Source organism: Bacillus sp. N12A5, assembly GCF_026790125.1.
Taxonomy (GTDB): Bacteria; Bacillota; Bacilli; order Bacillales; family Bacillaceae; genus Bacillus.
In genome coordinates, this window is sequence record NZ_JALAMR010000005.1 from 224165 (window position 1) to 272097 (window position 47933).

Sequence of the window (47933 nt, forward strand, 5' to 3'; positions counted from 1 at the left end):
TGAAGTTGACACAGGGGAATAGTCGATCCCGTTCGCTGTCATCCACAGCACGTGGCCGTTAATGCCCCATTTCTTTTTTAAAAGATCGAGCGGAAAAGCTGCAAGTCCGCCGATCGTGCTGATGCCCATTCGATTTAAATGATGCTTCATGCGGCTCCCAACACCAAACATGCTGCCCACTGGGAGCGGCCACATTTCGTTTTTCATATTTTCTTTCGTTAAGGTAAAAATACCGTTCTTATTCTTTTTGGCAAAATTGTCACACGCGATTTTGGCTAGCGCTTTATTAGGGCCGATTCCGACCCGCGCATACACGCCAATCTCCCGCATGATTCTGCCCTGAATGCTTTTCGCGATCTCCTCCGGCGTCCCAAACAGTTTCTGGCTGCCTGTAATGTCCATGAACTGTTCATCAATTCTGTTGTCAATGCTATTTAACTATTTGTACACTATTTAAGAATTTTTATCATGATAATAGTAGAGCAAGTAGTGTTGTTTTGCGAGATAATGCGATGTATAGGGCATATCGTTTTGTAGCCAACAAACTATAGTGCCGATTAATGCTGAAGATCCGTGCCAAATAGCTATATCTTTTTGAATTCCTGCTTTATGAAAAAAAGAATCGCTCCCTAATTCTTCTAACCTTACAGTGATGATCTCAGTTAGCAAATTTAACAAACGTTCAGTAAAAATAGGGACCCTCCTCGAATCTAATATCACTTTATAAAAGTTAGCGTGTTCCGCAATATGATCAAGCAGTCGTATCAGCATCAATAAATCCATATCTTCAGTCGAATCCTCATTCATCGGCTGACTTTTCAAGATACTCTGAATATCTTCAATCATATCATCTGCCATCTTTTCTAACATATCTGGTATATCACGATAATGTAGATAAAATGTAACACGGCTAATTGTAGCACGCTCCGTTATACGGCTAACGGACATTTTCTCAATATCCATTTCCTGAAGGAGATCAACAAAAGCCTCTCTTATTAAAAGCCGTGTTCGGAGGATTCGCGGATCTGTATGGTCTTTACCCTTAATATTATTCATCATTCTATTTTTCCTTTCTACTTGTTATTCAAATATACATTTTTTATAAAAATGTACTAAATTTTCTAAGTAAACAACGAAATGAAGATCATTGTAAACTAATTTACACTTTATTAATAATTGTAAATTGAAAAAATAATATCTGCTAACTATAATTTAATTTACACATTGTTAATTATATTACATTGTGTAAATTAGATCTAGTAAAAAAGAAAGGAAGTTTTCATCTTGAGGGAATCTATAGGAACAACTAGCTCTTTCAAAAAAGGGCCTATTTTATTCATTATGATTTTGGGGGCTTTTCTAGCCACTCTAAATCAGACAATCATGAGCGTTGCTACTCCAGAACTAATGGTTGATTTTGATATTTCGGCTACAACTGCACAATGGCTTACAACGGGATATATGCTAGTAAATGGGATTCTAATTCCAATCACAGCCTATTTCATGCAAAGGTTTACCACCCGTCAGCTTTTTCAATCTTCAATGTTCATATTTTTAGCAGGCACGATAGTATCTGCTATAGGAACAAACTTTCCAGTTCTTTTGACTGGACGCATGATTCAGGCAGCGGGAGCAGGCATTATTATGCCACTTCTTATGAATGTTATTTTAACGCTCTTTCCACCAAATAAGAGAGGGGCAGCCATGGGAATGGTGGGCTTTGCGATTATTTTTGCGCCAGCCATCGGTCCTACTATAGCAGGGTATATTTTAGAAAATTATGATTGGGAATTAATGTTTTATGGTATGGTCCCTCTAGCAGTCCTAGTCATTATCCTCGGTTATATATATCTAAAGAATGTTTCGGAACAGATTAAAATTAAAGCTGATTTCCTTAGTGTAATTTTATCTACAATCGCTTTTGGGTCCCTTTTATATGGCTTCAGTGAAGCAGGCAGTGAAGGGTGGTCAAGTAGTGAGGTGCTTGTGCCCATTGCATTGGGAGCTATAACTCTTGGTCTTTTCACGTGGAGACAATTGAGTTCCCAGAATCCCCTGCTGGATCTCCGGGTCTTTAAGTATAATATGTTTTCTTTAACAACTATTATAAATATCGCGGTTACGATGGTTATGTATGCAGATATGATGTTGCTTCCACTGTACTTACAGAGTGCACGTGGCTACACCGCATTAGAGTCTGGTTTGTTACTTCTCCCCGGTGCACTTGTAATGGGTTTCTTAATGCCTATTACTGGAAAGTTATTTGATCGATTTGGAGCAAAATGGCTCTCCATTATTGGTTTGATTATTACGATTGCCACAACTATCGGCTTTATTAATTTGACAGATTCAACTAGCTATACCTATTTGCTGCTCATGTCTACAGGGCGTCGAATTGGAATGGCATTAATGCTAATGCCTATTCAAACAGCAGGCCTAAATCAATTACCTTCCAGTTTGAATGCACATGGCACGGCTATCTCTAATACTATTAGGCAAGTAGCAGGCGCCGTTGGTACTTCTCTTCTTGTAACAGTCATGACGAACCGTACCGAAACGCATTTTAAGGAAATGATGTCTACTGGTGAAAGTAGAGTAACGCCAGAAAATATGATTTTAGAAGCCACCATTCAGGGTATTAACGACGCTTATGTTGTAATTATAGGAATTGCAGTGATGGGATTACTTCTATCATTTTTTATCAAGCGTGTTAAGCAAAGCCACGAGGAAATTTCAGATGCTAATCTAAATAAGACTACTATCCAAGATGCACAATAAAAAGCAAGCAGAGGATGTTAAAGCATTAAAAATAAAAAACAGATTAGCCAAATCATTTGAATTTCCGAATGAAAAATAAGTATATGTAATTTATTAGTCCCTATGTTTCCAATGAATCTTCTTTTACAATTCATTGGATGGGACTCAATTTACTTCAACCATGAACATTTAGCTTATGTATTTCATTTTTCAGGAGGGATATTATGAGTCAAGAAGTCATTCCATATACAGAAATTCCAAATTTCCAATCACGTGCAGAAGAATTTTTTCCTATTGATTGGTATAAAGACATGCTTCACAATCATCCTGTTTATTTTCATAAAAAAACGAATACATGGAATGTGTTTACTTACGAGCATGTTAAACAAGTATTAAGTAACTACGAATTTTTCTCCAGTGAAGGTCCTAGAACAGCTAGTTTTGTTGGAGTTGATAACAAACAAGGAAAAACTTCACCTATAACAAACATTTCAAGTGTGGATCCTCCTCAACACAGGAAGAATCGCTCCTTGTTAGCAGCAGCTTTCACTCCTCGTAGTTTGAAAGACTGGGAACCACGTATTCAACAGCTTGCAACTGAACTTGTAGAAGACATAAAAGCAAATTCTACTGTTAATATTGTGGAAGCTCTGGCATCTCCTTTACCCAGTCTAGTTATAGCCGATTTATTTGGGGTGCCGATACAAGATAGGCATCAGTTCAAAAAATGGGTTGATATCCTTTTCCAACCCTTTAACAAAGAACGGATAGAAGAGATTGAGTTAGAAAAAAAACATGCTGCAAAGGAATATTTTGAATATCTTTATCCTATTGTCGTTCAAAAACGTTTGGATCTTCGCGATGATATTATCTCGGACTTAATCCAAGCAGAAGTAGATGGTGAAAAGTTTACAGATGAAGAGATTATACAGGCTACAATGCTACTTTTAGGTGCAGGAGTCGAAACAACCAGCCATGCCATTGCCAATACGTTTTACTCATTTCTCTATGATGACACATCATTATATGGAGAATTACGAAATAATGTGGAATTAGTCCCAAATGCAGTGGAAGAGATGCTCCGATATCGTTTTCATATTTCAAAAAAAGCTCGTACGGTTAAACAAGATAATCATTTATTAGGAGTTGAACTAAAAAAAGGAGATGTAGTCGTTGCCTGGATGAGTGCATCCAATGTGGATGAAAATATGTTTGCTCATCCTTTCTCCATAGACATTCATCGTTCAAATAATAAAAAACATTTGACATTTGGAAATGGACCACATTTCTGTTTGGGTGCGCCTCTTGCGAGGTTAGAAATGAGAATAGTCCTAGAGGCATTCTTACAAAAATTTTCTCGCATTGAACCATTGGAAAGGTTTGAATTAGAAAAAAACTTGACTGCTTCAGCTACAGGACAGTCCTTAACTTACCTTCCAATAAAAGTATATAGTTGAAGATTTCTACTAAAGTAAATCACTCTGAGAAAGGAAGATTAGTATGAATACTTCAGACCAAAACGTACCGGAGAACAGCCTATTTCGTGATGCAAACAGTGAAAATCCATTTCCGTTATTTGCAAAATTGCGGGCAATGAGTCCTATTATTCCTATCCCAAATCCTATGGGGGGAACAGGTCAAACCTGGATGGTTACACGTATAGAAGAGGGGATGCAGGTGCTCAAAGATCATATACGCTTCACTGTAGACAGGAGCTCCATTGATGGCAACAGTAACAGTAAGAAAACCCTAGTAGACAAAGTTGATCCATCGGCTCCCCCTGTATTATTACAAAGTCATACATACACTCTAGTTAACATAATAGAGCTTATGAGAAGGAAAAAAGGCGTAAAACCATTGAGTGACAAAGATTTTACGCTTTTTACTTTCCCCTTAGGTATACTTTTAAGGATAGTTTGGTTAACTTGGTTGTGAATTTAAAACAAAGATTGCTAATTTGTAATAAAGTTTAATCAAAATCCTGTACCAATATAAACAGGATTTTTCTTATTTTACTTTTGATCTTCTAAAACTCCATTTGTGTTACTCCACTAAAGGGCCAGATTGTGGAGTAACTCGGTTGTTTTTTTATTACGAATTCTTGGTGGATGCAACAGTGCGTTGCCTTAGAAGAGGTTAAATGATTTTGTCGCAATACGATTAACTGTGTATAAAATTTAAACCAGTTGGGTTCAACAATCAGCCGCACAAGCGCCTAATTGTTGAGAAATAAAGGGTGTTGCAGATAACTTGCACTTATTTAACGTTAGCCTTTTTTTATATTCAGCCCTTTTCACGCACAATAACTTCACTTACATCCACATAATCCGGTTGCTCAATTGCATACGCCATGGCATTAGCAATGACTTCTGGAGGAAGGGCTGATTTACGACCTTCCTTTACAAAAGTAGCGCTGGCTTCGTCGGTAATATCGTGCCCAAGCTCGGTTTCTGTAACACCTGAGCTTATTACCGTAACCTTTAATTTCCCAGCAACTTCTTGTCTCAATCCTTCGAAAATAGCCATCACAGCAAACTTTGTTGAACGTACACAGCAGGTGTTAATACTACGGTATGACCAGCTGTAGAAGAAGTATTAATAATATGTCCGTAGCCCTGTTCCTACATAATAGGTAATGCAGCAGCAATGCCATACAACACACCATTAATATTTACATCAATCATTTTCTCCCTCTGAATGAAAAGTCTCAATGACTTCAAAAGTAATTAATTTTAGCTACGATATTATTCTTCAATCTTGAACCAACCGGTTGCTTCTTTAATGACAGCCCAAAGTTTTTCTGGAATTTCAAGCTCACTCACTTTTAAAGCCTTCAACACTGTCTCGATTCCAGCTTCATCTCCAGCTTTAACCTTTTCAACCCAATCTGGATTGATAATTAGCGCATGACCAATAGATGCTAGGGAAAGACCCTTTTGCAATGCTTTTGCTACATCATCCGGAGTTTCCATTGAACCAGCAGCTAATAAAGGAACTCTGCCGTTTACATGTTCAACAATTAATTCAAGGTAGGTTTTGTCATCTTGACTATCCACTGGTGTTGAAAAAAGTGTATTTGCCAATGAAACATGCACATAATCAACATCCTCTTCAATCAAGCGTTCAATTAATTCATAGGTATCTTTAATTCTTAAACCACCTTCTTGTGGCTCTTCAGGAGAGATTCTGTAACCTAAAATAAACGGTTTTGTTGCATGCTTTTTAATTACATTTTTCAATTCCTGAACGATTGCTAGTGGGAAACGCATGCGATTTTCTAATGATCCCCCCCATTGATCTTCTCGTCTGTTGAAGAGTGGGGAGAAGAAGTTTTGCATTAAAAATGCATGAGCACCATGAAGTTCCACACCGTCAAAACCTGCTTCAATGGCTCTTCTTGTTGTTTCTCCAAAGGCATGGATGATATCTAAAATTTCTTCGTGTGAAAGTTCTCTTGGTACTACCTTATCCTGATGAAATGGAGTTGGTTCTGTTACCATTGAACTTGCACTTACGACATCACCATTTGGAATAAGATCTGCTACACCTTTATTACCTGCATGAAAAATTTGAAGGATAGCAGGAGCTCCGCCACTTTTCGCTGCCTCCGCCAATTTACGTAAACTTGGGATGAATTTATCGTCATAAGCTGCAAATTCATTTGTAAATCCTATACCGTTTGGAGTAACACGCGTACAACCTGTAATAACAAGTCCTACTCCCTTCACTCTTTTTCTGTAATAGTTTAATTCATCATCTGAAACAGTGTAATCATCGTTACTTGACCAAGTTGTCATTGGTGACATTACGACTTTATTTTTAAGAGTAATCCCATTTTTAAATGTAAAAGATTCAAATAAGTTACTATATTTTTTGTTCATGTTTTACCTCTTTCTTAAATGTTGTAGTTTGTTCTATTTATACGGAAAGGCGCAAGCGCTTCTCCAACCAGCTCTTCGTTAGTATATGGGCCGTAAACTTCAGCTGTATCAAACGCCTTTTTCATAGGCTGTACGAATAGTTTCAATGCCTTGCTCTTTGTCTTCAGGAGGTTCATAGTTGTCACTAATACTCATGCACCCAAGTCCTAATTCCGTAACGTCTAATGTTCCGAGTTTTCGTGTTTTCAATTTATTTACCTCCTTTTTGTAAAGGATTATTAACCCTTCATATATTTAAAGGGTGCGAGAATAGGTTATTCCTTAGAGTCGTATCTAAAGCAAGTGTTTTTTATTTTTTTCGATAAAAACACGATTTAGAAAGCTATCTGTACGAGGTTTATCAACAAGATACCAATGAAACAAGCTATTTAATTTTGAAGAAAAGGTTTTCTACTTCTTTTCAAAAAGATACATAAACCCACTATCTGAGCAGTCCGATCCTATTCATCAAAGTTATATCCCCCCTCGAACGGAATTGAACTTCCCTGCACTCAATAGTGCAATAAGAAAGGAGAAATCGGGCACGATTGCTGGACAATGAGCTCGCTTTTTTCTAGGGAGATCCGAATAGTCCTAATTGGATGTAAATAATGAAGAAACCCAGCAACTTTCACATGAGAAGGTTGCTGGATTTCTTCATTTTATAGTTGAACAATCGTTATTTAACATGTAAATAATACACCACAAAGTAGATGCTTCTTTATATTCAGCCCTTTTCACGCACAATAACTTCACTTACATCCACATAATCCGGTTGCTCAATTGCATACGCCATGGCATTAGCAATGACTTCCGGAGGAAGGGCTAATTTACGACCTTCCTTTACAAAAGCAGCGCTGGCTTCGTCGGTAATATCGTGCCCAAGCTCGGTTTCTGTAACCCCTGGACTTATTGCTGTAACCTTTAATTTCCCGGCAACTTCTTGTCTCAACCCTTCGGAAATAGCCATTACGGCAAACTTTGTTCCAGCGTACACAGCAGCTGTTGGTACTACGGTATGACCAGCTGTAGAAGAAGTATTAATAATATGTCCGTAGCCCTGTTCCTGCATAATAGGTAATGCAGCAGCAATGCCATACAACACACCTTTAATATTTACATCAATCATTTTCTCCCACTCGTCTACTTTTAATTTATCTAATGTAGACAATGGCATAATCCCTGCATTGTTAATCATGACGTCTACTTTTCCATAGATAGTTACCGCGTGTTTCACAAGATTTTCTACATCGCTGCGCTTGGTTACATCCGTTACTTTATAGGTGGCTGTTCCGCCTTTAGAAGCAATAGAGGATACCAATTCTTCAAGATTTTCTTTTCTGCGTGCTCCTAAAACCACTTTTGCACCTTTTTCAGCGAGAAGTGCAGCCGTTGCACGTCCAATTCCACTGCTTGCCCCTGTAATAACAATTACTTTATCTTTCATCTCTAAAACTCCTTTTTATCTTGAATATTTGACATTTCTCGAGTTTTCGTGTTTCCATTTTATTTTTCTTCTGTTTTGTAAAGGTTTATTAACCCTTTATGTATTTAAATGGCGCAAGAACAGGTTACTTCTTAGAGTGCACTCTAAAGCAAGTGTTTTTTTATTTTTTTCAATAAAAACACGATTTAGAAAGCTGTCTGTACGAGGTTTATCAAAAAGACACAACTCTTGCAGCTACTGTTCATCAATATTTTGATAACGTTAGGCTGGATAAAAAAATAAAATTATATCCATATAAGATCCAATGAGGGAGCATGATGTCCTCAAACACATTTTATAATTATTTGAGGATGCGTTAGGCTCTTAATTGAACAAAAATCGTATGAGCCACAAACGATTCGATTCAACCTCTACCATACTGCTTCTATTACTATCAATTAATTGAGGAATATCATCAGGAACTCGAGGAAGATTACGTTTTTATTCCCCCGATCGTATAACTTAACGCTCAGTCAAACTACTTACAAAATTTGATCTAAGTTGTCTCTCAACCTAACAGCACCTTTATTTACACGAACCATTTTTCGCATAAAAAAACTGTCCCAAAATCAATAAAAAATTGGGACAGTTGCATCAAAAGTAGATGGTAACTTTTAAAAGCTTAGGTGAACTCTGTCCCAACCAAACCAGCTATTGATGAAATCGAGTTAATGTGGTCCGAGCGATCCTAGCGCATCACAGGTAGCTAGAGGAGCTAGAGGACGCGTTACATAAGTTAGTTTAAAGAACCACCCTTATACATAAAAATATTCGTTTATACTATAATGTTACCAATCGATTTGTTTTCCATCTCTAAAGAACCCTCCATTAGGCCCCTCAGGTCCAATAGTTGCTAACCAAAGGATAGACTCAGCTGCTTGCTTTGGGGTTCTTGGAGCAGATGGTCCACCCATATCTGTACTTACCCATCCCGGACAGACCGCGTTTATTTTGATATCTCCTTTGACTTCTGCACTTACCAATTGTGTCAATCCATTCAAGGAAAGTTTAGACAATTTATAGGCACCTGCTCCTTGGACGGACATGTCTCTCATTGCCCCATATCCTGAAGAAACATTAATAATTCTCCCATAGCCTTGCTTTTCCATGAGGGGAATAAAGGAATGGATGACATGGTAAGCACCGAAGAAATTAGTTCTCATCGTTTTCTCTAGAATGGAAGGGTCCATAGTCGATAACTTTTCATTCACATTCAAATACACACCAGCATTATTAATCAATACGTCTAATCTTCCATACCTCTCACTTACTGTCATCGCAGCTTGACGGATGCTTTCTTGATTGTCTACATCCAACATCACAAACGAAACATCCAGATCTGATTCCTTAAGTTTTTCCGCAACTTCATGACCCATCTTTGGATCCCGACTTGCCAAAATAACCTTAAAACCTTTTAGAGCCAATTGTTTAACCAGCTCATATCCAATCCCTCGATTCCCGCCGGTGACTAAAGCAACTTGTTTATCCTGTGACATAAATCCTCCCTTTTTCTCCTGCTATAACATTTGTTTCAATTCATTAGAGTTCTTGAATGGTTGGACGAACAATCATCTCATTAATCGCTACATCTGATGGTTGTTCAATGGCAAATGCAATGGTACGAGCAATGCTAGCAGGCTCGATTTGAACTTTTTTATTAGCTTCAACGGATGCAGATTTTAATTCTAAATCTGAAATGGCATCTAGTAATTCTGTATCAATAGTCCCTGGCGAGATAATGGTTGTACGAATATTGTTGCTATACTCTTCTATACGAAGACCTTCTGTTATGGCTCGTACAGCAAACTTGGTACCACTATAAACTGAACTAGCAGGGAATACTAAGTGACCAGCTATTGAGGAAACATTTATGATATGCCCTTCTTTTCTTTCTCTCATGGACGGAAGAACAGCAGCAATACCATAAAGTACACCCTTGATGTTAACATCAATCATCTTATCCCATTCATTGATTTTTTTCTGATGAACTGGTGATAATGGCATTACTCCCGCATTATTAACCATTACATCAATTTTTCCGTACTCTTTAAGAGCATAATCAGCTAACTCTTCCACTTGTTCGTGTGAGGCAACATCGGTCACTTTATAAATAGCTTGCCCGCCTTTATTTTGAATCTCTTCTTGTAATTTCTTTAATCGATCTTCGCGACGAGCCGCTAGTATCAACTTCGCACCTTTAGATGCAAGTTCTTTTGCGGTAGCTTCACCAATTCCACTAGAGGCACCTGTAATAATGACAACTTTATCTTGAATATTTGACATTCAAATAACATCCTCTCTTATAAAAAACTTGATAGAACAATCAACTTTCTATTTTTCTTAGGTGAAGGGAGGAAGGGAATTTCCTTCACCAATTCAGGAGTAACTGGGTGTACTTTAGTAATTGTTAAGGACCATTACTGTTACTGCTCAACACTCTGCATGTGGATTTCATTCATACGACCACCGTGCACCTTAACTTTAGAGAAATTCGTTTCTAGTTCACGAAGTTCTGCTGGTGTCAGCTGAATATTTATAGCTCCTAAATTTTCGTTCAGGTGGTCTATATTACGTGTACCTGGGATTGAAACAATCCATGGCTTCTGCGCCATAAGCCATGCAAGAGAAATTTGAGCCGGAGTAGCGTTCTTTTTCTCTGCAAATTTTCTGAGCAAATCAACAACCGGCATATTTGCTGTTAAGTTTTCAGGAGTAAATCGAGAAAAGTCAGCTCGAAGATCCGTATTTGGATCAAAATTTGTGCGAGCATCTATTTCCCCCGTGAGATAACCTAAACCAACTGGTCCCCATGGAACGAAGCCGATTCCTAACTCCTCACAAGCTTTAAGTACTCCATTTTGTTCTGGGTCTCTTGTCATAAATGAGTATTCGCTCTGAATAGCTGTAACAGGTTGAACAGCATGCGCTCGGCGTATTGTTTTCTCACTCGCCTCAGACAGACCGTAATGTAAAACCTTTCCTTCCTTAATGAGATCTTTCATGACACCAGCGACTTCTTCGATGGGCACTTTCGGATCTACTCGGTGCTGGTAATAGAGATCAATTCGGTCCGTTTTAAGGCGCTTAAGTGAGTCCTCAACTACTTTCTTGATGTGTTCTGGTCGGCTGTTAAGAACTTCGGAACCTTCAATGTCAAAACCAAATTTGCTTGCTATAACCACTTCGTTACGGAAAGGCGCAAGTGCTTCTCCAACAAGCTCTTCGTTAGTATATGGACCGTAAACTTCGGCTGTATCAAAGAATGTGACACCCTTTTCATAGGCTGTACGAATAATTTCTATGCCCTGGTCTTTGTCTGCAGGAGGCCCATAGTTGGCGCTAATACTCATGCACCCAAATCCTAATTCCGATACGTCTAATGTTCCGAGTTTTCGTGTTTTTATTTTATTTTCCTCCTTTTTCAAAAAGGTTTATAAACCCTTTTTTATTTAAATAGTACAAGAATAGGTTACTCCTTAGAGTCGACTCTAAAGCAAGTTTTTATATTCGTAATTTATGCATCCTCATATGCAAGTGATGTTGATAGGTCACGATAAGCGTTAATCTGCTTTTGGAGATCTGCTACTTTCTGCTCAGCAGCAGCTATTGCATCAGCCCCAGCGATCCAGCGTAATGGTGGTTCCTCCTGGTTAGCGATCGTAATCAACGCCTTAGCTAGTTTTGCGGGATCTCCACCCTGCTTGCCACTCATTGAATCCCATCCAGCGCGAGTTTTTTCAGTACGCTCGGTATAATCATCGATTGTCAACTCAGGCCAGGTCCTCGACTCCGGCTCTAGCAAGTCTGTACGGAAGAAGCCTGGTTCAACGATGGTAGTCTTAATACCAAAGGGTTCTACCTCGAAGCGTAGTGATTCCATCCAACCCTCAACTGCAAATTTTGAAGCTGCGTAGGCGGAAGTGAACTCTCCTCCAACCAAACCAGCTATTGATGAAATCGAGATAATGTGTCCTGAACGAGCCTTACGCATCACAGGTAGCGCTGCACGAGTAACATTCATCGGACCAATAAGGTTGGTGGCTAGTTGTTTCTCAATCTGAGCCGGGCTTAGTTCCTCGAAGTAACCCGCATAGAAGTTACCGGCATTATTAACCAGCACATCGATTGTTCCGAAGCGCTCTACTGCCGTCTTGACAGCTGCCTCAGCATCAGTTGAACTAGTAACGTCCAATTTAACAACTAGTAAATTTTCGTTTTCACCAATGACCTTAGCCACCTTTTCTGGATTTCTACCTGTTGCAACAACCTTATAACCTGCTGCAAGAGCAGCCTTTGTAATATCAACACCCATGCCGCGTCCGGCACCAGTGATAAACCAAACTTTATTGTTAGTCATAAATTTTTCCTCCTAATTGTATGAAATCTTTTTTCTCCTTAACTCGGAGTAAGAACAGGTTACTCCCTAGAGTCGACTCTAAAGCAAGTCTTTTTAATTATTTATAATTCAGGAAAATAAACCACTTATTTCCTAAACTGATTCTCATATATATTTATTTTATTATCCAGAAACTCTAAACTTTGACGTATCTTATCAAATTCTTCCACTACTTTTTTGCGATGATTTTTAAGTAAAGCTAACCTTTTCTCTACTGTTTCATCTCCCATATGCCCCCAGTGGAAAAATTGTTTCATGTCTTTTAGAGACATACCAGTATTTTTTAGATGGAGTATAGATTCAACCCATAATTTGTTTTCCTCCGAGTAAATTCTGACATTATTATTGTCTCTGTTTACCTTTATTAGCCCTTCTTTTTCATAATATCTCAATGTATGTTCGCTTAATCCAACGATTTTGGAAAATTCTCCAATAGAATACAATATAATCGCCTCCATTAAATTTAATATGTGTATTATTCTTTCTATTTTAATTTGTGACACAAAGAAAGAATAATGCTTAGAGTTTACTCTAGGTCAAGAATTAGAAACTAAGATGCTTTATTTTGATAAAATACACAAGACAAAAAGGTATTCAATTTAAAATCAATGAATTGAATACCTTTTTTCTACAGTCTGAAAGAAGTCGATGCGACGACTTCTTTTTTTCATTTACATTTTTTCACTAAAGAAAGTCGTCATCTTATCAACAGCTTGGTTTACATATTGAGGCACATCATACATATCTACATGAGTTGCTCCCTCCACAATCACCAATTCTTTATCACTCGTAGCTGCTTTTTCATACGCACGTTCCGAATAATAACGTGATTCTGAAATATCGCCAGTAATCAGCATTAACGGTTGTGTCAGCAACTTATCTATATTTGCGTACGGATCAAAGTTCATAAGGTATAAAGCACTTGTTGCCAACATTTTATTCGGTGAATTTGGGTGGAAAGCGCGGTCTGTACGGTAGTATTCATACGCCTCTCTTGCGGTTGTTGGCGAATCTTCCGTAAGTTCATCTTCAGAATTTGGCACATAGGTATTATATACTGGCTCGCCACCGTTCGCCATTGTTGTACGAGCATCACTTGCAGATTTCAAAGCAGCAAGTTGGTCTTCCGGATTTCCTGTTCCCTCATTCGGAAAACCATCCCGAACAGCTGCTCCAAAATCGTAAGTACTTATCCCAGCGACCGCTTTAATTCGGTGGTCAAGTGTACTTGCGGCAATTGTGTAACCTCCACCGGCACAAATTCCAGCCGCACCAATTCTTTCCTTATCCACATATTTTAGTGTCGTTAAATAATCAACCGCCGCAGAAATATCGCCCACACGTTCTGCTGGGTTTTCTAAATAACGCGGCTCGCCTTCACTCGCACCTTGGTGACTCGCATCAAAAGCTAAAGTAACGAAGCCTTTTTCCGCCATACGTTTTGCGTAAAGTCCTGCTGTTTGCTCCTTAACTCCACCCCCGGGGTGCGTGAACACGATTGCTGGGTACTCTTGTGTTTCATCAAAATTTTCTGGATAAAACACATTCCCCGCCATATCCCATTCACCATTTTTAAACGTAATAGTTTCCATATTACCTTTCACTTTATCATCTCCACTTTCTTCTTTTTCACCTGAAGACTCTTCACTTCCACCAGTCGGTCCCGCATTACAACCAGCTAGTAAAAATGCAAACAACATGGAAACAATCGCAAAAGTCTTAATTTTTCTCATATTAAATCCCCCTCTTTTTAAATGCATTTTAAACCTTTCCTTCCTTGAATGAGATCTTTCATTGCACCAGCCACTTCTTCGACAGACATTTTCAAGATCTACCCCGTGCTGGTAATAGAGATAATAGAGATCAATGTGGTCCATTTTAAGGCGCTTAAGTAAGTCTTCAACTACTTTCTTGATGTGGTCTGGTCGGCCGTTAAAATCTTCTAAACCTTCAACATCAAAACCGAATTTGCTTGCTATAACCCAATTCGTCACGGAAAGGTACAAGCGCTTTTCCAACCAGCTCTTCGTTAGTATATGGATCGTAAACTTCAGCTGTATCAAAGAATGTGACGTCTTTTCCTAGGCTGTACGAATAGTTTCAATGCGTTGATTTTTGTCTGCAGGAGTTCTATAGTTATCACTAATACTCATGCACCCAAATCCTAATTACAATACGTCTAATGTTCCGAGTTTTCACATTTTCAATTTATTTACCTCCTTTTTGTAAAGGCTATTAACCCTTTACGTATTTAAATGATGCAAGAATAGGTTATTCCTTAGAGTCGTCTCTAAAGCAAGTGTTTTTTATTTTTTCGGTAAAACACGATTTAGAAAGCTGTCTGTACAAGTTTTATCAAAAAGATGCAAATGAAAAAAACAGCAGGATGCTTAATTTCCTGAGTCATAGGGCGTTGTAAGGCATTATTCACTGGGCGTAGTGTCGATAAATGAGCAAGCCACTAATGTGAGATTATTGATACTATTGCGATAATTCTAAATAATCTATTGACTTAGAGTTAACTTTAAGCTGTAAAATAATCATCAAGTTGCAAGTTGCAACTTGAGTAAAAAAGGATATTTCCTGTAGTACGCTAACCGAAAACTCTAGGAGGGAGAGACCCCCTAAAGAGAGGTTGAAGGAGCAGTTAAACTAAGGTACAGGTATGGTACTAAGAGCCTTTTGATAATTTTTTCTCCAGTTTGGCCAAGTATATCAAGGGTTTCTCTTAGCTATTCCAGTGTGAGGAAGTTGAGTAATAATAGATAATTTAAGTGCTGCATTTGCAATAGTTCCCCCAAATGATGAAATTACCTTTTATTTAACGAATTGGCGAAATCGCAAAGGAAAAAGAGGGACTTGCTGAACCGGAAATAGATAGAAAGATACAAAGTTATTCTGATAGAACAAAGCGTTGCTGGAATGTATCCTCCACATGAAACACACTGGCATGTGGCTTGAGAACTAAACGTTATATTTTGTTGTGCAAGGAAGATGAAACTGTTCTAAAAACGCGCCTGAATTAGAGAAAAATCCTCAAAACTATGATATCTTACTTCGCGCTAATGAAGTGGAAGTCAACAAAGAAATGCCTCAAGGTGGGGATTTTGCTTCAAAGAAATCTAAGGATATTGTATGGAAACTTTGGTAACTCCCTTATTAAAAAGAGAATAAGCCGAATAGATCAGCTACAAAAGACAAGAGATTAGCCCCTTGTCTTTTGTCTTCAATAGAGTGTTAAATCATTGCTTGTAACACTGATATTCTACTCCTATTATTGCTGACTCATATAAGTAATAACATACACTAACAAGCCAAAGAAATTACACTAATTATAATAAGATAATCAATTCCTTGCTAAACAAAATTGATATAAAAATTAGTTATAATGGTTTCAAGAAGAACTTTATTATTTATATTGAGAATAATCCATCATGGTTGCTTTAGAAGTTGAATGAACTCAAAAACTTAAATATTCATTTGAGCTTCCAAATCTTTCGCAAGAGTTTTAGAACCTGAGAGTCCTTTTAAATATTTCATTTCTCCTTGGTTTGACCAATTCACTTTGTTTATCCTTGTAAGATATTTATTCAATTTTGAACCATCAACTTGGTTACTCTCTTCAATCATGCACTTTACTAATAATTTTGAGCCTAAAATTGATAAAGCATTAATACATACGATATGAGTAAGTTTTGATTCTTTATAGTTTCCCCAATCATCCGGAAAAACTTTTTTGATCATTTCGAAATAAAGCATTGAAATCATAAGTATCTTCTCTTTATTTAGTTTTTTCAACTTAGGATGCTTTGTTAAGTAAGTAAGCGCTTTGTATATGTTTTGAAGAGTTATATGCTTTGCAGTACTTCTTTTTCCCACGATTGTTCCCAATTCGTGAAATGGACTGTCAGCTTGGGTAATTAATTGGGTAGCCACCCAACTTAAATCATCTGATTCCCTTTTTAAATACCTGCTTAGAGATGAACCTATTCCCTTAGCTTCTGTATTTATTGTATCAAACAGTCTGATTTCTTCATCATCATCTAGATAATGAAATGCTAGTATTGGTACATTTATTTGTGCATTCGTTTCTTTTAAATATAGCTCTATGCCGCCTAATCTGTGTTGACCATCCATTAAGGAACCTTTTTTCTTGCATACTAGACGTCCAAATGAAGTCCTTGATTTATCATAAGGTGTAAAATCCCATTCTCCCCCTGCATTTATCAATATAGGTGTGAACAAAGCCTCGTTTCCTTTTGATAAATACATTGAAAAATCAACACATCTTTTTTTACTAACTGGTCTTTGATACCCTTTCTCAGATGGATCATTATAAGGCTTAATAAAAGTCATTTTAATTGCATCAGTAGCTGCTACACTGCTTTGATAAACCACTTTGCCTCTCATTTTAGATTGAATGACATTTTCAATTACTATTGTATTTGACAACTGCTTTTTCTCTTCAAACATTTAAAAAATTGACCTCCTTAATCGAACAATAAATATAAAAAACAATATAGTACTTATAAGTTCAATTTTCAATGGTAATATTACACTTTGATTATCTGTTAACTTAACTTTGATCTCTCTAATCTTGAGAGAGAGGTGAGTTAAGAATGAATGAATTAATTTTATTTGTTGGTCATAAAATAAGAGATTTAAGAAAAGCAAAGGGCTGGACACAAGAAAATTTTGCAGAAAAATCCGGTTTTCAGAGCTCGTATATAGCAGGTGTGGAGCGCGGCGAGAGAAACATAACATTGGATACACTTGATCGATTACTTGAAGTCCTCGAGATTACTCCCTCAATGTTTTTTTTCACTGAGAATATCCAATTAGCAAAACTAAAAGAGCATACCGAATTTTTGTCTACTAGGTCTATTTCTGAAATAGAGCTTATAAATCAAATATCAAAAGTTGTCATTGAGTTTAACGAGAAAAAATAAAGGTTGAAAAAACTGATTTTCATTTATCAGTTTTTTCAACCCTTATTTCTCTATATAAACTTTACGTTATCTTGCAAATACGCGAGTGTTTCAGCTTCTAATGAAGGCGCCCATATACATAGAAGTTTTCTTGCTCTAGAAAATGCTACGTACCCTATTCGTGCCTCTTCTGACTTTTGATTATTAGCCAACCACTCGTTAAGTTCATTTTGTGTTTCAGCTAGTACTAATACACACTCTGCCTCCATTCCTTTTGCTGAATGTATACTCAAAATATTACTTAATTTCTGAGTATGTTCATGTTCATGCAATAGGCTCTCAATCAGTTCAGACAGTTTAATTGTTTTTACTATTCTTTTTACCCCCTTCCAATCATAATTGAGCATCAGCAACTTTCTATTTACTTTTCTCTCAAATATTTTTTCAGATGTTTCACTTATAAATTCTTTCAGCTCCACAAACAGTTTATCAGGAGTCATTTGAGTAATGTCTAAGCTATCTATATAGAGTAGCGTGAATACATTTAACCTCTTCCACATAAAAGCATCATATTGAATGTCGGTTAACTTAATGTACGCTGGATGAGTATTGAAGAAGAGATAACTTAAGCTTTCTGAAATATAATTTATTGCCTCATCCAATTGGTTGCTCTTTTTGAAAGCAATAGCGATTAATAGATTTTTTAGTATAAGATATCTCCTATAGTGATTGTTCTTTAATTTATCTAAAAATGGGTTCACCTCGAAGTTACTTTCTTTAATAATTTGGTTTATCTGCTTATGAAGTTTATTTCTTCTTGTTAATATTAAAAATGGGATTTGGCCTTCATCAATTTTTATCTTTGCTTGTTCTCTCTGAAAAATTTCAATAACTTCTTTCATTTCTTTTTTATTGGTTATAAATAAAACTTTTTCCTCTAAGAATGTATGTTTACTAGCATCATTTTGGATAATATCCGTTTTTCGATTGGTAAACTGTACAATATTACTCGTACTTCGAAAATTATTGATTAAATTATACCTTTTGAATTTTTCATCTTTATCCTTAGACGTAAAAATAAATGGTTCTGCTCCCGTAAAACTAAATATAGATTGGTTAGCATCTCCTACGCAAAAAAATGAAGAATGAGTTAACAAGGAGAACACCTTATCTTGATAATATGTTACATCTTGATATTCATCCATTAATATAAAAGGAAAACGTAAACTTAAAGCTTTTTTTATATGCTCATAATTTTTTAAAATTTCATAAGAAACATAGATTGCTGTTTGTTGATCTATGTACCCCTTCTGTTTCAACATTTTTTTCCATTCCTTAGCTACTTGTGGAGGTATTTGTCCTCTAAAGCAATAAGGACGACCATCTTTATCATGCCCCAAACTTTCAAAAGCCGCTAATTCACTTTCTGTTATAGTGTATTGAGACTTATTTAACATCTCACCCACTTCTCTCTTTAATCCTCTTACAAAACCAATTGGTGTAACCTTAAATTGTTCATTCTGATTTAACAAATGAGAATATGGTTTTATAACATTCTCATATAGAAACGAATGAATTGTTCCAATAAAGAACTCTTTTGGCGGTACAATTTGTTCCTTTTGCAATCTTGATATAATCTCGTCTTTTGCTGCATTTGTATAAGTAATACATGCAATTCCAGAGTAAGACTTTTTGCGATTTTCAATTATATATTTTAATCTTTGGATTAGTAAAGTTGTTTTGCCACTCCCGGGTCCTGCATGTACAACAATTGAATTTTCTATAGGTTGTTCTATAATTTCTCGCCTGTACTTCTCATTATCTATTAGTAGCATCAGATTCATCCCGTTCCATAAGAAATTCAAAGGCTTCTCTAATATATGATGGTATATTAATCGTTTTTCCATCGTTTATTTCATCTAATATATATTGAGAAAACTGACCTTTTTCTTTTGAGATTAATTCATAGGCTTCTTTGGCAAACTCGTGACCTTTTAAACCTTTAATAATTGTACGATCTTTTGCTGTTCCTATTTTGTGCTTTTCAATTAATTCAAGAAAGAATTGTTGATTATTTTCTAAAATTAAATCATACTCAAAGGTTTTTAAATTGGTTGATATATATACATTTTCTTGTTCACAATAGTCTGATTTAAGTTTCGCTGTTCTCGAACATATTTCATATTGACCTTCTTTAAAGGGATAAACTTTTTCCTTAAGAATCTTACCATCAGTCCCCCGAACTTCTTCTCCGTTTTCATTTCTCACTGGAATAGCTTCTGGATCACTATCTGTTAAAACTGCACACTTTATACCCAATCCTTTGTCGCTAAACAACTGTAAGAATGGCCTAAATGCTACCCCGTCTACTGAAATTAAGGATATTCCCTCACTTTCCAAGGTATTCTCCCAACCTGAAACACTATCTTTAGAGTTGTACAATATAGAAAAGAACTTTGGCATTAATAGCCGTTCTGCAATACCTTCTAATAATAAAACTTTTTTTCCAAAGAAAATGTCGGATTTAGTTGCGTCCAGCCACCTTTTCAGGTGTTGTTTATATTCCCTTTGCTCTTTATTGTTCGAATCAAAAATTGTGCCAATTCGTCTTGAATAGTTTCTTCCAGATTTCTTATAAAAAACAATTAAACTATCTAAATCTGCATGAGAACTCACATGAGTGGAATGTGTTGTCATAATTACTTGTCCAACTACTTCTTGCCCAAAAAAATATTTAGCTAAGTATTTTTGTAAATGCGTATGGAGATGCGCTTCTGGTTCTTCAACAATTAAAATAGGAAATAGATAGTTTGAATTCTTTTTTAACTCTTTTAGGGTTGTAAATTTTGTTAATAGCATGCTTATGTAAAGTAAATTATTATAGCCTAATCCGTTTATATTAACTGGATGCGCATTTTCGCCGACCGATCCAATTAAAACCTTCAAATCCTTTAGAAGAGAAGCATAATCATTTTCGCTCATTTGTATCTTTACTTCTTGTCTTGAAAAACCAGTAATTTTCCCCAAGAACCTATTAATATGAGCTTGTGTCTCTTGCACACCGTTACCTTTTATAATTTCTTTATTTAGTGCTTCTAATTTTTTAGATATCCTGTCTAATTCATTCTCTTTTATATCAAGGCTTTTCAATATCTGTTGTAATTGCCCTGATGATTTTTTTAGTTCAGACGTCGCATCTCTTAGTGCTCCTACGTACTCAATCCCGAACTTAGCTAACATGTTAAAATCAAATGCATCCGTTGTTTCAATTTCCCCTCCATAAATCACCCACTCGTACTCGTGTAATGGAAGTTGAATTTCACTAATGGACTTAGACTTCTTTGGAAGTTTGGCAGAAATATTTGACTTAGGCCTAAATTTATAAGTGAGCTTTGCTTCTTCTGGATTTCTAGTTAACCACTTACTAGTCACAGCTAGTTCATCTTCTGTCTTAATGCCTCTCAGTGTTATTTCTATCTTAACCTCTGGCCATTTATCCTTAATGATTAAGCCACTCCAAAAATCTTCTTGCTGTAAAGTCTTTTTAGCTAATGAATAGTTTCTATTAAAAACTAAATTGAGGCTCTCTAAGAAATTTGATTTTCCAACATTATTTTCACCTATTATTATGGACAATCCTTCATTTAAGCTTATTTTAAAATCATTAAAGCTCCTATAATTTTCAATATGAACTTGAGATATATACATACTTTCCTCCTTGTTTATTGTAATCACATATTTGTTTTGCTCCTTTATCATTATAATCGACATATTTTTCTAAACTTCCATTTTTGCAAAAAACTTTGTAAACTCCTTATCATTTATACCCATTGAACGCTTTATTTACCAGTATAAATTCAGCAGCATTTCGGTTACAATACAAAAGAACAAATGTTCGGGAGTGGTTTTATGACTGAAAGAAACATTCTTCTTGTCGATATGGAGTCATTCTACGCTTCTGTAGAAAAATCAACAGCACCTCACCTTAGAAATCAGCCTGTTATCGTATCAGGTGATCCCGAAAGACGCAGCGGTATTGTGCTAGCTGCTTGTCCCATAGCTAAGCAATTTGGTGTGAAAAATGCTGAACAGCTCTGGGAGGCACAAATAAAATGTCCAAATGCGATTATCTTGCGTCCTCACATGCAACAATACATTGATGTCTCTGTTATGATTACTGAATTACTTGAGCAGTATACAGACTTAGTTGAACCGTTTTCAATTGACGAACAATTCCTTGATATAACTGGAAGCACTAAACTATTTGGTGCTCCTGAAGTTATCGCAAAAAAAATACAAGCCTCTATTAGGAGTAAAACAGGCATTTATGCCCGTGTTGGAATAGGTCCAAATAAAGTATTGGCCAAAATGGCGTGTGATCATTTTGCTAAAAAAAATACATCAGGTATCTATGAACTGAATTTCTCAAATTTAAAGCAAGATTTATGGCCATTACCTGTTGGTAAGCTGTTTGGTGTAGGAAAACGGATGGAAAAACATTTAAACAGAATGGGAATCAGCACAATTGGAGGATTAGCAGTTCATCCCATAGCACTCCTGAAAAAACGTTGGGGAATTAATGGAGAACTTTTACAAAGAACCGCCAATGGAATAGACCCTTCCCCTGTAACAGTAAACACACATGACCAACAAAAGGCGATTGGACATAATATGACCCTTCCTTACGACTACAGTACCTTTGAAGATATTAAGGTTATTTTACTTGAACTAAGTGAAGAGGTGGCTCGCAGAGCTCGTTTTAAGCACTACATTGGACATACAGTATCTGTAAGCATTCGTGGAGCTGATTTTAATTTTATCTCAGGATTTCATCGGCAAAAAAAGCTAGATTCTCCTACCCATTTCGGAATGGACATTTTTAATGCAGCCGTAGAATTATTTCAGCAACATTGGGATGGCCAACCTGTCCGAAGTATCGGAATTGCCCTTTCTCAATTACAGTCAGATCGCTATTATCAACTTAACTTGTTTGAACTTCATCAAAAAAAAGAAAACTTGAGTAAAGTATTTGATGAAATTCACACAAAGTACGGTCCTGCTTCTTTACTTCATGCCTCTTCTTTAACAAAGGCCGGCCAAGCGAACCATCGTGCTGAAAAAATAGGAGGACATTACAAATAATCGAGGTGATATTATGAATCCCAATAAGTTAACACCAGGCTATAACCTCATGTGGGAATCAAGCCGTATGATGCTACCTGAACATCGAGAGTTATTACTAGATAAAAGGCGGAAAGAGAGAGAATTTCGCCAAAGCAAGCTTAGTGACGACCAATTAGATGAAATCAATCGTATCATTTTACAATCTATAAACGAGGATCGCGCTATCACGATCACGTATGCTTCAGCTTATGAGAAAAAACATTTTTGGGGATGGGTGACACAAGTTAAGCAACACCAATTAAAAATCATTAACGATGAAGATGCAATAACAATACCCTATCAACAAATTATTTCAGTTGAACTGTCTTATTAGAAGCCGACTATCTCAAAATAGTCGGCTTCTTTGATCCATGTTATAAATCAGGCTGATCATCATATTCAAGACCATGCAAATGCAATTTTCTAGTTAACATCAAATTATGATGCAATAATCTTTGATGCCGAACTTTCAACTCTTCATAGTCTTTAGCATATGCCTTCGAACAATTCTTTTCATGTTTGTATGCTTCTTCAAGTCGATGAATTTTAGTCTCTTTTTTTTGTAATTCTGCTTTTAAACAAGCAATTTTTTTTTCGAGTTTATCCTCAATAAAGTCATTTTTTTTAGAAGTCTTTAGGTTCTCGCCGTGCCAATTTTTATCCCAAAGGGAACGTAAATGTGGTTTATAAAGCACTGTGCGGCTTAATTGTGTTAACTCTGAGAGTTTTTTTGCAGTAATTCGAGAATTTGGTCCTTCTAAATCACGAAAATACTGAATTGCCCAATTGACTTTTTCAATACTTTCGTTTCTCTTTCTTTGCTGCAAAATTAAGATTCCCTCATTAGGCATACGGAAAATCACTCCCAATTATATGATTCCAAATCCTTTTTAGCTTTATTTAAGACCAACTTTTCCTTAAAATGAGCAACCCCATTTTCGCATATGGAAATAATCCTTTCGAGATAACTTAGGTTGCGAACAGCATTTTCAAAATGGGCTGCACGCCTAGAATCTCCTGAAGTCCTTTCAATAACTTTCTCCCAATAAACATATTCGGCTCTATAATCAGATAGATATTCTATTTTAGGTACAAACCAATCACACGCATAACATTCAAAATGCACTGAGGTACCTTGAGGATTACAGCCTGAAATATCACTGCAAATACCGACACCTTTTTTCCCATTAGCCTCCCACGTTAAATAACGTCTAGGATCTGTAGATAATTGGTGAGTTGTCCTTTCATCTAAATTTAGAATTTTCCCTTTGAATTCCACAGCACTTTCATGAGGTTTACTCAATTGGGAAATTCCTAAATGAATTTTCTTGTGCTTTTCAACCAGCTGATGAGTGTAGAATTTTGTCATGGATTCATTTTTATGTCCGGTTAGGCGGCGAACTTGTTCAATTGTATATCCAACGGTATATAACCTTTCAGTTACAGCGCTATGCCGAAAATGATGAGTGGTGGGGATTATTAATTGATTATGTTTATTTCTTATGTTCATAATTAAACCCATTTGTTTCAACAAATCATTTATTTTTGGTCCTGTCCAATTATATAGTTGATTAGTAAACTTTTGATTAAAACGAAAGTTTAAACCATTGTCATCATAAAAATTCCATCTTCTAATAAGAAAAAGGTAGTCGTGTTTTTGATTTTGAGCGATTGGATATTTAGAAAGATTTGAGTTAGTTTGTTCTTGAAGTTTTTTAATGAGGTCAATTACGTATTTTCCATGGCCTTGATATACTACAGGGATTGATTTAATTACAGGCTTACCATAGCCTCCGCTTTGTTTAAAAGTGGGGATTTGAATTACATATTCACTATAAAAACTCTTAAGACAATCCCTTTTCATAGATAATACTTCTGTAATGCGATTTGGAAAGGAACGAATCAGCCAATACAAAGTTCGAAATTCTAATGGTATATTTAATTGTTCATCTTTCAGAAGAGTATCCCAGATTTTAAGATCCTCAGAACTAATTAAATTTTCTTTTTTATATCTACTTTGCTTAAAAGGATTTATTCTTTTAGATGGTATATTATTAAGGTTTTCATCAAAATCAGAAATCTTTGTAAAGAAATCATGAACTGAAGCATAAGTCACTTGTTTGTTGTTCATTGAATAAGAAGAGAGGTTCAATGAATATTCAAAGGCATTAACATGTTGTCTGATTATTTTCCCCAGTTCTAAATAACCAAATTGCTTTACAATAAATTTTAAAAAACGGGCAATATTTAAACACTTTTTTTGTATGGTACTCACTTGATTATCACATAAGAGAGCATAATATTTCACCGACTTTTTATATTGAATTGGTACCTGGTGAAAAACTAAGGTATAGGAGCCTTTAGGAAGGGAATCTTTATGTCTCTTTTCGAAATACCAAGAATCATCAGAAAAATCAAAGTACCCAAGTTGGTCTATACGACGTATTAAAAATTCTTTAAGATTTTTTGAATAATTCTTTCTTAAATGAAACTGTTTTTTTATATTCATTAAAAATTCAAATCCCTCTCTTTCATAAATTTTTCTAGCTGTTCAATAGTATTCTTGTAAAGATTAAGCAGATGATTCTCATGCTGAAAATCCCTATAGTCTTTATAATTTTCGACACCCTGCCTTATCATTAGCGAACGTAAATCGTAAACATATTTCTGTTGTTCTCGATAAAGTTTTCTCCACATAGGAAGTTTTTGCGGTCCAGTTAACAAGAAAGAACAACCCACACAGGACCTTTTTTTGCAGGGACCAAAAGAAACATGTTTAACGCAGCTACCATGACCTTCAGGCGTTTCCCGAGCACCTAACATAATTTCTTGCTTAAGCTGCTCAAAATCATGAGGATTATAAGATTCAACAGTTTTTTTATCAAGTGTATGGAATAACTCCTCAAAAAGTTTTTGATCAAGCTTAGCTATCTTTAACGAATCAACATCTTGATAATATTGTTGGGTTGTTTTTTCTACTAAATGCCCTAATATCTGAGAAACATCTGTGACAGAACTCCCCTCACTTAATAAAGAAACAGCTAATGTTTTTCTGCATTGATGATTGGCATAATGAAAAAGATTACCTGTATGATCTTTAATCTGATGTTTTTTTATACATTTATTAATCTCATTGGAAACCATATTGCCAGTATAACGTTTTATAGAGCTTCTATGTATATCGTCGATAAGGATAAAAATAAAATTTGTATTACCTAAAGCCCTAAGGTCAGAGGTATTATCAATTTGTTCTCGAATTTTTGTTATAAGTTCCTCATTAGTCAAAGGAATCGTATGAAAATCATCTAAACCTTTTTTACGTCGTTCTTTTAAATTTTTTGAAGCTAAAAACTTGAGGAAAAACGTTTTTTCTTTTTGGTCGTAGACTAAGCAATCTGTTGTTAGATTTAATACCTCTGAAACTCTCATTCCCGTATTCATCATAATCAGCCAAATAAGTTGAATGCTTCTGTGACATTCATGGATAACATTAGTTAACTGTTCAATTATTTCTTCAGGAATATACTTTGAATTCTTCACAAACGAATTTATATTATAATACTTAAAACGTCTAAAAGGATTATTTAATACATTATTAGGGTTTCTTTTTTTGTTTAACCAATCAAAAAACATTCGAGCCTCAGAGAAAGATCCCTGAATGGTTTTGGGTGAATATTTCTTTTTCCCCTTTAATTTAAGTTGATGCAAAAAATCATTAATATTTAGTACATCTACATAAGTTAGATCTAGCAATGATTGAAAGCTTATCCCAGTGCTAACGAGAGCATTTCCTATCCTCATTACATTAGTGTGTCTCCGTGCAATTGCTTTTTCACTTTCTCCTTTTTGCCACCAATTAAAAAGATATTGTTGAATCTCAAACTTCAAGTTGTTTGGTAAGCATTCAAACTTTAACACCCGTACATTAACCTGTTGTATATTCTTAATCAACAAAAACCATTTATCTAAACCAACTCCAACAATGCTTTTCTCCAAAGAGTATTTTTTATTTTTTAATAAATCAGTAAATAAATGTTTTAAAGGTTCAGACAAATAACTATACTGTAAATATTGCACACCAAATGCAAAAGAATAAAGATTCGAATAAAACACAACTTTATTTTTTTTGAATAGGGCATCTGTACATGAATATAGATAAGAAACAAATTCTTGTTTTAATTCTTTTAGGCTTAAATCCATAAATTTTGAATAAGTTAAAGATCTATAAATAAGCTCCACTCTTTTTCTATCTCCAGTATTAAAAGCTTTAAAGAGTTGCGGTAAAATAATTTGATCCTGATATTCTTTTTCAACCCATGTAATAAAGTTCTTTAGATCATTACTCTTATTTGATGCTCCATCATTTGGATTTAAACCCTTGAGGATTTTTGTTACAGAAAAATAGATTCCCTGCTCTACATGCTGCTGTCCTATATATAATAGAAATTCAAGAAACTGATTCGGAAATCCAAAAATAAAAAGCTCTTCAACACTTTTAAAATATTTAATACCGTGGATGTTAAAAACTGAGTAAAAGGAATTTATATTCTTTTCAAGAAAAACATCTTGAATTTTTGATATAAATTCTGTTAACTCAGGATATTTTAATTGAGCATTGCGTAAATGAATGCTATTTTGATTTACATCAATTATATAATTCGTAGGGGTTAAAGATTTGACCAGCTTTATATTTATCAAATTTAACCCTCTCCTTTATTGATTGATACGTTTTTTATTCTCTCTAAAATTTTTCGTTTTTGTCTCATACTATATCCCTTCTCATAACTTTTTATGCTTCTCTCGCTTCTCCATCCAAGCTCTTCATCAATGTATGTTTGAGTAATACCTAATTCAGGTTTGTCTCTCATCAATTCCACTAGTTGCTGCACTCTTGTGCTTCTGCCACTATGCGTTCTGATTTCGTTTCTTTTTAAACCTGACTTCTCTCCTGAATCTTTTAATATACGCAAAAAATTTCTAGGTTTTAGAGGTTGCCCCATGTGTTTGCCTTTATGATTTAAGAATAAAAAATTCGAATAATTAATATCAGCATAAGCCCTTTCAGTTATAATATATTCTTGGATTAAATCAACTAACGAGCTGTAAATATGTATTGTACGTTCAGCTGTTTTAACTTGTGCCCGATTCTCAATATTCCGTTCTCTAACTATCTCTAATGTTGCCTCAAATGGATTAAAATGATTCATTTTTAATCCTAAAATTTCACCGATTCTCATTCCTGTCTCGACACTAATTGCGAAAACTGCTTCATCTCTAATAGTGGGAAGATTTTTTCTGATTGTTTCGACTTCATTTTCCGTATACCATTTTAAATGATCTCTTTGCTTACGATAAGTCACTCTTGATAATAAAGTCGTTTCTATATCAAACTTCCATATCTGTCCATACAATAATTTGGTTTTATTAAAAGTTTTATTTGTGTCAGCAATACTATGAACAAGTAATGGATTAACGCTTATTTTCCTTTCATCTTCAAGCCAAAGATAAAAAGATTTTACTACGGTAATGTACAGTGACATTGCATTGTATGTGATTTGACTTTCATAATCAATTATTTTGTTGCCTAGGCCAAGGAGATCTTTAATGTATTCCTCGATTACAGTCTTATCTACAACTTCTTTATAATGAATTTTATTAACTTTTAAAAAGCGAAAGTAACGTAAAAGTGCATATGCATATCTTTCACCAGTGAGATAACTATTCAAACTCACAAAATCTAACCAAAGACAAGCATCATGTATTGGTATTCCATTATCAGTAATCATATAACGCAGATCGTTTTTTGCCTTGGCTAATTCAACTCTTAGTTCAAGTCCATTATAATCTCTCAAGAAATCTTTCCCTCCCCAAACTCACAGTTTATATTATACATTTTTGTTAGCTGTTATGTGATAACCTTGAGGATAAAGTCGAACTTTGTAAACTATGATTATATCATGTAATTAATAGTAACAGAACGTCGATGGAATACGGCTCCACAAGGTCTGTATATTCCTCTAAAATGGCCGTAATTTGCAGTGACACATCAATATATCGCTGCATGCGGGGCCGGAGCACAACAGCTTCCGGGCATTTTTCCTGGGCCTCCCACAGCCGTGAAGCATTCACCACACCCGTTTGTTTCGCCAGCGGGCAGGCAGCCAATACGACTCCGCCCCTTTTTTCAGGGTCACCCGAAACAATGACGGGCTTATTTTTCAAATGTGGATTTTCCGCTTTCTCTACAGATGCATAAAACGATTGCATGTCAACGAGAAAAATCACTTTTTCTTTCATCATACACACCTCTAAAAAGAACTTATGTTCGCTTTTTCTATTATATGCGAAAATATGTTCGTTTTATACTGGTAAATGATTCTTGTCTGACAGAAAATATGATCCAAGGGTGTGAGAAAAGAAAAACATTTAGTAGAATAAAAGCGAATCAGAAAGATAGGAGAATCATGATGGAGAAATTTGTCGAAAAAATGATGGGACAGGCACTGCGCCAATACGGCCGAAATGTTGCCATAGATCCATTAAGCCCGCATGAAAAACAAAGCCTGAAAGCAGCCTTAGAAGAAAGACGGAATGAAGAACCCGATGAGGATCTGCATGCGCATATAGAAGATATCATTTATGACTATGTTACAAACCAAGGATTGTTCTCTTAAACGCCGGCCATAAAAGACAGAGGTGCAAAGCCAAAGCCCGAATCAGACTGGTCTTTCAGCCGCTTAGGCGGCTTCCCTTCGGATAGCACCGAAGTAATAGCGAATAACATCTCAATGTCATACGACAGAAAGGCTCTAACACCTCCTGTTAAGCCGATCCAGAAGCGACGCGGCTTCTTCTTCTGTCTTTTTCATCAGTAGAAGCCCCTCCTCAGTATAAGGGCACGATAAATCTTGGCCTCGTGCCCGGCTTCCTCGACATGTCCAAAACTCCGCCGATATGGTGAACAGCCTTTCATGTTCCAAACTTCCATGGGCTGCCGGATCGCTTAAAACATGCTTTCATTTCATACGGTGCTTTCATCATCAGACATATCGTCATTTTCATCCCGAATGCTTCAATTTCAACGAGGTTTATTCTGTCACACGGTGCCATCTCACACACCAATCCAGTACAGACATGCTTTAGGTCAACAATAAATATTTTGAATTCTCCATTGGAAAAGGAAATTTTTTCATATATGATAGAAAAAGATCTTACATACAGGAGAGAATACGATTTATGAAGAAATGGAAAGATATTCACCCGATCAGCTGGACAATTATCATCGGAACCATTTTCGGCAGAATGGCAACATCAATGAGCATTCCTTTTTTAGCAATTTATTTAACAGCCGTCCAAGGCACATCAGCTTCCTATGCAGGGCTTGTCATTGCTGCAAGCTCATCGGTCGGCATCCTTGCAAGCTTTTACGGCGGATATATCTCGGACAAATTCGGCAGAAAAAACATGATGCTTGTGTCCATTTTCGGCTGGATGCTGGTATTTGCAGGCTTTGCGGCGGCATCCCATCTCTGGGTATTTTTTGTGGTAAACGCATTAAACGGTCTTTGCAAATCACTGTTTGAGCCCGCTTCAAAGGCCCTGCTGTCTGATATGACAGAAGAAAAAACGAGACTGCTTGTTTTTAATTTGCGCTATGCAGCTATTAATATCGGCGTTGTCTTCGGACCGGTGCTTGGCCTGTATTTCGGCTCGTCGCAATCAACCGCACCCTTTTTAGTGCCGGCAGTCATTTACGGATTATACGGACTTGTGCTTGCCTTCCAATTTAAAAAACATCCATCCTCATCAGCAGCAGGCCCATCCCGAAATATGAACATGCGGGAAGCGTTTATGGTGACGCGAAAGGATCATCTTTTTACCATTGCTTTGGTCGGCATTACGCTATGCACCTTCGGCTACTCACAATTCAGTTCCACATTCCCGCAGTACATGGCGCAGAACCCCTTGATCAGCAATGGTACGAAGCTGTATGGGTTGATGCTGACACTAAACGCAATCGTTGTGTTGGCGACGCAATTTCCCATCGTCCATTATGCAAAACGTTTTTCGCCGCTTTGCTCCCTGATGCTTGGTAATGTGATGGTTAGTATCAGCATGGCCATTTTCATCATATCACACGGTGTTTCGTCACTTGTGATGATTGTCGTTACATTTACAATCGGCGAAGTGCTTTTATTCTCTATGATGGATTTGTTTGTAGACCAAATTGCAAAACCGGGATTAAAAGGCACTTATTTCGGGGCAATCGGTTTTTCACAGCTTGGAAACGTCATCGGCCCCTGGATTGGGGGCTTATGTCTAGACCTATTTGGCGCTGGCCAGCCGATTTTTATTTTTTCTGTCCTGAGCGGCATCACCCTGCTCGGCCTGCCATTTTTAGCGTTCGCCTATCGGCAGATGAAAACAGACATGATAAAACACCGATCTGGACTGGAAAAACCGCTTTAAACAAATAAACGGGAGAGACAAATTCTCTCCCGCAAAAATGAGGTGAAGAACATGAATATAGGCGATGTGATGTTTCAGCTTATTGTGTTTATCATGTTTGCGGCTGTCATCTTTGCAGCTGTTTTAGGCTTCAAAGATGTGAAGAACCGAAAAGCACAGCTGGATCGCATGGAGAAAAAGCTTAACAGCCTGTCCGAAGATCACGATTAACGGCTTGGAGCAACGAGTTCTACCTTAATCCGGTCAGGATCCTCACAATAAACTGCATAATGCCCGTCTCCTCCTGCAAAAGGATGACGGTCTCGGTACAACACACGATAGCCTTTTGCCGTCAGTTTTTCGGTCATCAGATCGACTTGAAGCTTGGATTCAGCATGAAATGCAAGATGATTCAGCCCGACACGGCATCTATGATATTCAGGCTCTAGAAATTGCTCTTTTGCCTGCACAATCACAAGGTAAAAACGATCTTTCTTCCAGCTGAGGCCTGAGCTCCATTTTTGATACTCTTTATAGCCAAGTTCTGTTAAGAACCATCCCCAAAATCGCCCAGACGCTTCCAAATCAGAGACATACAGTTCAATATGATGCACGATATTACACCCGCCTTACCAACACTTCTTCAACCTTATGCCCGTCTCCCTTGCGCAAAATGAGATCTGACCTGAATTTAGTCGGCAAGATATTTTCATATAAATTCGGCCGGTTGACACTCTCCCAAATCGAGGCTGCCATCTCGTCAGCCTCCTGATCGGACAAGTCTTTAAATTTATGAAAGTATGAATCAGGATTTTGAAAAGCAGTTTCCCGAAGCAGGCGAAAACGCTCTAAATACCAGGTGAAAATCCGGCTTTCATCCGCATCCACATAAATCGAAAAATCAAAGAAATCGGACACAAAAATACGCGGATTTTCCCGGTCATCCTCCAAAGTGGGGGACTGAAGGACATTTATGCCTTCAATAATCACAATATCCGCCTGTTCAACCACCTCGAACACACCTTCCTCGCGGTCATAGGTTAGATGGGAATACACCGGGGCCTTTACTCTGTCTTTTCCTGATTTTAAGTCATTCAAAAATTCGAGAAGCGCCTTTACGTCATAGCTTTCGGGAAACCCTTTTCTTGACATCATGTTTTTCTTTTTCAGCTCGGCTGTAGGAAATAAAAAACCATCTGTCGTGATAAGGCTCACTTTAGGGCGATCCGGCAAACGCGAAAGCAACTTCTGCAATATCCGCGCCGTCGTGCTTTTTCCGACTGCCACACTGCCGGCGATGCCGATAATAAACGGAATTTTGGCTGAATGAGGGTGCTTCAAAAAAACATTGACATGCTTATTGCGTTCAGCAGCAGACTTCACATGCAAATGAAGCAGGCGAACAAGCGGTATATAGATGGTTTCCACTTCTTCAACAGATAGATAATCATTCAGCCCTTCCACAGCTTTTGCCTCTTCTTCAGATACAGCAATCGACAAATGTCCCCCAAAACCGGACCAAGACTCCCGATTGTGCTTTGTATATAAAGTATGTAAGTTAAGCTCTTTATTGTTCACTGTTTACACCTGACTCTCTGTAGGTTAAAACCCTTACAAAGATTGTAACGGAAAACCTTTTCACTGTCTGCTTATTTTTTCATTTCGTTTTCCAGCAAACCCGCACCAATTCGGTTATACGCGGCCATTTCTTCTTTTGGAACCATGCTTCCTCCCGTTCCCCAGACGACATGTACGGCATGTTTCATATTATATTTCTGGCTAAAGCGCCTTCCCTCTTCTGTCGAAAAAAGCTGAACTGGCCCGAACATGCCAGCAAGAGCAGAGGGCTCTAAATATTTATTTTCAGATACAGCCAGCATATGAAGCAAAGTATAAAGCGTATTGTCCTCTACTGTATAACAGCCGCTCAGAAGCGGTTCCATCAGCTTGCCGACAAATCCTGACGGCCGCCCTACAGCAAGCCCGTCCGCAGCCGTCCGATTATCCAGGCCGATATCCTGGACAGAAATCTTCTCGTGCAGACCTGAATAAAGCCCTAGCAGCATACACGGCGAATGAGTCGGCTCCGCGAAAAACACATGAACATATTCTCCATATAAAAGCTTCAGCCCGAATGCCACACCACCCGGCCCTCCGCCGACACCGCACGGCAGATACACAAACAGCGGCGTCTCAAGACTTGGTTGTATATTCAAACAGTCAAGCTGGTTTTTTAATCGGCTTGCGGCAACAGCATATCCTACAAATAGCTGACGGGAATGTTCATCATCAATGAAATAACAGAATGGATCTTGTTCCGCCTGCCGTCTCCCCTCTTTCACCGCTTCACTGTAATCTGATTCATACTCCATGACAGTGACACCTTTTTGGCGAAGGAGATCCTTTTTCCACTGCTTCGCATCGGCGGACATATGCACTGTCACACGAAACCCGAGTGTGGCACCGATGATGCCGATGCTTAATCCAAGATTTCCTGTTGAGCCGACAGCAATCGAATAACGGGAGAAAAACGCGGCAAACCGCTCTTCATGTAAGATGCGGTAATCATCGGTTTCCTGAAGCATTCCTTCTTGAAGCGCAAGCTTTTCTGCATGCTTCAATACTTCATAAATCCCGCCCCGCGCTTTAATTGACCCTGAAATCGGAAGCTCATGGTCGCCCTTTAAAAGCCATCTTCCCGGAAATGGCTGCTGATATGCCGCTTCCAGCTTTTCTTTCATATGCTGCATTTCAAAAAGCGGAGACTCAATCATTCCTTCAGCATCTTTCGTCTCAGGAAACACCTCGGCAATGTAAGGAGCAAACCGGCGCAGCCTTTTTTCCGCCTCTGCTATCTCTCTTTCCCACTCCTCTGCGTCGAATAACGTGCCGTCTTCCTTGCCCGGATTTGCCCAGAATACAGGCTCTGCATGAATCAGCTTCTGAATAAACGGATCTTTCAGCAGAACATGAAAGGCGTCAGAATTAATTGCCATCCAATGATTTCTCCCTTCCTCTATAAAAACGGCTTGTAAGCATGCCAATAAGACATCTCGCCACAGACAGTTCCATCGTTATTTTTTCGTGAGCGCGCGTCCCGCCAGCTTTTCAACGAGAGCTGGAAACAGCTGATACAGCTTAGTCCCTGCATTCATTAAACGCGGAAGATTGATCTCCCGTTTGTTCTTGAAAATAGCAGCTGTAATTTGAGCTGCTACGTCATCAGGATCAAGCATCCAACGGCTTACATTTTTGACGTAGTCCCCGCCTTTATCAGCAATCGAAAAAAAGTCCGTCTGAATCGGCCCCGGGTTGACTGTTGTTACATAAATGCCGCTTCCCGCCAGCTCCATCCGCAAAGCGTTAGAATAACCGAGCACAGCATGTTTTGTCGCAGAATAAAGGCTCGACTTCGGTGTTGCAATTTTTCCCGCTTGAGAGGCGATATTAATAATATGGCCTTTTTTTTGCTCAAGCATATGCGGCAGCACCGCTTTAGTACAGGCGATCAGGCCAAAGACATTCACGTCAAACATCGCTTTCATGTCATCTAGAGACGAGTCTATAACCGTTTCAAATATCCCGAAGCCCGCATTGTTGATCAGTACATCAACCGAGCCGATCTGATCGCGGACACGGGCTACGTCCTCTAGCCGGCCAACATCCAGAGGAAATATCTCACACTGTCCGCTCCATTCCTCGATGATTTTCCTTTTGATTTCTATTAAACGCTCCTCACGTCTTGCCGAAAGCAGGACATGAGCTCCTTCAGCAGCGCATAAATATGCGATTCTTTCACCGAGCCCTCCCGAAGCGCCGGTTATCCATATCCGCTTTCCCACTATATCTTTCATCCATTTCACCTCTTGATTGTTCTAAAGTATGCGGTATTTCCTTCCCAATATGACGTAATGGATTCTTCAGCCGCCAACACATCAAGATGCCCTGTCGTTTCTGACATCGTTAAAAATAATTCCTTCTCATACACAGCAGGAAAAAGCTGCTGACAGATCTGAAAAGCGGTCATCGGTGTTTCATCCAGCATGCGCCGCACCTCCTCCGTCCTGTTCCTCTGCTTGTCAAAACGCTTCTCAATCAGCGCCTGAACGCTGGTGATCGTCTCGCCGTGACCGGGAAACACGATTATTGGATCAAGTTCAGACAGCCTTCGCAATGACCGCTGATAATCGACTAAAGGCGTTGATCTTACGTCTCCCGCTTTCGGCGCTTCTAGAATCGGATTGGACGAGCTGTTGGCCAGCAGAAGATCGCCGCCTAGCATTCTCCCGCTTTTTTCATGAAAAAGAACGATATGCGATTCAGCATGTCCAGGCATCTCTAATACAGACCAGCCCTCAAGCCCATCGATGCTCATACCTTCTCTGACTGTTTTCGTCAAAGATCTTGTACAGGAAAATGCGTACGCCGACCGAATCAGCTTTTCTGCCATTCCCGTATCAAATGGAACGCCTAATTCAGGCAGCAGCTTTTGAAAAAAACGTTTTTGCCAATCCATAAAAGCTTGATTTTGGCTGATATAAGGTTCGTTGAACGGATGCCCAATCACTTCGATTTCAGCAGGAAAGACATCAATCAAGCCGGCATGATCAGCGTGATGGTGAGTCAGTACTACCTGTTCAATATCTGACATTTTCACATTTACAGCGGCAAGCTGCTCTTGAAGGGCTTTAGCAGCCTCTTTTGTATTCGGCCCGGCATCGATAAGTGTCAGCGCATCACCTTTTACGAGGTAAACGAGGACATCGCCGACAGCAAACGGTGTCGGGACGCGGATCGCAATTACATCTGCAGTTGTCATCCTTTTGCTCCTTGTCTTCATTCATTATTCATATTTTAGCTTTTTCTCGGTCTTGTGTCATTATTGCTGAATGAGAACGGCCCTTTTTGAAAAAGCTATTGACATTAGCTTGTCCGCCATTGCATAATGAACAACAAACTAAAACGAGAACCATTGGAACGCTATGACGAGGAATAGTATACAAGGCAATGGCCAAAGAGAGCGATACCCCCGGCTGAAAGGTATTGCGGCCCGCTTGTTTGTAGAACCTGCCCTCAAGTCGCGGTTAGGAAAACCTAAACGTTTCCCGCGTTACGGGATTTGAGCTGAGCACAATTTGTGCTAATGAGGGTGGTACCGCGAACCTTTTCGTCCTTTACGTGATGAAAAGGTTTTTTGTTGTTCTGATAGAAGGAGGATATCAATGAAAAAGATAGGATTTGTCGGCGCCGGATCCATGGCAGAAGCAATGATCAACGGTATTTTGCAGAGCGGCATCACAAAACCAGAACATATCTATATCACAAACCGCTCAAATGACGAGCGTCTGATTGAATTAAAGGAGACGTATGGCGTTCGCCCTTGCAGGGATAAAAATGAGTTTTTTACTCACACTGATATCATTATCCTCGCTTTTAAACCGAAGGACGCAGCGGAAAGCATTGACAGCATCCGTTCGTATATCAAGGACCAGCTTGTGATTTCAGTGCTTGCAGGCCTTACTATCGAAACCATTCAGCACTATTTTGAGAGAAAGCTCGCGGTCATTCGTGTCATGCCTAATACATCGGCAGCCATCAGAAAATCAGCAACCGGATTTTCTATAAGCGCTGAAGCAAGCCAGGATGACATCTCCGCCGCAAAAGCTTTATTGGAGACAATCGGTGATGCCACACTGGTTGAGGAACGGCACCTTGACGCTGTCACGGCGATAGCCGGCAGCGGCCCGGCCTACGTGTACCGTTATATTGAGGCAATGGAAAAAGCGGCGCAGAAAATAGGGTTGGATGAGGAAACGGCAAAAGCACTCATTTTGCAGACAATGGCAGGGGCAACAGATATGCTTCTTCAAAGCGGCAAACAGCCCGCACAGCTTCGGAAAGAAATTACGAGCCCGGGAGGCACAACTGAGGCAGGTCTTCGCGCTTTACAGGACTCCCGCTTTGAAGAAGCGATTATTCACTGTATTGAAGAAACCGCTAAACGCAGTGCAGAGATTAAAGAGCAGTTTGCCGGTGCCGCTTTAGAGAGGCATTCATAGATATAAGCCAAAGACAGAAGGTACTGTGCCTTCTGTCTTTTGTTTTTTTCTAAAACAGCTGGCTGGCCGTTTCTGATTGTTTTAATAGCGCGGAGATCGTAAATGAAAGCAAGTCGGGAAGCACTTCAAAAGAATAAGGTATATACAGTCTCTCCGTCCATTTGTGCGGGTCTTTTCCGGCCGGACCGACATTTAGAATTGGGACATATAAAGCCTGATCTTTGCCGCTTGGCAGGGAATATTCTCTGTTGAAAAGCGGCATATTGCTTGTGTACGCGTCAACCTCCTGCTTTTCAAGCTGAAGATAGCTTAAATCTGAAAGTCCGGGGAAATACTGAACCTCCCGTAACGCAATGCCATATGTATCAGCCGCATAATGCATGAGCTGATCAGCTGTATTTCTGATCAATTGATCGTCCTTTGAAGAAACAGCCGGATAAAGCGGCGGACTATAAAAAAGAACGATGAGCGGCGCATCCTCCTTACAGAGCGAAGCAAGCTCAGACACAATTTTCGTTGAAAAATCCCTGTCCCCAAGATCACCCCTGTTGGCAAAGGCATAATTAAGAACCCGCTCGGTTTCCGAGTTTCCAACACGCTTTTTCGCACGCACGACCAGCTCATCAAATGTCAAAACAGAGACGGTGCGTTCAATCGGGGTAAACGGCGCGAATTGCTGAAAACCCTGTGTTTTCTTCCGAATGTTCGCGGTTATTTCCTCTGCCGCCTGTTGTGCGGTTTTAAGCAGCATCTGATGCAGTTCATCGGCCGATCGTTTCATTAACAGTACATTAAATAACGTAACAGCTGTATGCGGTGTCTGAACAGAATACGCCTCTTTCAAGTCCTTTTGCATTAAGTTTACCGGCGGCGGAGTAACTTCACCATCAACCTTTTCGCAATAATCCGCATTCAGTTCAAGCAAACGGTTTATCTCAGATACCATTAAATTAGCGTTTAGGCCTGAAAACGGCTCTCCGACATGTGTTTCAATCCCCTTGCAGAAAAAACCTGCAAGCACCTTGCCAATGCTTCCTGAATAAAAGTATTGCTGCTGATCGCCGGGGAATTTTTCAAACATCGGTTCGGCATTCAGGCAAGCGGTTAATGTAATATCATGCTTTTTCTCCATTTCCTTCAGTATAGGAACCGCTTCAATCATGCCTCTTGAATTCACTTCCTCGTCAGGAACTGTAATCAACAGCAGATTGCCCTCAAATTGGCCGTTCATTGCCCGCTCCAGCATCGACAGCTGAACAGCAAGCCCCGCTTTCATATCCATCGTCCCTCTTCCGAACAGCCAGTCGCCGCTTTCAGCATCTTTTCGCACACGCTCCGGAAGCAGCTCTTTTTTCTTTAAAAAGGAGCTCAAAAGCTCGGCAGGCTTACAAGCCATATGTTTGAATTCTCCGTAATCCTCTATGTCCACGACATCAAAATGACTCAGTAAAAGCACTGTCTTTTTGACATTCTTCTTTTTGACGAGAGCTGTTAGAAAGGATCTGCCGTCGTCCATCGGATGAAGTGTTACATCATCAGGATGTTTTTGAAAATAAGGCTTGTCCTTCAAAATAAAATAAAGATATTCTGCAAGCGCTGCTTCTCCCTTCGAACCGGTGATGCTTTCGTATTGCACAAGAGAAGTTAAAAGGGTCAGCAATTCGTCCTTCGTCTGCCAATTCATCAATTTTTGCCCCTCCTATGTATAAAAACGCTTTTAGCCTGAAAAATAAAATGACTCCCCGTCTATTATACAGAAATGTTTGACAAAAACGGATCTCTTGAGCAGTTTATATGACGGGAAAGAAATGACTTGATATAATCAATCTCTAAAAACCTTACGGGAGGCGAAAGAAATGGCCAGAAAATTATTCACACCGATTACAATTAAGGATATGACGTTAAAAAACCGCATCGTCATGTCACCAATGTGCATGTATTCTTCTTATGAAAAGGATGGAAAATTAACACCGTTCCACATGGCACATTACATATCTCGCGCAATCGGCCAGGTCGGGCTGATTATTGTGGAGGCATCAGCGGTTAATCCTCAAGGACGAATTACAGACCAAGACTTAGGGATTTGGAGCGACGAGCATATCGAAGGCTTTGCCAAACTGACTGAGCAGGTCAAAGAACAGGGGTCAAAAATCGGCATTCAGCTTGCCCATGCCGGACGTAAAGCAGAGCTTGAAGGAGATATTTTCGCCCCATCTGCGATTGCGTTTGACGAACAATCAGCAACACCTGTAGAAATGTCAGCAGAGAAAGTGAAAGAAACGATCCAGGAGTTCAAACAAGCGGCAGCCCGCGCAAAAGAAGCCGGCTTTGATGTGATTGAAATTCATGCGGCACACGGATACTTAATTCACGAATTTCTATCTCCGCTATCCAACCACCGCACAGATGAATACGGCGGCTCACCAGAAAACCGCTATCGTTTCTTAAGAGAAATCATCGATGAAGTCAAACAAGTATGGGACGGCCCTTTATTTGTCCGTATATCTGCTTCTGACTATACAGACAAAGGCTTAGACATCGCTGACCACATCGGGTTTGCAAAATGGATGAAGGAGCAGGGTGTTGACTTAATTGACTGCAGCTCAGGCGCTCTTGTTCATGCAGACATTAACGTATTCCCTGGCTATCAGGTCAGTTTCGCTGAAAAAATCCGCGAGCAGGCTGACATGGCAACTGGGGCTGTCGGCATGATTACAGACGGTTCAATGGCTGAAGAAATTCTGCAAAACGGACGTGCTGACCTTATCTTTATCGGCAGAGAGCTTTTGCGGGATCCTTTCTTTGCAAGAACCGCTGCGAAACAGCTCAATACAGAGATACCAGCCCCTGTTCAATACGAAAGAGGCTGGTAATGCCCACAAGAGATATCCTGAACAGGATATCTCTTTTTTTATTTTTTAGAGAAACGATCTGCTCAGGTTCTCCGTCTCCCTAATAGAACCAATTAGAGGAGATGACTCCAATGAACTCAGCTTGGATGGAAAAGACATATACGATTGACGGATGTTCATTCCATACACAACACCGGAGAGGATCAAGCGGTGTAACAATTGTCTTTGAGGCCGGCTACGGTACTTCTTCTGAGACATGGAAACCATTAATGGCGGACATTGATAGTGAATTTGGCATTTTCACATATGATCGAGCAGGAATAGGGAAAAGCGGACAAAGCAGAGCGAAACGAACAGCGGAACAACAGGTGAAAGAATTGGAGGATTTGCTTAAAGCAGCAGATGTAAAACCTCCTTATCTGGCTGTTTCACATTCATACGGAGCTGTCATCACCGGTTTATGGGCCTGCAAAAACAGGTGCGATATTATCGGCATGGTCCTCCTTGATCCAGCTTTAGGAGATTGCGCAAGCTTCTCCTTTATTCCTGAAGAAATGCACACAGCATATACAAGAAAGCTAATGCTTGAGGGCACACATGCAGAGTTTTCTAGAAGCCTGCAGGAACTCAAACTGCGGCAAGTCCATTTAGGGAACATGCCTCTTATTGTACTGTCTTCAGGTGAACGGACTGAGAAATTTGCTGCTGAACAGGAGTGGCAAAACATGCACAGCAGCATTTTGTCTCTATCGAACCAAAGCAGCTGGATTCAAGCTAAAAACAGCTCGCATAACATCCATCATGATGAGCCTCATATCGTTCATTTGGCTATTTATGACGTATGGTGCGCAGCGTGCCAGCAGGCTGCACCTCTTTACCAGGCGGTCAATTAAACATAAAAAAGACCGGGCCGTAAGACTGGTCTTATCCCTGTCAAGTAGACAGCCACAAAAAGCCTAAGCAACCAGTGTGTTACGGTATTCTACCGGAGCACACTGGTTTAATTTTTTCTGGAATCGTTCGTGATTATAGAATTGAATGTAATCCTCAATGCTTTTGTGAAGCTCTTCTTCGGTTTGACACGTCGAAAAATATGCATTCTCTGTTTTGAGATGCGAGAAAAACGATTCGATACAGGCATTATCTAGGCAGTTTCCCTTACGGGAATGGCTGCCTTTCAAACCAACGGTTTCAAGTCGCTTTTGATATGCTTTTGTTGTATATTGGAAGCCTTGGTCAGAATGGAGGATAGCTCCCTGGACGTCCCGTTGGNNAAGATCATTTCGTTTTGACAGCTTCCATGCGACAATCTCATTGTTGTAAAGATCTTGTACGGCAGAAAGGTAATAGAATCGCTGTCCACAAGCAATATAGGTAATATCGGTTACATATAGATGGTTAGGTCGATTGGTTTGAAATTCTCGGTTAAGCCGGTTTGGCAGGACAACCGATGCCTGTCTTCCAAAATAACGTCGCTTTTTTCGAATGATCGATTGAATGTTCATCTCTTTCATCAATCTGTAAACACGCTTATGGTTGATCCAAAATCCTTCTCTCTTTAAAGTGATGGTGATCCGAGGATAGCCATAGAAAGGACGTGAATGGTGAATCGCCATGATGTGTTCTTTTATGATCTGCTCTCTCTGTTGCCTCGCCATTCGAATCCGTTGAGTCTTGCGCCATTTATAGTACCCCGACCTTGACACTTTGGCGATACATACCAGCCACGTAATCGGATAACGATCCTTCAATTCGTGCACAGCTTCAAATCGTGCTGTCTTCAAAATCCGTCCTCCCCATGCAGATTTGGATAACGCTTTTTTAGGTATTCGACCTGCGCCTTTAAATAATCTCGTTCTCCCTCAACACTTTTAAATGTTGTCTTAGGGCGTCCAATAAAAGGATTGTCTGACTTTGTCTCTTTGCCCCTATGATCATCTAAAGACTTGCCTTCTCGATAGGTTTTCACCCAATTTTTGAGCTGGGTTGAACTCCGAAGCCCTAATTCTTCAGATAACGTGTTATAGCTTTTGTTTCCTTCCTCATACATGTTGACAGCTTTCATCTTGAATTCTTTGGTATAGTGCTGAAAGTGTTGGGGATAATATCAATACCAGTGGCCTTTTTATTTTTAAAAAATTGTCACACTCATGTGCCAAAGTCCTCTTTACTTTCAATTGTATAGGGACTGTAAGCGTTTTAACATAGAGGCATAGGGAAGCAATGATTCTCTGAAAATCTTTTTACATCTTATGCGACAAACAAAAACAGGGAGGGTTTATATATGCAGCAAGAACAGCAGCAAGGCGGCATGAAAGTGAAAGTGCAGCGCTTCGGCAGTTATTTGAGCGGAATGATCATGCCGAATATCGGTGCGTTTATCGCGTGGGGCATCATTACCGCGCTGTTTATTCCGGCGGGATGGTTTCCGAATGAACAGCTGAATACACTTGTCAGCCCGATGATCACGTATTTACTGCCGCTTTTGATAGCGTATACAGGCGGAAAAATGATTTACGACCACCGCGGCGGAGTCGTCGGGGCGACAGCGGCAATCGGGGTGATTGTCGGGTCGGATATTCCGATGTTTTTAGGTGCAATGATTATGGGACCGCTTGGCGGATACCTCATTAAACAGACTGATAAATTGTTCAAGGATAAAGTCAAACAAGGCTTTGAAATGCTCATCAACAACTTTACGGCAGGGATTGTCGGCGCAGCTTTGACGATTCTCGCGTTTTACGCCATCGGCCCGGTTGTCCTGACGTTAAACAAACTGCTGGCGGCTGGTGTGGAAGTCATTGTACACGCGAATTTACTGCCTGTAGCCAGCGTTTTTGTGGAACCGGCGAAAGTGTTGTTCCTCAATAACGCCATTAACCATGGAATCTTAAGTCCAATCGGAATCGAGCAGGCTGCCCAAACGGGAAAATCGATTCTGTTCTTAGTAGAAGCAAACCCTGGACCGGGGCTCGGCATTTTGCTGGCGTACATGTTCTTTGGCAAAGGTTCTTCAAAATCTACGGCTCCTGGAGCTGCGATCATTCATTTCTTCGGCGGGATTCATGAGATTTACTTCCCGTACATTTTGATGAAACCGGCCTTGATTCTGGCGGCCATTGCCGGCGGAGCAAGCGGACTCTTAACATTCACGATCTTTAATGCCGGACTCGTCGCCGCATCGTCGCCGGGAAGCATTATCGCATTGATGGCGATGACGCCAAGAGGAGGCTACTTAGGCGTATTGGCGGGTGTATTGGTCGCTGCCGCTGTTTCGTTTATCGTATCAGCAGTGATCCTGAAATCTTCAAAAGCAAGTGAAGAAGACCTCGCTGCCGCAACAGAAAAAATGCAGTCCATGAAGGGGAAGAAAAGCCAAGCTGCCGCTGCTTTAGAGGCAGAACAAGCAAAAGCTGAGGAAGCGTCTGAGCTGTCTCCTGAAAGTGTAAACAAGATTATCTTTGCGTGTGATGCAGGAATGGGATCAAGCGCCATGGGGGCATCCATCTTAAGAAACAAAGTGAAAAAGGCGGAGCTTGACATCAGTGTGACCAACACGGCCATTAACAATCTTCCAAGCGATGCGGATATTGTCATCACCCACAAAGACTTAACAGATCGCGCGAAAGCCAAGCTGCCAAACGCTACGCATATATCAGTGGATAACTTCTTAAACAGCCCGAAATACGACGAGCTGATTGAAAAGCTGAAAAAGTAATTTTAAAGAAAGAGAGTGATACTCATGCAAGTGCTCGCAAAGGAAAATATTAAACTCAATCAAACGGTATCATCAAAAGAAGAAGCCATCAAATTGGCAGGTCAGACGCTGATTGACAACGGCTATGTGACAGAAGATTACATTGGCAAAATGTTTGAACGCGAAGAAACATCTTCTACGTTTATGGGGAATTTCATTGCGATCCCGCATGGCACAGAGGAAGCCAAAAGCGAGGTTCTTCACTCTGGCATCTCAATCATACAAATTCCAGACGGTGTCGAGTACGGGGAAGGCAACACGGCAAAAGTGGTATTCGGCATCGCAGGGAAAAATAATGAGCATTTAGACATTTTGTCTAACATCGCGATTATCTGCTCAGAAGAAGAAAACATTGAACGCCTGATCTCTGCTAAAAGCGAAGAAGATTTGATCGCTATTTTCAACGAGGTGAACTGACATGATCGCCTTACATTTCGGTGCGGGAAATATCGGGAGGGGGTTTATCGGCGCGCTGCTTCACCACTCCGGCTATGATGTGGTATTTGCAGATGTGAACGATACGATGGTGAACCTCCTTAATGAAAAGCAGGAATACACAGTGGAGCTCGCTGCAGAGGGCCATTCATCAGAGGTGATTGGCCCGGTCAGCGCCATCAACAGCGGCAGTCAGCTGGAGGAGCTGTATCGGCTGATTAATGAGGCGGCGCTTATTACAACGGCGGTTGGCCCGAATGTGTTAAAGCTGATTGCTCCATCTATCGCAGAAGGTTTAAGACGTAGAAGTTCTGCAAGCACACTAAACATCATCGCCTGCGAAAATATGATCGGTGGCAGCAGCTTCTTAAAGAAAGAGATATACAGCCACTTAACGGAAGCAGAGCAGAAATCTGTCAGTGAAACGGTCGGTTTTCCGAATTCTGCCGTTGACCGGATCGTGCCGGTTCAGCATCATGAAGACCCGCTGAAAGTATCAGTTGAACCATTTTTTGAATGGGTCATTGATGAATCAGGCTTTAAAGGGAAAACACCAGTTATAAACGGTGCGCTGTTTGTTGATGATTTAACGCCGTACATCGAACGAAAGCTATTTACGGTCAATACCGGACACGCAGTGACAGCATATGTCGGCTATCAGCGCGGACTGAAAACGGTCAAAGAAGCAATCGACCATCCTGAAATCCGCCGTGTCGTTTATTCGGCGCTGCTTGAAACCGGTGACTATCTCGTCAAAACGTATGGCTTTAAGCAAACTGAACACGAACAATATATCAAAAAAATCATCGGACGCTTTGAAAATCCATTCATTACGGACGATGTGACCCGCGTGGCAAGATCGCCTCTCAGAAAACTGGGGGCGAATGATAGACTTGTGGGCCCGGCAAAGAAAATAAAAGAGCCGAATGCTCTGGCGGAAGGGATTGCCGCAGCCCTGCGCTTCGACTTCACCGGTGACCCTGAAGCGGTTGAACTGCAAGCGCTGATCGAAGAAAAAGGATACAGCGGCGTGCTTCAAGAGGTATGCGGCATTCAGTCTCATGAACCGCTTCATGCCATCGTTTTAAAAAAACTCAATCAATAACCGACCCGTGACAGAACGTCACGGGCTTTTTTTACCATCTCGCAATCTAGTATAATAGAAAACGCTTACGAAAACAGGGGGAGGAGAATGACGATGAAACAATTCGAGATTGCGGCAATACCGGGAGATGGAGTGGGAAAAGAGGTTGTGGCTGCTGCTGAGAAAGTGCTTCATACAGCTGCTGAGGTTCACGGAGGTTTGTCATTCTCATTTACGGCTTTTCCATGGAGCTGTGATTATTACATGGAACACGGCGAAATGATGCCTGAAGACGGAATACATACGCTAACGCAATTCGAAGCGATTTTCTTGGGGGCGGTCGGAAACCCGCAGCTGGTTCCCGATCATATTTCGTTGTGGGGGCTGCTGCTGAAAATCCGGAGAGAGCTTGAGCTTTCCATAAATATGAGACCTGCCAAACAAATGGCGGGCATTACATCGCCGCTTTTGCATCCAAATGATTTTGACCTTGTGGTGATTCGCGAGAACAGTGAAGGTGAATACAGTGAGGTCGGCGGACGCATTCACAGGGGCGGTGATGAAATCGCCATCCAGAATGCTGTGTTTACAAGAAAAGCGACGGAACGAGTCATGCGCTTTGCCTTCGAATTGGCGAAAAAACGGCGCGGCCATGTGACAAGCGCCACAAAGTCTAATGGCATTTATCACGCAATGCCGTTTTGGGATGAAGTTTTTCAGCAGACTGCTGCTGATTACAGCGAGATTGAAACGTCATCCCAGCATATTGATGCGCTGGCCGCTTTTTTTGTGACGCGTCCGGAAACGTTTGATGTCATTGTGGCGAGCAACCTGTTCGGTGATATTTTAACCGACATCAGCTCAAGCCTGATGGGAAGCATCGGCATTGCGCCGTCTGCGAACATCAATCCGGACGGCAAATACCCGTCCATGTTCGAACCGGTTCACGGCTCAGCTCCCGACATTGCCGGTCAGGGTCTTGCCAATCCAATCGGCCAGATTTGGACAGCGAAGCTGATGCTTGACCATTTCGGAGAGGAAGAGCTGGGGGCAAAGATTCTCGATGTGATGGAACAAGTAACGGCTGACGGCATCAAAACTCGCGATATTGGCGGACGCAGCAAAACGGCTGAGGTCACTGATGAAATTTGTGCACGTTTAAGAAAGCTCTGATAAAACAGGCCGGGGTGAATGGCTGCCCCGGCCTGTCCGTTTCCTTACGAATATTTCCACACAAAAGTCTAACCAAGCAGATCCAAATACTGTATAATGATTTAGGATTCTAAGGAAAGCATCGGGTGAAGGAAATTGAATGCAAAAACAATTACGTCAAAGAAAAAAATAAAAATCAAATGGATTGTTGTACTCAGTATCGTTATAATCGCAGCTCTCATTTTTACGGTCAGGCTGGTGTTTTACAAGCCATTTCTCGTTGAAGGCGCATCGATGGAGCCAACGCTTAAAGACTCGGAAAGAATTCTGGTTGACAAATCAGTCAAATGGACTGGCGGGTTCCACAGGGGCGACATCATAGTCATTCATGACAAAAAAAGCGGACGCTCATTTGTCAAACGCTTAATCGGTTTGCCTCGCGACAGCATTAAAATGAAGAATGATCAGCTATACATAAATGATAAAAAGGTGGAAGAACCGTACTTAAAGGAACAACAACAAGAGATCAAAGAATCGGGTGTAACCTTAACGGGTGACTTCGAGGTTGAGGTTCCTGCCGGTAAATATTTTGTAATGGGAGATAACCGTCTCAATTCACTGGATAGCAGAAATGGAATGGGGATGCCTTCTGAGGGCGACATCATCGGTACTGAATCTCTCGTCTATTATCCATTCGGTGAGATGAGACAGGCAAAATAAAACTCAATGCAATAATAATATGGAGCATATGACGGCACCAAAACCGCACCGGGTGTTCACAAAAAATCTGATGAAACCGGGCGGAGTTCCTTTTCCACTGCCGTTTTTTCCACTTGCAGGGTGTAGCCTTCATCCTCGTCAAGTTGGTTCGGCGTCAACACATGATATCCAGCCATTTTCATCAGCGGTCGATCCTTTTATATGGCTGTTTACACCGTATATTTCGTGGACAAGAATAACAAGCGGTCTTGGGGACATAACGGCCTCCTTTTCTGTTTTTTCCATTATATCCTATCGTTGCGCTTTAGGCTGATATATAATGGTCAAAAAAAGGAGATATCGAATGAACGCTTTTTCTTTGCCTCACCGCTATCCGTTTTTATTGATTGATGGCGTGACGGAAAGCCAGCCCGGCAAACATGCAACCGCTTATAAACTGGTCGGTGAGAACGACTGGTTTATTACTGCCACACAAACAGAAATGCCGTTTTCACTTGTGATTGAAGCACTTGCGCAAACCGCTGCTTTTACAGGGATTACAGATGAGAACAGCTTGGGATTATTGTCTTCGGTGAAGAAAGCAGAAAAGCTTGGAGCGGCTGTGCCCGGTGACAGGCTTGATCTAATGTTTGAAGTCACGCGCAACCGGCGCGGGTTTGTGTTCGGATATGCCAAGGCGTCAGTAGGAGAGCAGCCTGTTGCTGAAGCAGACATCGGCATCTATATTGAAAAATGAAAAAAACCCTTCACAATGTTGGGACTGACCCCATAAGATG

The 47933-nt window shown here is 39.6% G+C and carries 42 protein-coding genes and 4 pseudogenes (1 of these 46 cut by a window edge); 18 read left to right on the plus strand and 28 right to left on the minus strand.

The window, feature by feature from the left end:
• Positions 1–417 (minus strand): annotated as a pseudogene (locus tag MOC09_RS07185) (DNA polymerase IV) (its annotated part extends 507 nt beyond the left edge of the window); the annotation flags it as partial.
• A gap of 36 nt (positions 418–453) precedes the next feature.
• Positions 454–1056, minus strand: a complete 603-nt coding sequence (locus MOC09_RS07190) for a TetR/AcrR family transcriptional regulator (RefSeq protein ID WP_268370022.1) — start codon at positions 1054–1056, stop codon at positions 454–456.
• 285 nt (positions 1057–1341) lie between these two features.
• Between MOC09_RS07190 and MOC09_RS07195 the strand changes: the two genes are divergently transcribed.
• The 3 genes from MOC09_RS07195 (at position 1342) to MOC09_RS07205 (ending at position 4692) form a co-directional block, all read left to right on the plus strand.
• Complete coding sequence (locus MOC09_RS07195) at positions 1342–2778, plus strand: DHA2 family efflux MFS transporter permease subunit (protein ID WP_187953844.1); 1437 nt, start codon at positions 1342–1344, stop codon at positions 2776–2778.
• Between the two features lie 203 nt (positions 2779–2981).
• Positions 2982–4214: a cytochrome P450 gene (locus MOC09_RS07200; RefSeq protein ID WP_187953655.1), complete on the plus strand. Its 1233-nt coding sequence runs from the start codon at positions 2982–2984 to the stop codon at positions 4212–4214.
• A gap of 43 nt (positions 4215–4257) precedes the next feature.
• The gene (locus MOC09_RS07205) at positions 4258–4692 is read left to right on the plus strand and encodes a hypothetical protein (RefSeq protein WP_187953656.1); all 435 of its coding nucleotides are present in this window, start codon (positions 4258–4260) and stop codon (positions 4690–4692) included.
• A 348-nt stretch (positions 4693–5040) separates the two neighbouring features.
• Here MOC09_RS07205 and MOC09_RS07210 read toward each other — a convergent pair whose 3' ends face one another.
• The 11 genes and pseudogenes from MOC09_RS07210 to MOC09_RS07260 form a co-directional block, all read right to left on the minus strand.
• Positions 5041–5283: a hypothetical protein gene (locus MOC09_RS07210; RefSeq protein ID WP_250620339.1), complete on the minus strand. Its 243-nt coding sequence runs from the start codon at positions 5281–5283 to the stop codon at positions 5041–5043.
• 218 nt (positions 5284–5501) lie between these two features.
• A complete protein-coding gene (locus MOC09_RS07215) occupies positions 5502–6638 on the minus strand; it encodes an NADH-dependent flavin oxidoreductase (protein ID WP_268370027.1) in 1137 nt (378 codons plus the stop codon).
• Positions 6639–6691: 53 nt separating this feature from the next.
• A pseudogene (locus MOC09_RS07220) lies at positions 6692–6887 on the minus strand (aldo/keto reductase); the annotation flags it as partial.
• A gap of 517 nt (positions 6888–7404) precedes the next feature.
• A complete protein-coding gene (locus MOC09_RS07225) occupies positions 7405–8124 on the minus strand; it encodes an SDR family oxidoreductase (protein WP_187953657.1) in 720 nt (239 codons plus the stop codon).
• Between the two features lie 827 nt (positions 8125–8951).
• Entirely contained in the window at positions 8952–9659 is a 708-nt protein-coding gene (locus tag MOC09_RS07230) for an SDR family oxidoreductase (RefSeq protein WP_268370029.1), read from the minus strand.
• 43 nt (positions 9660–9702) lie between these two features.
• Positions 9703–10446, minus strand: coding sequence for an SDR family oxidoreductase (locus tag MOC09_RS07235; protein WP_268370031.1), 744 nt, complete (start codon positions 10444–10446; stop codon positions 9703–9705).
• Positions 10447–10586: 140 nt separating this feature from the next.
• Positions 10587–11567: an aldo/keto reductase gene (locus MOC09_RS07240; RefSeq protein ID WP_187953845.1), complete on the minus strand. Its 981-nt coding sequence runs from the start codon at positions 11565–11567 to the stop codon at positions 10587–10589.
• Positions 11568–11677: 110 nt separating this feature from the next.
• A complete protein-coding gene (locus tag MOC09_RS07245; RefSeq protein ID WP_187953660.1) occupies positions 11678–12520 on the minus strand; it encodes an SDR family oxidoreductase in 843 nt (280 codons plus the stop codon).
• A 125-nt stretch (positions 12521–12645) separates the two neighbouring features.
• Positions 12646–13002: a MerR family transcriptional regulator gene (locus MOC09_RS07250; RefSeq protein ID WP_250620340.1), complete on the minus strand. Its 357-nt coding sequence runs from the start codon at positions 13000–13002 to the stop codon at positions 12646–12648.
• Between the two features lie 228 nt (positions 13003–13230).
• Positions 13231–14577, minus strand: a complete 1347-nt coding sequence (locus MOC09_RS07255; RefSeq protein WP_250620341.1) for an alpha/beta hydrolase — start codon at positions 14575–14577, stop codon at positions 13231–13233.
• A 1450-nt stretch (positions 14578–16027) separates the two neighbouring features.
• Positions 16028–17032, minus strand: coding sequence for a DGQHR domain-containing protein (locus MOC09_RS07260; RefSeq protein WP_187953661.1), 1005 nt, complete (start codon positions 17030–17032; stop codon positions 16028–16030).
• A 146-nt stretch (positions 17033–17178) separates the two neighbouring features.
• On the opposite strand from MOC09_RS07260, the gene MOC09_RS07265 reads away from it, so the two are divergent.
• Positions 17179–17508 carry a helix-turn-helix domain-containing protein gene (locus MOC09_RS07265; protein ID WP_187953662.1) on the plus strand — a complete coding sequence of 110 codons (330 nt, stop codon included), beginning with the start codon at positions 17179–17181 and terminating at the stop codon, positions 17506–17508.
• A gap of 50 nt (positions 17509–17558) precedes the next feature.
• Here the strand turns inward: MOC09_RS07265 and MOC09_RS07270 are convergent, their stop codons facing one another.
• Positions 17559–19322: a UvrD-helicase domain-containing protein gene (locus tag MOC09_RS07270; RefSeq protein ID WP_187953663.1), complete on the minus strand. Its 1764-nt coding sequence runs from the start codon at positions 19320–19322 to the stop codon at positions 17559–17561.
• Entirely contained in the window at positions 19306–21195 is a 1890-nt protein-coding gene (locus MOC09_RS07275; RefSeq protein ID WP_187953664.1) for an ATP-dependent nuclease, read from the minus strand. Before MOC09_RS07275 ends, MOC09_RS07270 begins: the two co-directional genes overlap by 17 nt.
• 201 nt (positions 21196–21396) lie before the next feature.
• On the opposite strand from MOC09_RS07275, the gene MOC09_RS07280 reads away from it, so the two are divergent.
• Both MOC09_RS07280 and MOC09_RS07285 read left to right on the plus strand, forming a co-directional pair.
• Complete coding sequence (locus MOC09_RS07280; RefSeq protein WP_187953665.1) at positions 21397–22629, plus strand: DNA polymerase IV; 1233 nt, start codon at positions 21397–21399, stop codon at positions 22627–22629.
• A 13-nt stretch (positions 22630–22642) separates the two neighbouring features.
• Entirely contained in the window at positions 22643–22984 is a 342-nt protein-coding gene (locus MOC09_RS07285; protein WP_187953666.1) for a YolD-like family protein, read from the plus strand.
• A 40-nt stretch (positions 22985–23024) separates the two neighbouring features.
• On the opposite strand, the gene MOC09_RS07290 is transcribed toward MOC09_RS07285, so the two are convergent.
• The 5 genes and pseudogenes from MOC09_RS07290 to polYB all read right to left on the minus strand — a co-directional run.
• Complete coding sequence (locus MOC09_RS07290; protein WP_187953667.1) at positions 23025–23501, minus strand: DUF6262 family protein; 477 nt, start codon at positions 23499–23501, stop codon at positions 23025–23027.
• An 8-nt stretch (positions 23502–23509) separates the two neighbouring features.
• Positions 23510–25159 carry a site-specific integrase gene (locus tag MOC09_RS07295; RefSeq protein ID WP_187953668.1) on the minus strand — a complete coding sequence of 550 codons (1650 nt, stop codon included), beginning with the start codon at positions 25157–25159 and terminating at the stop codon, positions 23510–23512.
• Positions 25159–27348 (minus strand): tyrosine-type recombinase/integrase, encoded by a 2190-nt coding sequence (locus MOC09_RS07300; RefSeq protein ID WP_187953669.1) that lies wholly within the window; start codon positions 27346–27348, stop codon positions 25159–25161. The genes MOC09_RS07295 and MOC09_RS07300 overlap by 1 nt, the downstream gene beginning before the upstream one ends.
• Positions 27349–27350: 2 nt before the next feature.
• Entirely contained in the window at positions 27351–28502 is a 1152-nt protein-coding gene (locus tag MOC09_RS07305; protein WP_250620342.1) for a tyrosine-type recombinase/integrase, read from the minus strand.
• Between the two features lie 106 nt (positions 28503–28608).
• Positions 28609–28950, minus strand: a pseudogene (gene polYB / locus MOC09_RS07310) (DNA polymerase IV); the annotation flags it as partial.
• A gap of 167 nt (positions 28951–29117) precedes the next feature.
• On the opposite strand from polYB, the gene MOC09_RS07315 reads away from it, so the two are divergent.
• From MOC09_RS07315 to MOC09_RS07325, 3 genes are all read left to right on the plus strand, one after another.
• Positions 29118–29324 (plus strand): YqzH family protein, encoded by a 207-nt coding sequence (locus MOC09_RS07315; RefSeq protein WP_166851131.1) that lies wholly within the window; start codon positions 29118–29120, stop codon positions 29322–29324.
• A gap of 562 nt (positions 29325–29886) precedes the next feature.
• Positions 29887–31119: an MDR family MFS transporter gene (locus MOC09_RS07320; RefSeq protein WP_268367096.1), complete on the plus strand. Its 1233-nt coding sequence runs from the start codon at positions 29887–29889 to the stop codon at positions 31117–31119.
• Between the two features lie 51 nt (positions 31120–31170).
• Complete coding sequence (locus MOC09_RS07325) at positions 31171–31329, plus strand: hypothetical protein (protein ID WP_268367097.1); 159 nt, start codon at positions 31171–31173, stop codon at positions 31327–31329.
• Here MOC09_RS07325 and MOC09_RS07330 read toward each other — a convergent pair.
• From MOC09_RS07330 to MOC09_RS07350, 5 genes are all read right to left on the minus strand, one after another.
• The gene (locus MOC09_RS07330; protein WP_268360303.1) at positions 31326–31712 is read right to left on the minus strand and encodes a VOC family protein; all 387 of its coding nucleotides are present in this window, start codon (positions 31710–31712) and stop codon (positions 31326–31328) included. The genes MOC09_RS07325 and MOC09_RS07330 overlap by 4 nt on opposite strands.
• Before the next feature lie 4 nt (positions 31713–31716).
• Complete coding sequence (gene coaA / locus MOC09_RS07335) at positions 31717–32676, minus strand: type I pantothenate kinase (protein WP_268360304.1); 960 nt, start codon at positions 32674–32676, stop codon at positions 31717–31719.
• Between the two features lie 71 nt (positions 32677–32747).
• The gene (gene dsdA / locus MOC09_RS07340) at positions 32748–34094 is read right to left on the minus strand and encodes a D-serine ammonia-lyase (protein ID WP_268360305.1); all 1347 of its coding nucleotides are present in this window, start codon (positions 34092–34094) and stop codon (positions 32748–32750) included.
• A gap of 78 nt (positions 34095–34172) precedes the next feature.
• A complete protein-coding gene (locus tag MOC09_RS07345) occupies positions 34173–34952 on the minus strand; it encodes an SDR family NAD(P)-dependent oxidoreductase (RefSeq protein ID WP_268370042.1) in 780 nt (259 codons plus the stop codon).
• A 5-nt stretch (positions 34953–34957) separates the two neighbouring features.
• On the minus strand, positions 34958–35917 hold the full coding sequence (locus tag MOC09_RS07350) for an MBL fold metallo-hydrolase (RefSeq protein ID WP_268360307.1): 960 nt from the start codon (positions 35915–35917) through the stop codon (positions 34958–34960).
• A 403-nt stretch (positions 35918–36320) separates the two neighbouring features.
• Here MOC09_RS07350 and proC point away from each other — a divergent pair, with 403 nt between their 5' ends.
• On the plus strand, positions 36321–37157 hold the full coding sequence (proC, locus tag MOC09_RS07355; protein WP_268370044.1) for a pyrroline-5-carboxylate reductase: 837 nt from the start codon (positions 36321–36323) through the stop codon (positions 37155–37157).
• Between the two features lie 49 nt (positions 37158–37206).
• Here the strand turns inward: proC and MOC09_RS07360 are convergent, their stop codons facing one another.
• Positions 37207–38841, minus strand: a complete 1635-nt coding sequence (locus MOC09_RS07360) for a M20/M25/M40 family metallo-hydrolase (protein ID WP_268370063.1) — start codon at positions 38839–38841, stop codon at positions 37207–37209.
• Positions 38842–39013: 172 nt separating this feature from the next.
• Here MOC09_RS07360 and namA point away from each other — a divergent pair, with 172 nt between their 5' ends.
• Together namA and MOC09_RS07370 are read left to right on the plus strand one after the other, a co-directional pair.
• The gene (gene namA, locus MOC09_RS07365) at positions 39014–40030 is read left to right on the plus strand and encodes an NADPH dehydrogenase NamA (RefSeq protein WP_268360309.1); all 1017 of its coding nucleotides are present in this window, start codon (positions 39014–39016) and stop codon (positions 40028–40030) included.
• 110 nt (positions 40031–40140) lie between these two features.
• Positions 40141–40902, plus strand: coding sequence for an alpha/beta fold hydrolase (locus MOC09_RS07370; protein WP_268360310.1), 762 nt, complete (start codon positions 40141–40143; stop codon positions 40900–40902).
• A gap of 63 nt (positions 40903–40965) precedes the next feature.
• Here MOC09_RS07370 and MOC09_RS07375 read toward each other — a convergent pair.
• Positions 40966–42074, minus strand: a protein-coding gene (locus MOC09_RS07375) for an IS3 family transposase (protein ID WP_268370046.1) whose coding sequence is annotated in 2 segments (ribosomal slippage) — positions 40966–41822 and positions 41822–42074 — 1110 coding nt in all. Because the reading frame shifts where the segments join, the coding sequence is not laid out codon by codon here.
• Positions 42075–42293: 219 nt separating this feature from the next.
• Here MOC09_RS07375 and MOC09_RS07380 point away from each other — a divergent pair.
• The 5 genes from MOC09_RS07380 to sipU all read left to right on the plus strand — a co-directional run bounded on the left by MOC09_RS07380 (position 42294) and on the right by sipU (position 47157).
• The gene (locus MOC09_RS07380; protein WP_268359357.1) at positions 42294–43727 is read left to right on the plus strand and encodes a PTS mannitol transporter subunit IICB; all 1434 of its coding nucleotides are present in this window, start codon (positions 42294–42296) and stop codon (positions 43725–43727) included.
• Between the two features lie 24 nt (positions 43728–43751).
• Positions 43752–44183, plus strand: coding sequence for a PTS sugar transporter subunit IIA (locus MOC09_RS07385; protein ID WP_100275830.1), 432 nt, complete (start codon positions 43752–43754; stop codon positions 44181–44183).
• A 1-nt stretch (position 44184) separates the two neighbouring features.
• A complete protein-coding gene (locus MOC09_RS07390; protein WP_268370049.1) occupies positions 44185–45306 on the plus strand; it encodes a mannitol-1-phosphate 5-dehydrogenase in 1122 nt (373 codons plus the stop codon).
• Positions 45307–45393: 87 nt separating this feature from the next.
• On the plus strand, positions 45394–46458 hold the full coding sequence (locus MOC09_RS07395) for a tartrate dehydrogenase (protein ID WP_268359361.1): 1065 nt from the start codon (positions 45394–45396) through the stop codon (positions 46456–46458).
• A gap of 135 nt (positions 46459–46593) precedes the next feature.
• On the plus strand, positions 46594–47157 hold the full coding sequence (sipU, locus tag MOC09_RS07400) for a signal peptidase I sipU (RefSeq protein ID WP_268359363.1): 564 nt from the start codon (positions 46594–46596) through the stop codon (positions 47155–47157).
• A gap of 89 nt (positions 47158–47246) precedes the next feature.
• On the opposite strand, the pseudogene MOC09_RS07405 reads toward sipU, so the two are convergent.
• Positions 47247–47415, minus strand: a pseudogene (locus MOC09_RS07405) (dienelactone hydrolase family protein); the annotation flags it as partial.
• A gap of 85 nt (positions 47416–47500) precedes the next feature.
• Between MOC09_RS07405 and MOC09_RS07410 the strand changes: the two are divergent.
• The gene (locus MOC09_RS07410) at positions 47501–47893 is read left to right on the plus strand and encodes a 3-hydroxyacyl-ACP dehydratase FabZ family protein (protein WP_268370055.1); all 393 of its coding nucleotides are present in this window, start codon (positions 47501–47503) and stop codon (positions 47891–47893) included.
• Positions 47894–47933: the final 40 nt, after the last annotated feature.

Coding starts and splice junctions, on each gene's coding strand:
- MOC09_RS07280 (WP_187953665.1), top strand. CDS start 21,397: ATGACTGAAAGAAACATTCTTCTTGTCGATATGGAGTCATTCTACGCT.
- MOC09_RS07290 (WP_187953667.1), bottom strand. CDS start 23,501: ATGCCTAATGAGGGAATCTTAATTTTGCAGCAAAGAAAGAGAAACGAA.
- MOC09_RS07385 (WP_100275830.1), top strand. CDS start 43,752: ATGCAAGTGCTCGCAAAGGAAAATATTAAACTCAATCAAACGGTATCA.
- MOC09_RS07345 (WP_268370042.1), bottom strand. CDS start 34,952: ATGAAAGATATAGTGGGAAAGCGGATATGGATAACCGGCGCTTCGGGA.
- MOC09_RS07275 (WP_187953664.1), bottom strand. CDS start 21,195: ATGTATATATCTCAAGTTCATATTGAAAATTATAGGAGCTTTAATGAT.
- MOC09_RS07230 (WP_268370029.1), bottom strand. CDS start 9,659: ATGTCACAGGATAAACAAGTTGCTTTAGTCACCGGCGGGAATCGAGGG.
- MOC09_RS07295 (WP_187953668.1), bottom strand. CDS start 25,159: ATGAATATAAAAAAACAGTTTCATTTAAGAAAGAATTATTCAAAAAAT.
- MOC09_RS07210 (WP_250620339.1), bottom strand. CDS start 5,283: ATGGCTATTTTCGAAGGATTGAGACAAGAAGTTGCTGGGAAATTAAAG.
- MOC09_RS07315 (WP_166851131.1), top strand. CDS start 29,118: ATGGAGAAATTTGTCGAAAAAATGATGGGACAGGCACTGCGCCAATAC.
- MOC09_RS07325 (WP_268367097.1), top strand. CDS start 31,171: ATGAATATAGGCGATGTGATGTTTCAGCTTATTGTGTTTATCATGTTT.
- MOC09_RS07235 (WP_268370031.1), bottom strand. CDS start 10,446: ATGTCAAATATTCAAGATAAAGTTGTCATTATTACAGGTGCCTCTAGT.
- MOC09_RS07390 (WP_268370049.1), top strand. CDS start 44,185: ATGATCGCCTTACATTTCGGTGCGGGAAATATCGGGAGGGGGTTTATC.
- MOC09_RS07200 (WP_187953655.1), top strand. CDS start 2,982: ATGAGTCAAGAAGTCATTCCATATACAGAAATTCCAAATTTCCAATCA.
- MOC09_RS07205 (WP_187953656.1), top strand. CDS start 4,258: ATGAATACTTCAGACCAAAACGTACCGGAGAACAGCCTATTTCGTGAT.
- MOC09_RS07215 (WP_268370027.1), bottom strand. CDS start 6,638: ATGAACAAAAAATATAGTAACTTATTTGAATCTTTTACATTTAAAAAT.
- MOC09_RS07195 (WP_187953844.1), top strand. CDS start 1,342: ATGATTTTGGGGGCTTTTCTAGCCACTCTAAATCAGACAATCATGAGC.
- namA (WP_268360309.1), top strand. CDS start 39,014: ATGGCCAGAAAATTATTCACACCGATTACAATTAAGGATATGACGTTA.
- proC (WP_268370044.1), top strand. CDS start 36,321: ATGAAAAAGATAGGATTTGTCGGCGCCGGATCCATGGCAGAAGCAATG.
- MOC09_RS07370 (WP_268360310.1), top strand. CDS start 40,141: ATGAACTCAGCTTGGATGGAAAAGACATATACGATTGACGGATGTTCA.
- MOC09_RS07245 (WP_187953660.1), bottom strand. CDS start 12,520: ATGACTAACAATAAAGTTTGGTTTATCACTGGTGCCGGACGCGGCATG.
- MOC09_RS07270 (WP_187953663.1), bottom strand. CDS start 19,322: ATGCTACTAATAGATAATGAGAAGTACAGGCGAGAAATTATAGAACAA.
- MOC09_RS07320 (WP_268367096.1), top strand. CDS start 29,887: ATGAAGAAATGGAAAGATATTCACCCGATCAGCTGGACAATTATCATC.
- MOC09_RS07360 (WP_268370063.1), bottom strand. CDS start 38,841: ATGAATTGGCAGACGAAGGACGAATTGCTGACCCTTTTAACTTCTCTT.
- MOC09_RS07380 (WP_268359357.1), top strand. CDS start 42,294: ATGCAGCAAGAACAGCAGCAAGGCGGCATGAAAGTGAAAGTGCAGCGC.
- MOC09_RS07410 (WP_268370055.1), top strand. CDS start 47,501: ATGAACGCTTTTTCTTTGCCTCACCGCTATCCGTTTTTATTGATTGAT.
- MOC09_RS07285 (WP_187953666.1), top strand. CDS start 22,643: ATGAATCCCAATAAGTTAACACCAGGCTATAACCTCATGTGGGAATCA.
- MOC09_RS07350 (WP_268360307.1), bottom strand. CDS start 35,917: ATGACAACTGCAGATGTAATTGCGATCCGCGTCCCGACACCGTTTGCT.
- MOC09_RS07265 (WP_187953662.1), top strand. CDS start 17,179: ATGAATGAATTAATTTTATTTGTTGGTCATAAAATAAGAGATTTAAGA.
- dsdA (WP_268360305.1), bottom strand. CDS start 34,094: ATGGCAATTAATTCTGACGCCTTTCATGTTCTGCTGAAAGATCCGTTT.
- MOC09_RS07260 (WP_187953661.1), bottom strand. CDS start 17,032: ATGTTTGAAGAGAAAAAGCAGTTGTCAAATACAATAGTAATTGAAAAT.
- MOC09_RS07395 (WP_268359361.1), top strand. CDS start 45,394: ATGACGATGAAACAATTCGAGATTGCGGCAATACCGGGAGATGGAGTG.
- MOC09_RS07225 (WP_187953657.1), bottom strand. CDS start 8,124: ATGAAAGATAAAGTAATTGTTATTACAGGGGCAAGCAGTGGAATTGGA.
- MOC09_RS07190 (WP_268370022.1), bottom strand. CDS start 1,056: ATGAATAATATTAAGGGTAAAGACCATACAGATCCGCGAATCCTCCGA.